Raw genomic sequence first — 57,671 nt, 5'->3', positions numbered from 1 at the left:
GTGATACTCAGCGTCATCGCAAACGTATTTAATAAAGGATTTAAAATGTAATTGATGATTTGACCAGGATCAGAATCGCCTAATGGCTGGCTGATCGTATAAATCATCTGATCAAATGTCAAATTACCAAAAGAATGGACCGCCCAAAAGCTCGTTGATACCAGCAAACTACCAATAAAAACAATCAGACTTGAGACGAGCACCCAGGTAATTTGTTTTTTGGTCAAGGGTGACCGACGTTCAAGGATTCCTTTGCGATGCAACGCTCTTACTAATTGAACGACCGCAAAAATCAGAACAGCCGCAAAGAACGTCAGCAGACTATTAAGTTGATTCTTCCCTAAAAGCGGAAAGAGATACACAGAGAGATCAACCATCTCATCATTTACTTGACGCAACAACAAAAAACTGACCGTACTCATGACGAAAGCGAGATACGGAAAAAATAAATAATAGACCTTTTTATCATTCGGCAATATTTTTGTTAGAATAAGTACTAATATGACAAACCAAAATAACATTTTTCATCGCTACTTTCTCTTGACTCATTTACAGAAAGTATATCATAAAAAGCGTTTTACTTTGAAAAATTACGCCGAATTTAACGTTCTTGTAAACAAAGACCCACTAAAAATAATTTTAGCAGGCCTTTGTTGATAGCGATTCTTTTGAATGATTTTTAGAACAAGGGTTGAAATGGCTTCGCTTCGGCAGCTTCAGAAAAATCAGTCAATCGAAAATCGATTGCCCTCATTTCCTTCCAGTTGCTCAGCGAAAAACGCCTTTTCGTCCACCTTGATTTACGGGGCTGAAATGGCTTCGCTTCGGCAGCTTCAGAAAAATCAGTCAATCGAAAAACGATTGCCCTCATTTCCTTCCAGCTGCTCAGCGAAAAACGCCATTTCGTCCACCTTGATTAAAATGACGGGATGAGGGTTTCGCCGTGTTCGTTGACTAAGAAGTCACGGACTTCATCGCTTGTCATTACTTTTTTCAAGGCTTTTATTTTTTCGGAGTCTTGATTGTCTTCACGCGCAACTAATTGGATAGAGAAGCGTTGATCGACGTTTGGTTCTAAGAAAAGCGCATCAGAAGGTTTCAACCCTATTTTTGAAATATACGTTGGGTAATTATAGACTAACGCGACATTTGGTTCACTATACGCTTCCGCAAGGTTCAGTAAATCAACCGATAACCATTCAAATTCTTTTGGATTATCCACCACATCTTTCAGTGTCGCATTCGTACCGACACCTGGCGTTAAGGTAATTAAGCCTTCATCTGCTAAAATCGCAAGCGCTCGTCCTTCATTTGAGGCATCGTTTGGAATCGCGACTTTACTCTTATTTGGAATCTCATCAACACTCTTATAATCCTTTGAGTAAAAACCAACTTTCGCATCATAGATCGGTTGAATCGCCACTAATTGACTATCTTTTTCACTATTATATTTTTCCATATAGGGTTTGTGTTGCGCAAAACTCGCATCTGCTTCTTTGCTCGCTACCATGTCATTGTAAGCAACATTATCGTTAACTTGGACAAGTTGAATATCCCAACCGTCTGCTTTTGCAACTTCTGCTGCTTTTTTGATTACTTCTGTCATCGGAGGTGCTTGTGCCGCCACCGTGATCACTTTATCTTCGGATGTTTCTTCCGATTGATTCCCGCAAGCCGCTAACAGACCTACTGAACTTAAAACCACTAAACCAAATAATAATTTCTTCATTTTTCTTCCTACTTTCTTTTATCTAATTGATGCGCCAATTGATTACCTAGCATTTGAACCACAAAGACAAAACCAACCATAATCAAGATTGCCACATACATAATCCCATATTGATAACTTTGATACCCATAACGGATGGCGAAATCGCCAATCCCACCACCACCGACAATTCCCATGACGGTCGAATAAGACGTCATACTCACAATCGTCGTCGTAAACGCTAAAACCAGTCCGCTTCGACCTTCTACTAATAAAAAATGCCAAATATATTGTCTTGTCGTCGCCCCTAATGAATCAGCTAACAACCGAATCTCATTCGGAATATCAAGCAAAACTTGCTCGACTAACCGCGCGAAAATAGCAATCGCTACGATACTTAACGGAAACGATGCTGGAACTGGGCCAAATGCGCGCCCAATCAGAAACCGTACAACAGGAATTAATACCACGACAAATAATAAAAAAGGAAACGAGCGAATAATGCTAATCAAGGCATTGAATACCCAGTAAGCCCAGTGTTCTCGTTGTTGCACTTTTGGATGGGTTAAATACAATGCCATCCCTAATGGCAAGCCCACAAGCAAAGCCACACTTAACGAAATACCCATCATAATCGCGGTTTGTTCCAAGGATAAGACTAACTCAGGCCAGTAATAGACTAATCGCTCTTGAAGACTCATCCGTGTAGCCTCCTTTGCACTTTCTCAAAGTAATTTTTCGAATCTTTGATTAACGGATTGGGTGTATTGGTAAGTTCACCTAGTAAACGCCCCTGCTCCATGACAAGCACGCGCTGACAAACTTTTTTGACCGCATCCAAATCATGACTGACAAAAAGAATCGTCACCGGAAATTCGCGATGGATTTTTTGAAGCAGCATCAGCACCTCTTCGCCATACTCTTCGTCCAAAGCACTCGTCACTTCATCGCACAGTAACAACTCAGGCTTACGGACTAATGCCCGGGCCAAAGCCACCCGTTGTTTCTCACCACCAGATAATTGCACCGGATAATCATTGACTTTCGTTGCTAAACCGACAAAATCTAACAATTCTAACGCATAGTCTGTCTCTTTATTGCCAATCAACTTAAGCGGCAGCATCACATTTTGTAATACCGTTTGATTATGCAATAAATGATACTGTTGAAATACCATCCCAATCTTTTTCTGGACCGATTGCTTTTCTTTTTTAGAAAAACCACTCACTTCTTTTTGCCCAAACAAAATCTTCCCTTGACTTGGTTCTTCCATTAAATTCATTAAACGCAATAACGTCGATTTCCCTGAGCCACTTTTTCCCACAATCCCAACAAACTCTCGCTTCTCGACAGAAAAAGATAAATCATCAATCGCTAATTGATCGTGATACCGCTGGCTCACCTGATGCAGTTCATACATCGATTCTCCCACTCCCTGAGATATAACAGCACACACCTCTGTTATATTTATTTTTTCTAAAATTGATACAGATGAATCTTTTAATCCTAAAAATCAATAAAAAATACGATTTAATGTCAGATTTAAAATAAAACAGCTACGAAAACTGTACCTCCTAGTATATCGTTGAACTCAAAAAAACACAACCAGAAAGTTCTAGTTGTGTGGGGTAAAATTATTTTAAAATATCATAGATTTTCTTAGATAAAACCGAAATTTTTTCATAGCTTTGATAATTTTGAGTTAAGACAGATAAAACATAGGGATCTTTACTGTAAATAATACCAGCATCGTGTCTTAAGTCATTCACATCCCCAATTTTATGCGCCACTTGTACAGGGATGTATTTCGGAATTCGTTGATTATCATAAACTGTATTTGACATGTCGGTAATTAACTTACCGCCTTGGTTATAAATCGCTTCTAACATCATCGCATTATCCTTCGCATTAACATAAAACGGTGCCGTCCAATTCCGTCCCATAATCGTACTAATTTCTTTTTTCATTGCTGCATCGTATTTATTTGACGCGTAATACGCTAAAAAGTTCGTCCCTTGATTATCTGAATACTTCGCCGTCCAATTCATGATTGTATTAAGCGAAAATTTCTTGCCATAAGGCTGACTTTGTAACACTCCTGCCCCACCACGCATATAAGCACCTGGCATTTGATTAATGGCATCTGTATAAGTTAGGAGTTTATTCCCATCTACTCTCTTTTCCAAAATCATTTTTTGCGTGTAATAAAGAGCAGGTAATTTCCCAGTACTAGCCGCATGGAACTGTTTATTGCCATTAATTTGAGCCGTCGATCCGTCGACCAAACTCATCACATAAATCCCTAAATTTTGATTTTTAAATTCTTTGTTTAATAAATCTTGGACTTTTTTAAATTTCTCTTGTTGAGAAGATCCTGCTTTAGTCCCATTTTGATTAATATATCCAATCCATTTGTTATTTGAATCATACAAGGACAAGTAACTCGATCCATTGAAGTGACGATAAATACCTTTGGCTAAATAGGTTTTCCCAGCAAATTTCCCGCTCGCTTTACTTGACCAGCCAAAATTTTTCCAAATCGCATACGAGTTCGATTTAACCGTAACGTACTTGTTATAGGTTTGGTAAATTCCTTGTTGACCAGGTGCCACATGCGCTCCGGCAGCGTTCGTATAACCTATCCATTTCCCTTGATTATCATAAAGTGAAAGATAGCTTGAGCCGTTAAAGTGATAATAAATACCACGAGCTTGGACAGTTTTATTTTTGTAAGATGTCAGGTCAATACTCTTAGCAAAATCAAATGCCGTCCAAATAGGATAATCGCCTTTTAACATAACGTATTTATTATATGTTTGGTAAATCCCTTGTTGCCCAGTTGAGACATTGGCTCCTGCCGCATTTGTATAGCCAATCCATTTGCCTTGATTATCATAAAGCGAAAGATAACTGGAGCCGTTGAAGTGATAATATATGCCGCGTGCTTGAACAGTTTTATTCTTGTATGGCGCTGCACTTGTACTTTTTGTCCAATCAAAACCATTCCAGATTGCGTAGTCACCTTTTAGCATCACGTATTTATTGTACGCTTGGTAAATGCCTTGTTGACCAGGTGCCACATTCGCTCCGGCTGCGTTCATATAACCAATCCATTTTCCTTGATTATCATAAAGCGAAAGATAACTGGAGCCGTTGAAGTGATAATATATGCCGCGTGCTTCTAGCGTTTTATTTTTGAAGGGTGTGAGATCAATGCTCTTAGCCCAGTCAAATGCGGTCCAAATAGGATAATCGCCTTTTAACATGACGTATTTATTATACGTTTGATAAATCCCTTGTTGACCAGGTGCCACATGCGCTCCGGCTGCGTTCATATAACCAATCCATTTTCCTTGATTATCATAAAGTGAAAGATAGCTGGAGCCGTTGAAGTGATAATAAATACCACGAGCTTGAACAGTTTTATTTTTGTACGGCGCTGCGCTCGTGCTTGTTGCCCAATCAAAACCATTCCAGATTGCATAGTCACCTTTTAGCATTACGTATTTTCCATAATTATGATAAACACCTTGCTCACCTATTGCTAATTGAATGTCATAAGATTTTATATAACCTAACTGTTGTTTACTGTCAGAAATAAGATAAATTGTCTCTCCTTCTTCTGAAATAAAAGACTGCGTAACATGCACAGTTTTGTTCATTAATTGATATTTAGAAGAAATATCTTTTTTCAACGCCTCGTCCTCAAACAAATGATATTTCTGTTCTAAAATGGTTCCATATTGATTTAAATTTGTAATAATCTTTTTCCACTTGGCGTAAACAATTGTAGATTCATTCAATCCTGTAGTACTAGAAAAATCAACAGGATTAAGGAATTTTTGGTCAAAATACCATCCTTCAAAGGTATAGCCATTTTTTATTGGATTAGATGGTTTTTTAGGATATAAGTTAATATTATTAAATTCTTGTTGCGCAATTTTTCCACCACCATTAGTTTCAAAAGTTAAAATATATAGTCCAAGTTTAATAGTCTCATTCGTAACATGACCAAAAATATCACTAACTCTTATTGGTACGGTATTTTTAGAGATGGCTAGTTCGATTGTAAAATGGCCTCTTTGATTGACAGCTACTTTTTGCTCATCAATATAAACATCTAGAAATGGTAATGTTTCTCCTGAAACAACAAACTTATCCTTACTCTCAAGTATTTTAAAATTTACCTCTAAGGGAATAGGATAGGCGTTGTTTGACACTTCTGTTGAAGGAATTGAATGCCCTCCACCTAATGCTAAATAAACACCTCCTTGATATAGTGATCCACCTATACTACTAGAGTAAATCACTTGTTTGGCAGATAGTTTCCCACTAATCTTAAGGCCCCGATAAGCTCGGATAATTCCGTAAACATAGACATTACCGTTGATTTGAACATTTCCCGTAATATCTAATACTGCATTTGGTCCAACATAGACATCTTTATTTATTGTTTTATTGGACCACGTCGTATTAGAAGTTACAATTTCACACGGTAATAGTTCGTTTTCAGAACCATCTTCATTCAATGATTTGATGAAATAACTTAGGTCGATTTCTATTTCTGTTTGTCGATATAACTTGATATTACCTATCTTATCATGTACCGCTAAGTAGTTTAAAAGCCACTCTCCTACTTCATCATGTTCCTGGACTGTATAACTTCCTTCCCATAATCCACTCAATACATTAAATCTTAAGTTAATCTTATTACGTCTCGATTCCGTTGGAGAATTAAATTCAAGATTCACGTATGTTACTCCCGATAAATCGTCACTGACTTTTGCCTTAATCGTAACTGTATCTCCTACATTTACTTCTTTAGAACTGATTTCAACACTTTCTAAAATAGGCGGTGTATTGTCACTGCTTGGATTATTAACTTCATAAGACATATTCGTTTCGATTTCTGTTTGCTTATATAATTTAATATTACCGATCTTATCATGCACCGCTAAGTAGTATAAACTCCACTTTCCTGCTTCATCATGTTCCTGGACTGTATAACTTCCTTCCCATAATCCACTCGATACATTAAATCTTAAGTTAATCTTATTACGTCTCGATTCCGTTGGAGAATTAAATTCAAGATTCACGTATGTTACTCCCGATAAATCGTCACTGACTTTTGCCTTAATCGTAACTGTATCTCCTACATTTACTTCTTTAGAACTGATTTCAACACTTTCCAATACGGGTGGTGTTTTATCACTACTTAAATTAGTAACTGTATAAGTCAAATTAGTTTCAATTTCTACTTGTCTATATAATTTAACATTGCCTATCTTATCATGCACCGCTAAGTAGTATAAACTCCACTCTCCTGCTTCATCATGTTCCTGGACTGTATAACTTCCTTCCCATAATCCACTCAATTCATTAAATCTTAATACAATAGCATTACGTCTAGATTCGGTCGGAGAATTAAAGTCAACACTCACATATGTTACTCCCGATAAATCGTCACTGACTTTTGCTTTAAACGTAACTTTATCTCCTACATTCACTTCTTTAGAACTAATTTCAACACTTTCTAAAACAGGTGGTGTATTATCAGATTTCATTAAATCTAAATCATGATTACTTTCTGCAGTGGATGATTTCTCTGATGCTGAACTATCAGTTTTCGGTATTTCTAATGTTTCTGAAATTGAAGTTGTAGTATCATCAATTTCAGTTTCACTCGTAACGTTTTCTACAGCTGGACTTGCAGCTTGTTCTAAATCTAGTAAACTACTACTATCAAGCTCACTATTTGTAATTATTTTACTACTTTCTTTGGTATCATCACTAAATACTATCGTTGCATACGGCGTTAAAAATTGTGGAATAACCAAAAACAATATTAAAATACTATAGATAACTTTTTGAAGCCCCTTCTTTTTCATCTTACTATCTCCTCTTAAATTATTTTTTTGCTTCATTTTATAGCTAAAAAGATAGCTAAAAAGTTATTTTAAAATACCATAGATTTTTTTAGATAAAATAATCCTATAGTAATTACTTCATCACATCTTTCTCTCAATGAGTACACTAAGCACTATTCATTTTTTTACTTTCCAATATATATACACTAGTGGTGCAAAGATAATTTCACGCTATAAACCCTAATTTATGACTGTTCATACTAAAAAAAGTCCTTTATACTGAATCTAGGATGACTTATCCAAGACCAATAAAAAAGACTAACTCATGGATAAGTATAACAAAAAAACAGCCTTTCAGAAATGGTTTTCTGCAACAAATGTCAATGAATGTTCAAAAGAAGCTCAAATGACCATAAAAAAATATGATTATTATCATAAAAAACTGGATTTTCAAACAACAATCAAAATCCTTTTACACGCAGTTTACGAAGAATTGCTAAGCTATCGCGAAATTGGACGTGCGTTTATGGATGAACGATTATGCCGAGAAGTTGGCATCGATTCGCTTTCGCATAGATCTTTGTCTCGTAGATGGGCGGAAATAAACACGAATATCTTAATGGAAATCTTTACAAGTCTCGTGCAAAAGGTTTCAACGCAACGCCCGAGTTCAAAAACTTCAAGCCTTCAACTGATTGATTCGACAACGATTCCCTTGAATAAAACCTGGTTCCCTTGGGCCAAGTTTCGTCAAACGAAATCTGGCATCAAACTTCACTTAAATCTCTGTTATCTGGATCAGAACAATCAATATACAGAAAGTTTTATGATGACGAATGCCAAAGAACAAGATCGGAGCCAATGTGAATTGTTGGTGAATAAGACAGAAGCAATCGATGTCGTCGATCGAGATTATTTTGATTATAAACTGCTTGACCGTCTGCACAATGATGGCTACTTCTTCGTCACAAGAACGAAGTCCGACATTCAAATCACCGTCTTGGACCAAATAGCGGTCGATCATCCAAAGACAGCTGACGGCACAATCATTAGCGACCAGCAGGTTATGCTCGGTGGTGGCACAGGCTATGCGACTGGACGATTCAGACTCGTTGCGATTCGGACGAAAGAGCAAAAAATCCTTCGAATCGTCACCAATCGTTTGGATGTTTCCACCAATGAAGTGGTAGACATTTATCAAGCAAGTTGGCAAATCGAATTTTTCTTTAAGCATTTGAAACAGAATTTGATCCTCAAACGTCTTTACTCGCAAAGTGAGCAAGGAGCGATTAATCAAGTGATTCTTACGCTGATTGCGTTGTTGCTTACGTATTTAGTAAAGATTGAGTTGAATACTACGCCACACTCTTTCAGTTAAAAAGAGCGTTTCACTATATCCGATTTGAGCCTGTGAATCGATGGTTAGACACATACCGTTCGAGTGGCTAAGGGTTTAAATATCGTTGTCACTTCTACTTTATTTTCAATACTATTTTCTAATTGAAGTAGATACTGCTCTAGATTGGTCATATTCGGAGTACTTTTGATCTATTTATAGCATTTTCCCTGACGAATCAAATCGATACAAAGTACCATTTATTATTGTGTTTTTTAGCTGCATTGATCCATCTTTATTTAAAAAATACCAATTTTGACCGAGTTTTACCCAACCTGTTTGCATAGCACCGTTACTATTCATATAGTACCAAGTGCTATCTAATTTTATCCAACCTGTTTGCATGGCACCGTTACTATTCATATAGTACCAAGTGCTATCTAATTTTATCCAACCTGTTTGCATGGCACCGTTACTATTCATATAGTACCAAGTGCTACCTACTTTTGTCCAACCTGTTTGCATGGCACCGTTACTATTCATATAATACCAAGTGCTATCTAATTTTATCCAACCTGTTTGCATGGCACCGTTACTATTCATATAATACCAAGTGCTATCTAATTTTATCCAACCTGTTTGCATGGCACCGTTACTATTCATATAATACCAAGTGCTATCTAATTTTATCCAACCTGTTTGCATATATCCACTTGCATCCATAAAATACCAGTATTTATCGATATATTGCCAATATGTTAATTTTTTATTTTTATTATAATAAACCCAATTGTTATTTTCTATTTTCCAACCATTTAAATCAGTAGTATTAGGTAGATTTGAATGGTCAAATCTAATTATATTTAAATTACTATTCTTTTTTAAAAGTGTTTTCAAAGCTTCTTCTAAATTAGAATTTTCTGTCCAGTTTTTTAATTTTAATGTATTATAAACTGGAAGTTTAGAAATAAAATCGTAACTATATAATTTATCAATATTCCAATTAGATAAGTCTAATTCATGAACATAACGGACATCTATAGAAGAAGAAGCTGTAAATATATTGTCGATATCTGTCATACCGGATAATTTCCAGTCAGATAAATTCAAAACTTTTATCGGAGGATAAAATGAGGAACCTTCAAACATATATGACATTTTCAATACTTTAGATACATCCCACCCAGATAGATCTAAAGTTGTTAATTGATATGTTTTTTGGAACATATAGTTCATATTTTCCACATGTGATACGTCCCAAGTTGATAAATCTAAAGTCTCTAAACTTCGTGCATTCGAAAACATTCCTGACATGTTTTTTACATTTGATACATCCCAATTTTGTATATCTAATGATTTTAATGATTTTGCATAATTAAACATTATTGACATACTAGTTACATTAGACACGTCCCAAGTTGATATCTCTAAATTTGTTAAATTAGAATTACTGCTAAAAGTAGTTGCAAACATCCCTGACATGTTTTTTACATTTGATACATTCCATTTCTCTAAATTTAAAGACTCTAAATTGATGGTATTATAAAACATTTTATTCATAGTTTCTACTCTTGAGACGTCCCAATTTTCTAACTTAATATTAGAGACATTACTTTCTGCAAACATACTATCCATATTTACCACCTTAGATGTATCCCAATTCGATAAATCTAACTCGTTGAGGTTGGTGGTATAGTAAAACATATAGCTCATATCTAATACATTTGATGTGTCTAAATAATTAATATTTTCGATACTTTGTAATTTTTCCATCCTCATAAATAACTTTGGTTGTTCTGGTAAAACGATATTGCCTTCAATAACTACTTTCTTTATTGTGCCTCCAGTTTGTGTCCATGGATAGTTGTTACCGTATTGACCTTCTATTTCTTTCAATGTACCCTGACCTAAGTATAAAATACCATCTGTTGTCAATCTCCAATTTATTCCGTAGTTACCACTAGAAAATATTGATTCTTCTAATTTTTTTTCACTTTGAGATTTAGTCGAATTAACTTGCTGAGTAGTTTCTTCTGGTATTTCCTCAACTAGTGGAGGTAACTCTTCGGTTACTTCTTCTATTACTATCTCATTTAACCAATTTTCCTCAGTAGCATATACTTTATTTACATTCCCAATCGTAAGGAATATTAGCAATGGTAAAATGGTTAAGAGAGTCTTATAACTACGTCTATTTCGCCCCATTTTTATTCTCCTTTTTATTTATAAAATACTAGTCATTTAGTAATTATTTCATAACGGCGTTTGTCAATATAGTTGTCGTTTTTTTATTTTCCAAGCTATCAAAAAGAAGAACCTCCCTTTGGTCGGTAGGCCTCGTCATCCAATAGGGAAAAACTTTTTCCCCTATTGGATGACGAGGTTTATTTGATAATCTTGAAATATTATGATCCTGTTAACTTTCTGTTTCTTTTAAAGGATTCAACGCCACCGATTGATGTGGAGTCCAATTTCGAATACCTTTTGACCAGCGTTCAGAATGTCGCTTTTTAGCGTCTTCATAAACCTACTTTCGTTTCTCTAAAATAGCGAAATGTCGGCCTTCATGACGCGCTGCAAGAGAGACAAATTGAATCCCACTATACAAATGAGAATCGTTATACCAATCGACAAACTCTTTCGTCCATTTTCGAGCATCATCTATTGTTTTAAAGCCGTTATTGGGGTATTCTGGTCGATATTTTAACGTTCAAAAAACCACTTCCGAATAAGGATTGTCATTACTCACTCGTGGTCTTGAATAAGAAATCTGAATTCCTAATTTTTCGAGTAAGACTTGAAAAGTCGCGGCTTTCATAGGGCTGCCATTATCGAAGTGTAAAACCAACGGCTGTCCTTGGATACGTTCCTTAAGCACCGTCTGTTTAATAAATTTTTCGGCATGACGAGCTTCTTCTGATTCCCAAATCTCCCCGCCTACCATTTTACGGCTAAACAAATCAATGATGAGATATAACCGGTAAAAGAGACCTTTTATTGGCCCTTTTAGCCAAGTAATATCCCAAGTCCAAACGTCATTTGGCTTCGTCGCAAAATGACTTGGCGGGATTCGTTTTTTGTGAAACTTGACTTCGGCCACGATGATGTTGCATGTTTTTTTCTCGCAGTACGCGATAGAAGCTAGACTCTGATGCAATGTAAATCGAGCGATCCGCAAGTTTTGGCACAATTTGGCTAGTTAGCATCATTTTGTTGTTGGCTGTCGCTTTCAGTTCAGTAGAGTAATGTTCATTATTTTTATTTATTATGATAAACATCCTCTGAATAGTCTTTATTATAACTGATTGTCCTATACGACAACTAGCCTAACATAAGGGGTTACAATTTCTCTATTAATGCTTTTAAATAATGAACTAATTCATCTTTAATCTCAGGATGCTTCAAACCATATTCAATATTCGCTTCTAACATTCCCATTTTATTCCCCACATCATAACGTTTACCTTTGAACTCATGTGCAAAGACCCGTTGTGTTTTATTTAAGGTATCAATGGCGTCTGTTAGCTGAATTTCGCCACCAAGACCCGGTTGTTGATTTTCTAAAATTGTAAAAATTTCCGGTTTCAACAAATAACGTCCAATAATCGCTAAATCACTTGGTGCGCCAGCAGGTTTCGGCTTTTCTACAAAATACTTCACATCATACAAGCCTAGCGATACTTCTTCATTTGGCGCAATAATGCCGTATTTATCCGTATCTTCGTGAGGAACTTTCATTACGGCTAAAGCCGATGCTTTCGTCGCATCATACGTATTGATTAATTGCTTCGTAAGTGGAATCTTATCTTCCATAATGTCATCGCCAAGCATCACAACGAATGGCTCATTTCCGACAAAAGCTTTCGCTTGTAGAACGGCATGACCCAACCCTAACGGGCGTTTCTGACGAATAAAATGAATATTAATTCCTGTTGTTTCTTCGACTAATGCTAATAACTCATCTTTTCCTTTAGAAGAAAGACTTTGTTCCAATTCGACATTTGCATCAAAGTGATCTTCGATTGGACGCTTCGCTTTTCCCGTTACAATAATAATATCTTCAATCCCTGATGCGATTGCTTCCTCTACGATAAATTGAATCGTTGGTTTGTCGATAATCGGTAACATTTCTTTTGCGATTGCTTTTGTTGCAGGTAAAAATCTTGTGCCCAAACCTGCGGCTGGGATGACTGCTTTACGAACTTTTGGCATTTTTTTGAACTCCTTTATTCATAAAAAACATATTTAGTATATAGTAACTATTTCACTTCATTTTAGACTAATGTATTTTTAGTCACATATATATAGATTAACATATAAGACAAAAAAAGAGAATGGAATCATTAAAGTTTCACATTCTCTAATAACGCTTCTAATTTAATAATCATAATTGATCTTTTACTTGCTACATCAATGTTAAAAAGTTTCTATAATTCATTTAATCCTACTTTTTTTAATACGGGATTGATTAATTCTTTAATATCTCCACCAGCTACAATGGACCCACTAATAATCACTAAAGCAGAAAAAGTATCTTTCAAATTTAATGTTTCATTTAATAATAAGTAACCAAAGGCAATCGCCCAAGCGCAATAAGTAATGTTCAAGGCCATCGCTTTCGATGCCCCAATTTTACTAATTGCTTTATAATAGAATAAATAAGAAGTTGTTCCAAATAAAGCCGAAAATAAAATAATCGCAGAAGTATTTGTGGTCAAAACATCGAACATCATACTCCAACCACTTAGTAATGGCAATATGACAATTCCATAAAAGATGGCAGAGGTACCTTGTCGAATTTGTAACGCTTGCTCATCTGTAATCGTGGGGTCTTTCAATCCATGAGCAATTATAACTGCTTCTGAAGCCCATCCGAACACACACATCAAAGCAAATAAAATGCCTATCCAACCGTTAATAATCGTACTTTCTCCCGGTGAATAACCTAGAGTAATGACACCTAAAATACTAGCCGTTAAACCAAGCATTTGAATTTTACTCATTTTTTCTTTCAAGAAGACATAGGACAAGAAAACCCCTACTGCAGGGAACAAAGCAGAGATAATCGCTGTATAAGCAGCTCCGATGTACTTTATTGATAGTACATAGCCCGTCATTCCAATCGGTCCACCCACTAGAGCGGCTAGTACTATAATTTTCCCGCTCTTCGTTTTTAAAGCTCTTAAAACATCCTTGTATTGTCGCTTAATCCCCATATAAAGTAACATCCATAGAGATGAACAAAAATCATGAATGAAAGTACTAATAAATGGAGCCAAAAAAATTGCTTGTTCTGTACTAATAAAAGAAGAACTTGCTAAAGCAACACCCAGTATAACTGTATCTAATCCCCAAAAGAGTCCCGCTAACAAACCTGCATACATATATATCTTCCCCTTCTTTAATAATGCTATTATGGTGTGCTTAATTTATTTGTTTCATAGAGATATTTAAAGTTATTACCTGCTAATTCAAAAATAAAACCAATCGTTTCATTCACTTCTTTGATTGGTTGAATGTTTATAATATCTGCTTGCTGACATTTCAACTTTTCTGATATAGTTTTTAATATATTTGAACCAGTATCATTAATAAATTTAGAATCAAATTCACGTAATTCATCTAATGAGTCAAATTCAAAAATGATTTCCTTATCATATTTTTTAAGTTTCATTGGCAATTTATCAATATGATTCAGATAAATGCTTTCCCATAAAAGAGGTTTTGTTTCCGGGAGATGATAGATACTTTCTAAAATAGAAACAAATTCTTTCGAAAATTCTTCTGAAAAGAAAACATGTCCCAACATTACCCAAGCATTCTCTCCACCTACTTGAACTCCTTGAATATAATCAGTTTCATCTATTGCTACGCACCATTCATCTGTAGGACCCTCTTCATAAACTGCAGAATAGTAGGAGTCCTCAACTTGAGATTCAAATACATTAATTGAAAAGTAATTGTCTGCTGAACAAATATAGGTGTTTTTCAATTTCTTACGTACTTGATATAAACTCGAATGATTATTTCGAGTATTAAATTCTGGATTTTCAACAATCGATACTTGATATTTGTTTGCTAAGTAAGCAAGTAATTCTTTTTTATATCCCACAACAATCGTAATATCATGAATACCTTTTGCTTTTAATTGCTCAATCTGGCGTTCAATCAATACTTCTCCTTTAACTTTTATCAAAGCTTTTGGGTATTCATACGAAATTGGTGCAAAACGAGAAGAAAGTCCCGCTGCCATAATAATCGCATTATCAACCTTATACATTAAATTAGCTCCTTAAATCGATTCATTTTTTTTAAGATATTATAGTACTCTTTTGCATAATGGTATTGTCTCAACGAATATTCACCAAACTCCACACCACAAAATCGCTTATACTCACACCAATTACTCCATAAAAGACCACTAATTGCAATATAACAATAAATTTTCATACGGATTTCTTCAGTGCAGCCTTCCTCAAAATAACTATCAATAAGTGTATCCACTTGCTCTTTTTCATACAACGAATAAATAGCAAACATCGCAATATCTAAGTGAGGATCTTGCATCCCTGCGTATTCCCAATCAATGATACGAATCTCATCTTCAGCGAACAAGAAATTATCGGGAACAGCATCTATGTGTGTTAGTACCCACTCTTTCGGTAACTTTTCAACGACTTCTTGTAACTCTAGCACTTTATCCTTTGTTTCCAAATAGTCTTTAAAGACAGAGGGTTTTCCTCCCCATAATGATTCATAAAAATGAATCTTTCCAAATAAATCAAAAGTATGATTTACTGTTAATTTCTTATCATGGAAATCTCGTAACTTCTTCATACTCTGTCTGATATCATCTAGATTATAAGGATCACACACATCAGAATTTTCAACAAACTTTGTAATTTTGTAACCATTCTCTGGTGACATATAGATGACATCATCACTAATTTTATGCCCTTTTAATTGTTTATATACATCATACTCTTGTCGGCGATCAATCAATTGATCCGTGCCTTCTCCCGGAATACGCATGATATAAGACTGTCCATTTGCGCTGAACTTGAAAGAACGATTCGTCATTCCTTTCTTAAGTACGCTAATTTCTACGACTTCATCTGTTTTAATTTTTAATACATCAGAAATCAAATGAATAATTTGAGTATTTAAATGAATGGAATCACTATCTAATTCGCGAAGTTGTTCGTATGTATTGATTTCCATTACTTTATCTGATAAATACATTTTCCCATAAGTAGGCTCATGAGAATGCCCACTAAATAGTGCTTCTTCCCAAAAAAGATCATCATACTTATTATTTTGACTAAATAACTTCAATCTATCCTTTACTTCATTCGTTTTATTTTTTGTTAAGTAGGAAACACCAATCATCGTATTCCCACCTTGTCCTAACTTAATCGATGTCAATTCTCGTTGCCTATTGATCCGAACTGTACTCTCTTCATCCATTATTTCTGTCACTAAATACCAAGAGTAACATTCTGTTTTCGAAAACGGATTTTCTTCTAACCAGATATCAGAAGGCAAAACATAAGTATTTTCTAATTTTTCACGAACTAAGTAGAGGGAGTGTAAATTATTTTTTAATGCATAGTTAGGATTATAAACCAATTTGACATTAAATTGATCAATTAAGTACTCATATTTTTCCTTTAAGAAACCCACAACTATTGTGATTTCTTTAATTCCTGAAGCTTGTAATTGACGAATTAGTCTTTCAATTAAAACTTCACCTCGAACTTCGAGTAATCCTTTAGGTATTTCAGTATTAATAGGAACCATTCGCATACCAAAACCTGCAGCTAAAATAATCGCATTCTGAGGTCTATTTTTATTAATTTCGGTGTCTCCTTTACTCGTCAAGCGAGCATCTTGATCAATCAGTCCTTCTTCCAACAGATTATGAATCGCTTCATTAACTTTTCCTAATGAATAACCTGTATTTTCGGAAAGAATACGTTGACTGGTATAATTTTCTTTGGCTAATTGCTTTAAAATATCATAATCATAAATATTCATAATATCTCCTTCTTCTTAGTTCACGAAAAACAAATAGAACCTTATCGTGAACATGATAGCAAAAAAAACAACAGTTGTCTATATTCGGTTATATACTTTCTAGTGTTGGTAGAAATTTACCAGCACTATTTTTGTGTATTGAAAAAACATCTTGAATCCCCTAGAATTAAGTCGTCTAAAACAAATCCAAGGGGGAACTCAAGATGCTCGAACTTCATTTTATCAGAACTATGCTAGATATTCTAGACTTTAATATCGTTTTTCAAGGAGAAAAAGAAGAAGATCTTTATACCAAGGAATTTATTAAAGAAGAAACCTGTCATGTTTTCCATGCCACGCTTTCTTACACGCCTGATTGTTGTCTCAAATGTGGGGTGGAAAACAATTAATCCATTATTAAATGGGGCTTTAAAACCGTCAATACTCAGCTAAATAAGATTTCTGAATACAAAACCTTTTTACGTTTAAAGAAGCAACGCTTCAAATGTAAAAATTGCAATCAAACATTTGTCGCGGAATCAACGTTAGCGAAACCCGGCTGTTTTATCTCGAATCGTGTCAAACTTAAAATTGCTTCTTTGCTTGAAGATGCCGTCTCAATGTCTTTTATTGCGGATGAATTGTGTGTTTCTATGATAACTGTTTTAAGAGTCTTACGGGATTTTTATCAACCAACTTTGCCTCAAAAAGCAGACTTGCCGAAGGTGCTTTGTTTTGACGAATTTAAGTCTGGTTCTTTTGCCGAAGGCGCTATGAGTTGTATTTTGATGGATGGCGAAGCAGGAAAGCTGGTGGATATTATAGAGAATCGTCAGCAGAAGAAGTTAGAAGCCTATTCTCAACGCTATTCTTTAGAGAAACGATCACAGTTTCAACTCGTTGTGACAGACTTTTATTCGCCTTATATCACGTTAACGAAAGAACTGTTTCCTAACGCCAACGTTTTAATCGATCGATTCCATATTGTACAGTTAATTGGAAAATCGTTTCAGAATCATCGGATTTCAGTGATGAAATCCTTCCCTAACAATATAAAAGAATACAAACATCTTAAGAAATATTGGAAATTATTACAGAAAAAACAAAGTGAATTAGATTGGCAAGGTCGCTATTGGCGCCCTTCTTTTAGAGATCATCTGACACAAACCGAAATCGTGGATCGCCTGCTTTCTTACAATGAGAAACTCAAACAAGGCTATGAAGTCTATCAATCCTTCTTAAGTGTTCTTCAGTATCATGAACAAGAAGAGAAACAACAGGAGGCCATGGAAGGCTTTCAGTCCCTGTTAATGCAAAGCTACAAGCACCTACCTGAAAGCTATCAAGCAACGATTAGGACGTATAAAAAATATCAAAAAGAAATCCTCCTTGCCTTACAACTTCCTTACTCAAATGGCCCTGTCGAGGCGACAAATAACCATATTAAAGTATTAAAACGAACCGCTTATGGCTTTAGAAACTCATTCACTTCAAAATCAGAATTTTTATCAATCGTGGTAAATACTTTGAAAAGAAAAAGAAATCAAACATACATGTCAAGGGCGGTTTAAAATTGTAGGTTTGGGGGTGCGGACATTATCTTGGACCATTCAAACGCTGATCCCAAGACTCTGTCTGTATACCATTGGGCTCATTCCTCCTAACGACATTTTTATTCTTTCTTCATTATACCACTCAAGATACTTATCTAGTTGGTCAATAAAACTTTCTAGTGAACTATTTCGCCAGTTCCTCCCATAAAAAAACTCGTTTTTGATCCGTCCAAAAAAACCTTCGCAAGCAGAGTTATCAGGTGAACAGCCTTTTTTTGACATCGAACGAGTCAAATTAGTCTTGTCCATGCGGTTAATCCAACCTGGCCAACGATAGTGAGCACCGCGATCAGAATGAATAATAGGTGCTTCTCCTTTACTCAAAGATTCAATTGCAACATCAAGCATCCCATTCACTAACGCAGCATTTGGACTTGTACTAATTGCCCAACTCGTTATAAAGCCATCAAAACAATCTACGATTGGTGATAGGTAGATTTTTCCAGCAGGTATTTTAAATTCTGTGATGTCCCTTAGCCACTTTTCATTAGGCTTATCAGCAGAAAAATCGCGGTTAATAATATTAGCTACTTCTGGCGAAATCTCACCCTCGTAAGAACTATAAGTCGATTTATTAGTTTTTTTTACGAAAAGCTGTTCCTCGCTCATGAGCCGGCGAACGACTTTTTCTGAAATCGATATTCCGCTGTCAATAAGGGCTTGATACATTCTGCGATAGCCGTAACAAAGATAGTTTTCTTCGAAGATTTTCTTCATCAGGCTTCTGATATCTGCATACTTATCAGTTAGGTTACTCACTTTATGTTGATAGGAATAGCTGCTTTTAGCTATTGCCAACCGTTTTAAAAGGACAGACAAAGGATACTCGAACCTTAAGGCATCAATCAGTTGAGTCTTCTCTTTGTTTGTCAGACAATTTAGACTGATGCCTTGGTCTTTTTTTATTATTTCAGAGGCCTTTTCTAAAATATCTTTTTCCATCTGTAACCGGTAGACATCAAGTTGAAGTTCTTTAATCTGTTCTTTAAGTTCGGTTGTTTCTGAATCGGTGAGTGATTTTCTTTTTTCCATAGAAGATGGCCCGTTCTTTCCAAGAAACTCATTCTTCCATTTATACAAAGAATACCGGCTGACATTAATCTTTTCAGCCAAAGCGTTGGCAGAGTCAGTTTTTGAGATAAATTGAATGACTGCTTCTTTCTTTTCGTCTACTGACCATTCTACTCTTTTTTTAGTTGTGTGAATAGGCGGTGAGTATTCTAGCAACCACTTTCTTAACGTTTCCCGACTTGGATAACCTAGCATACGAACCGTTCTGCTTAAATTGCGACCAGATTCTAAATAATGCGTGATGACTCGTTCTTTGTCTTCCAGCGAAAAGGTCTGTTTTCTTTTTCGATTAGAATTGAAATGGCCAGTCTTCAAAAATTCTTTGTGCCAATTAATTAAGCTACTGCGAGAAGAGTAACCTAAAGCTAAGATAACATCAGTATATGAATCTTCGTACTTTGGCAAAAGTTTTATTGCGTTCATCTTTTCTTCGGGTGTAAACATAATATCCCCCTGACTTGTTGGTCCAAGATAATGTTGTAACTGTCAAGTAGAATTGTGCACTTTTTGCCAGATAACTTTGTGCACTTTTGTTACGTGAAGACTGATTCTCGATGTTTCATTCTATGACTCTCTCCATTAATATGAATAACTTCACAGCGATGAAGAAGTCGATCCAGAATAGCTGTCGCTATTCCTTGATCACCAAGCATCTTGCCCCAGCTGTCAGGTCCTTTGTTTGAAGTTAAAATGATCGAACTTTTTTCATACAAGTCACTGACTAGCTGGAAAAAGAGGTTGGCTTCTCTTGTTTCCATTGCCATAAACATCATGTCATCAATCACAACTAAATCTGCTTGTCTTATACGCCTCAATCGAATGGCTGATTTTCGGACGTACTCTTCAGTTTTAAGTAAGGTAATCAACTCACCCATTGAAACGAATGCCACTTGTTTCCCTTGGTCGATAGCTTCCAGTCCAAGGCCAATAGCTAAATGAGTTTTACCGACGCCTGGTGGACCTAAGAGGACCAGGTTGAATGTTTGATCCAACCAGTCGCATGCTCTTAATTGAGAAATCTGACGTTTACTAATCGAAACTGATTCGGTCGTGTCAAAGTCCTCTAAGGACTTTTCGAAGGGAAATTGCGCCCATTTTAAATGTTTCTGTCGTGTTTTCTCTTCGCGACGCTGTTCTTCATGGTCGCATATAGCGACAAGCAGCTCCTGGTAGGTCCAGGACTGCTGTTCAGCTTCACGGAGAAAGCCCGGGAGCGCTTGAGCTGTTTCAGTCATACGGAATTGCTTGAATTGTGATTGGAGATCTTCTGTGGTACTTATGATTGTTCCCCTCCTAACACCTGTAGATATGATTCAAAGGAACGTTCTACAGCGGTAATTGTCTGATATTTTTTTGATAAACTATTATTCCTTGTAGACTCGGAATCTGTCTGGACATCTCGACGGGCGATGTCATTGGCCACATCTCTTAATGTAACGGCACTAAATAAATTCAGAGATATACATTCATTTAAAGCTTTCTCTAAAAAATCACTGTTTCGTTCACTGACTGCTTCAATGACACGTAACTGGTCTCTTATATGCCTTGGGTAGTTGACCTTCAGTTGGTCAATGAAGATCATTGCCTTTTCCTCGTTTTGAAAAAGTCCAAGGACACGGCTAATATGACTATCTAGTTTCTGCTTTTTCGCATCTTCGCGTCCATGATCAGGATCTTTAGTCAGTTTGCCTTTCCCCTTAGCTAAGAGGTGAGTAGCGATTTGTTGGTCACTTTTCAATTCGAACACAGATAAACTAGTATCATTAACGACAACACGTACTTTGATTTTCTTCTGTGGCTGGTAGGTTCCTAGTGGAACCGAATAGTAATTGGATTTATATTGAATCGTATTGTCTTTCAGAACGGTCTTTGTTATACTTTCTTTGTTCGAGAGAATGAGTTTGTTAGAGATCGAGATGAGGTGTGACTTTTCCAGAGTGAACACGTCTATCGGTCTCTTTTTTGTTTTTTCATGTGTCTTATAGTTGCCTCTACGTTCTAACCAGGCTTCACAGCTTTCCTGCCAAGAAGTGATTGAATAAAAGCGTCGACCACGAGCGAAGTTATACTTCACAAATTTTACGACTGCTTCGACTTTTCCCTTGGACTCCGGATCAGCCGCTCGACACACATGGACGATAAACCCTCTCTCAAGTACATAGGCCTGGAACTGTTTGGTAAATAATATATCGCCGTGGTTCTCACTAACAATCATTAATTTGTCCTGATCATATACGATTTCTTCTGTCCGACCTCCGAAGTAGTCAAAAGCATTCTCATGTGCGCGAACGACATCTTTTGTCGTAAAGGGTCTCTCTTGCCACTCGACATATTTATATCGGGAGTGGGAGAGTACGAAGCCGATGCAGTAAAGCTTTATTCGTCCTTCGGTAAGTGCACGTTTAACTGTAATCTCACCAAAATCGACTTGGATCTGTCTGCCAGCTGGAAGCTCAGGAACAGCCTCGTAATTGCGATAAGTTAATCTTTTAGGAATACCGTAGGTTTCCCTTAACTCTCTGACATAAGAACGAATAGTACTGGGTGCTGCTTCTCTGTAATTAAACTGTTCCTCTAGCCAGTCTTCAATTTGAGCTGCGGACAGTTCTGGCTCATCACTCAGCCAGCTTAAAATAGTTTCTTTATATGGATCTAATTTTCTTTTCCGATTCGCTAAGGATTCTACCCACACAACTGCTTCGTTTGGTTCTTTCTTCAAATCACTAATTACTGTGTTACGGTGAATGCCAAGCATTCGACTAATTTTCGCATTTGAAAATCCTTTCTTTTTGTAATGATGCACTTTCGCAATTCTGTTCACTTTTTCAAAATCCACCTTCTTTTTCTCCTTCCAGTCAATAAACTAACGTTTCTAGTTTATCAAATGGAACGAAGTAATAGGGTAAAAGTGCACATTCTTATTTAGCAATAACTGCACAATACAGTCTAGCAGTTACAAATGTCCGCCCCCCCTTTCCTACATTTTACTACCGCCCTTTACAATACAAAAAATGAACAATAAAAAGACACATAAAAAAAGCCAGGCAGTGTTAGCTGCCTGACCTCGTGACACAATTCTAAAGATTCATTTAAGATGTACCACCCCTAGTTGTTAAAGAGCCGTAAAATTAAGTGAGACAAATAAAAAAGTCATTTATGTTACACTCAAATTGTAATTCCGTCGAAAGAATACAGGGAGAGTGAATATAAATGACCTATACCCATCTTACACCAAATGAACTCGTAATTATAGAGGCATATTTTCATCAAGAAACACCCGTTGCGATTGTTTCCAAGAAACTCAAGCGTGGCAAACAGACGATTTACAATGTCTATCATTTTCTTAAACAAGGAAAAACGGCTCTAGAATACCTCGAACAGTGTAAGAAAAATAAAAAACGTTGTGGAAGAAAGCCTATTGAAATACCCAAAGAAGAAAAGGAATACATCGAAGACAAGACAAGTCGAGGCTGGACCCCCGATGTGATTGTCGGACGAGGTGAATTTTCGATTTCATGTTCCGTTCGTACCTTATGTCGTCGTTTTAAGAATGGTGAGTTTGATCAAAATAAGTTACCCATGCAAGGGAAACGAAAACCAAACGGCCATCTAGAACGTCGCAGAAAACAAGCGTTCAAACGAAATATCGCTGAGCGAGAAACGGATCATTCTTCTTTTGAAACAGAGTTCGGGCATCTAGAAGGCGATACGATGGTCGGTGTTCACCATAAAAGTGCCGTTATCACCCTCGTTGAACGCCTTTCAAAAGTCATTATTGCTTTGAAACCTGAAGGTCGTAAAGCGATCGATATTGAAAAAGCAACAAATACCTGGTTTCAATCGGTTCCTAGAAATCTCTTTAAATCCATTACTTTCGATTGTGGCAAAGAGTTCTCAAATTGGAAAAACATCAGTAATACGAATGATATTGATATTTATTTCGCAGACCCAGGAACACCATCACAACGAGGTTTAAACGAACACTCAAATGGTCTCCTTCGAAAAGATGGCCTACCGAAAGAAATGGATTTCAATCAAATCGATCAGGATTTCATCTCCTCTGTGGCTTCAAAAAGAAATCATATACCTAGAAAATCACTAAACTATCAAACACCTCTGGAAGTTTTTTTGAGCTACGTAAATGAAGAGCAATTGTCTCGCTTAATTTAACAAATCAATTTATATTAAATAAATTGATTTAATCTCCAAACTTGAATTAAATTATTTAGCTTTGTAGAATAATTTGGATCTGTTGCATATTTCCCTTGTAAAGAAGCCGTAGCTGAAAAATAATCATTAGCATTTTCTCTCCAAGTTCCTTTATAGTAATTTTTATCCCAACTAACACCTTGCCTCAACTTTAATGCATTGTCTGAAAATGATTGATTTATAGTTTGGTACTTTCTAAATGGTTCTTTAAAAGTAAACCATTTATCATTTTTACTATCATATTCTTTTGTTTCAATATAGTATAAATCATACTTTTTCTCATCTTCATTTATCTTAAATTTAATACCAAAATAATTATTGGCTTCTCCAGCAAGTTTACTTGTACCATATCCTGACTCTAAAGCAGCTTGCGCCATCATTACAGAAGGAAATAATTTGTTTTTGAAAGATACGTCATTAACATCATTTATGATTTTACTAAAAAAGCTAGAAATGTGATTAGAAATTAATTGACCAGATGCATTAAAATAATACCAATTTCCATCAACCTTACACCAACCAATTTCCATAAAACCGAACGAACTTAAATAATACCATTGATTTCCTATAAACTCCCATCCAACATTCATATATCCTTTTTGACTAAAATAGTACCATTTGCCATTAATAAACTGCCAATTTTTTGACATTGATCCAGATTCGGAAAAATAATACCATTCATTATTTATATATTGCCATCCTATTTGCATTTGACCAAATGAATTAAAGAAATACCAAGTTTTATTGAGGTACTGCCAACCATATACCATAGATCCAGACTCAGAGAAATAATACCATTCATTATTTGTATATTGCCATCCTGTTTGCATTTGACCAGATGAATTAAAGAAATACCAAATTTTATTGACATACTGCCAACCATCCACCATAGATCCAGACTCAGAAAGATAATACCAATTATTATTAATAAATTGCCAACCTACTTGCATCACCCCATTCATATTGAAGTAATACCATTTGTCATTTATATAATTCCAGTGAGTCACGTAATCTCCTTTAGAATCTTTAAAAAACCAATTGTTATTAATTTTAATCCAACCGACTACATAGTTGATAGTCTTCCCCTTCAATTTTACTTCTTTAGAATTCTGCTCATTTACATCATCGCTACTAGTAGATTCTTCAATTATTATTGGATAAAAAACTGTAGTATCAGAATAGACATTTATTTCATTACAATAAGTAACAATAACAATAATTACCACTATCAATGATTTTAGTTTATAGCCCTTTAACTTTAATCGCACAGCCTATATCCTTTCTAATATGAAATACTATTTAATTTAATTTATTTTTCCGCCAATACCATTTATAATACTCATGATTATCCCTTTCGTTATATGGAGGAATCTTCATATAATCACCGTAAAGTTGAGATAGATAAATGTCGTAAGATTTTATTCCACGATAGTATTTCCCTTCAAATAAGTAATCTGAGTATTCTTCAAATATTTCCTTAGGGAATTTTTCTTTTATGGGTTCTTCATAGTTCCATGCGACATAACCTATATAGGACGTTTTTTTATGATTATATTGTTGCATAAATTGCTGTAATTCTACTGCACGATTATGCATATTCTTTTCCTTTTTTATCTTTAAATATTGTGGATAATAGAAAAAAAAGCGGCAAAATGCTTTAAAATATGATTGATGACCGAAGTAAGTTCTTATATTAGACATTCCAACATTTATATTTTTACTATGTACTTCTTTCAAAAAAGTTTTCTGTTCTATTTCACTTTCCGGTAGATGATCATATGGAAAAATATCAACAAATAGACCAAATTGACTCACTTCCCCAGCAAGAGAGAGTTGGAAACTTCTCTTATCACATAACTTAGCATAGGAATATTGATAATTCTTAACTTGAAAATCCAATAAAGTATAATCTGAACGTTCTCTAAGTAATAAAATTAATTTTTCATAGTTTTCCCTAGTTAGCATAATATCAATATCATCATCCCAAGGTATAAACCCCTTGTGTCTTATCGAACCTAAAAAGCTTCCACCACACAAGGAATAATTTATATTATTAGCTATGCATAAATTATGGATATAATCGAGCAATTCTAGCATTATTTTTTTCTGGTCATCTCTACTAATTTTTTTCACTATAAACCTCCATCTAGAGTAATTTGACAAGTCGTCAAAAGTCTATGTCGATTATTCTTTTGTTTGATCAGTTATTTGAGTCACTACATTAATAAACTGATTTTGTAATAAATAGAATTATTTTTAATTTCTGTATGTATTACACTTTAGTGAAATTAATATCTAAATTAATACCATGTACAAGTTGAATATAAGATAAATTAGTTAAACATTATAGTTTTATTGTCTAAAATATTTAACTAATTTTGCTTATTTGATTTTCAAAAACGAATCGACTTTTCATATAATGAGTTTATAATATCAAATATATAAATTTCTTCATTATTTTTAGACTAGTTTTTTTAGAATTAAATTAATACCTATATCTTTCGAATCTTAATCATGTATTTCTTAATCTTGACGACTGCATTTTTTTATCGTATGACTAACTTTTAATAAATCAAAAAAATACATCCGGAAATATCTAGAGATAATTAAACCTTTTAATGATACAAAGAATTTCATTATTTTATTAGAGTTATATTTCCCTCTAATATTATATAAAATATTAGAGTACTTTTCTTTTTCTTTAGAATCAACATTTATTATTTTTTGTACTTCATTAAAATTGAAACTATCTACACCAGATTCTTTTCTCTCAAGATATAATTTTTGAATGTAAGTTGTACTAAGCTGAGATACTAATGCATTACCATATGACATACTATTTTCTCTTATCCTATATTTCAGTACTGTTTCTGGAAATTGATAGATATTTAAACCTTGACTCATTAAATTTAAAATAAAATCATAATCTTCTGCAGCAGGAAAAGGACGATATCCACCTATAATTTCAAATGCTTTTCTAGTCATAAAAAAAGTCGGATGAATCAAATCATTGGCTACCTCAAGAAGTTTCTTTAACTGTTCAATTGTATATTCAATATTTTTAGAGTATTTTATAATATTGCCTGTTTCATTAATAATATCGACATTTCCACATAACAAATCCACACTATTATTTTCTTCCATAAAAGTTATTTGCTGCATAAATCTATTAGGATAAGCAATATCGTCCGCATCCATACGCGCTATATATTCCCCCTCACTATATTCATATGCTTTATTTAGGGATTTTGCAAGACCGATATTATTGTCATTAATAATCAACTTAATTCGTCTATCTTCTTGTTCTTTTTTTTGTAAAAACTGAACTAATGATTTATTTTTAGGATTATCACAAACAATGATAAATTCAAAATTTCTGTACGTTTGAATTAAAATTGATGTTATAGCATATTCTAACCACTCATTCGGTTCATTATATACTGACATTAACACTGATATTTTTTTCACGAAAAATACTCCTACTTTCACATAATAATTTAACGAATAATTTTATATTTTTTTATATCAGGTAAAAATAGAAACAGAATTACCAATAAAAAAATCACTATAGACAAGAAAATATTTTCAAAGTCAGAAACAAAAATAAATGCTAGCGTTCCTATAACTTCTCTAGTGATATTAACCATGTATTTTGTTTCTAATTTTATTGATAAATATATTTCCCCTAGAATGGATCTGAACATAATCCCTAGTAGCATACTAAAAACAACCATATTTAAGTTATTGAAAATAATTGCTGAGAAATATGCAATGATACCACTAAAAATCGCTGTAAAGAAGTTTAAGTACATAATAAATCGCTCTTTCCTTAATGCCTTCAAAAATGTTAAATTTAATAATGAATTATTACTTTCAAATATACATATAGGAAATAAAAAGTATAAGTAAGTAATTCCAAATGAATATTGAGGTAACCAAAATTCTAAAAGAGGCTTAAATAAGAAGAAAAAAGCTGACAATAAAAACAGAAAAAAAGTTAACCAATATCTTGAATTAACATATATCATTTGATATTTCTCTTCCGTAATCGTCTTTAATAATGGAAACATGACAATTCCTATAGCGTTAATAAATACTAACGCTATATTGGATACGCTAATTGCTAATGAGATTTGAGCAAAAATTTCAACTCCCCATTGATAATCAACTAGCCATCGAGATACACCTAGAATAAGCAAACCTAAAATATACGCAATTAAGATAGCTCCACCCGAAAGAATATTTTCTTTTATTTCAAAAAAAATAATTTCTTTTTTTATTTTAGTTGATGTAGAGCCATATAGATTTTCAACTTTGGTAAAAGAATAAATTAAAGATAAAAATTTACTTACTAAATCAATAAGTATCAATCTCTCCCATGAAAAACCAATGAATATTAGTATTATAAATAAAAAAATAAAAATAATATTTGCTAGTATTAATATGATGGATGATTCTTTTACTCTATTAGTTGCTTGTAATATATAAATGTTATTTGTACGTATATTAAGTATGAAAACTGATACGCTAAATGCTATAGCTATAATTTTATTATCAAAAATAAATAGACTAAATAATATTAGTAAAATTGAAATCATTAACTGAAAGAACAAAAATAATGTGTTAATTTTTTTAAATACGTTTTCGTCTAAAGAACTATAATCTTTACCGCCATATCTAAGATAAACCCCATCTGGAAATCCTAAATGAAAAAAACTAACATAAGATCCATATAACAAATACATCTGCCAAAATCCGTATTCTACCACTCCGATGTTTTTGGGAACAATAAAAATCAATACTGTTGAAATTAATAAGTTTAAGCCATTAGCGGAAATTGAAAACAGTATATTTTTTACTAGCAATCTATTCATATAAATTTTTCCTCTCCTTGCTATGAATCAGATTCTTTATAGTAATTCTAATTGACCATCTTTTACTTATTTCCATTTTATAGATAGCTCAGAATGTTTATTGGGATAATTATAAGAAATTTTCTTAGCTGGAATACCGGCATGTACAGTATTCTGTTCAGTTATATCACTTAAAACTAAAGAACTTGCTCCTATCGCTACGTTGTCAGTTATTTTTGCACCTAATACTCTAGCATCTAACATTAATATTACATTGTCTCCTACTACAGATTGCTTACCATTAGATTGACCAATAACCACTCCTGAAGACAGTGATACATTCTTACCTATTTTAGATTTATCATTAATAATTATTCGACTTAAATGCCAAATCACTAGTCCTTCCCGGATACAATTTAATGGGATTTCAACATTATATTTTCTACATAACAATTTATATCTATAATAATAAATTGTTCCCAATATTCGTAACAATTTATTATTTTGATTACTTAAATACTCAGTTTTTCTTAAACATATCTGGAATTTCCAAATATAATCTACTATAGGAATAATACTAGGTTTCTTCTTGTGTATATTTGAAGCAAGTTTATCACACTCTAAATAATATTTTAAATCAGATTTAGTTAATATTCTGTATTTTTTATCTAACATTTAGAACAACTCCCATTTAAATTTTTACTTAGAAAGAAACGATGATAATGCTTCTTCCCAACTAATAATCTCAAACCCTAACTCCTCACTCTTACTCAAATCCATAATTGAACGCTTCGGGCGAGTCGCTTTTTGTGGGAATTCCTCGGATGTTATCGGGAGTACTTCAACATCAGTATTTTCTTTTAGAATTTCTTTCGCAAATTCATACCATGAACAAGATCCTTTATTCGATAAGTGATATACGCCATACGGTGCTTCTTTTTCCACAATAAATTGCATAAATTCGGCCAAGGTTCGCGTCCACGTTGGCCGACCTACTTGATCACTCACAATGGTTAAAGTCTTTCTATTTTCTGCTAATTTTTGCATGGTATAAACAAAATTTGATCCATATTGCCCAAATACCCAGGACGTTCGAATAATATAATACTGGGTTAACAGTTCTTGAATCACTTGTTCTCCCGCTAGTTTTGCTTTTCCGTACTCATTTTGAGGGTTCGTAGGCGCATCAACGCTATATTCGCCTTCACCTAACAATCCATCAAAAACATAGTCCGTACTAATATAAACTAAAGTCGCGCCAACTTCCTTCGCAGCTAGTGCAATATTTTTCGTACCATCAATATTGACAGCTTGATTTAATGCTTTCCCTTCATCCTCTGCTAAATCAACCGCTGTATAAGCCGCACAATGAAAAATGATACTTGGTTGAAGTGCTTTAACGAAATGTGATACCTGTTCAGCATTGGTAATATCCAAATCAGCCATTGCAGTCCCCACATACTCAATCCCTTGTTCATCTAACAGATGACATAGTTCCATTCCTAGCTGACCTTTGGCTCCAGTTACTAAAATCATGGCTTTCATCCTTTCAAAAAAAGCAGGATTTCTCCTGCTACTATCGTTCTTATTGCCCTTGCTCTGCGTAAAGTTGTTCGACCGCTTCTTTTTCTGCTTGCCACCATTGTTGATTTTCTTGATACCAAGCAATCGTTTCGGCTAATCCTTCTTCAAAATTCGTAAAAGAAGGTGTCCATCCCAATTCGTTACGTAGTTTCGAAGAATCGATTGCATAACGCAAATCATGACCTGGGCGATCCATAACATGGTCATAGGCATCTTTCGATTGCCCCATTAACTCCAATAATAGTTCAATGACTTCTTTGTTATTTTTTTCGCCATCAGCACCAATTAGATAGGTTTCGCCAATTTGTCCTTTTGTCAAAATCGTCCATACTGCAGAAGAATGGTCTTCGGTATGAATCCAATCTCGAACATTCTTCCCTTCCCCATAAAGTTTAGGACGAATCCCACTCAAGATATTTGTGATTTGACGAGGAATAAATTTCTCGATATGTTGATAAGGTCCATAGTTATTGGAACAATTCGATAATGTAGCCTGTAAACTAAAAGAACGGACCCAGGCTTTTACTAACAAATCAGAACCGGCTTTCGTTGCTGAATAGGGACTAGACGGATTATAAGGGGTCTTATCCGTAAATTTCTCGCCGATTCCTTCTCCATTACCTGGTAACTCCTCTCTTAGCGGTAAATCGCCGTACACTTCGTCAGTAGAGACATGGTGGTATCGAACGTTATATTTACGGCATGCTTCAATCAAAGCATACGTTCCAATTAAGTTGGTTTGCACAAAAGGATACGGATTTCTCAAAGAATTATCATTATGCGATTCTGCCGCATAGTGAACGACAGCATCTGTTTTTTCGACTAATGAGTCTACAAGCGCCATGTCTGCGACGTCACCTACTACTAATGTCACACGATCTTCAGGAAGACCTGCTAAATTCTCTTTATTTCCGGCATAAGTTAATTTGTCTAAAACAGTCACATGGACTTCAGGATGATTACTTACGACATAGTGAACGAAATTAGAACCAATGAATCCTGCGCCACCTGTTACAATGATATTTTTCAATGTCTTCTTCTCCTTAAATCGCTCCATAAATAAATGGATTTTCTTTGTCAAAAGTTGCCAATGTTGGGTGTTGTTTGTCTTTATCAGACAAAATCGCCTTCGATAAATCGAGCGGCCAATCAATCCCTAACGCCGGATCATCAAATGCAATTCCCGCATCAGCTTCGGCACTATAATAATTATCACATTTATATAAAAAATTCACGTTGGGCGTAAGCGTCACAAAACCATGTGCAAAGCCTTTTGGTACTAATAATTGTCGCTGATTATCCGCTGATAATATATAGCCTTCAGACTTCCCATAGGTCGGAGAGCCTTTTCGAATGTCGACAATCACATCTAGGACTGCTCCTGAAACGACACGAATCAATTTTGTCTGTGCCGCTTCGCCTTTTTGGAAATGCAACCCACGAATGACACCTGCTTCAACTGATAGCGAATGATTATCTTGCACAAAGTCAAATGTGATACCAACTTCGTTAAATGCTTCTTTTGAATAACTTTCTGTAAAAAAACCACGATGATCGCCAAAAACAGCCGGTTCTATAATTTTAACATCCATTAGATTCGTTTCTGTTACTTTGATTTTTGCCATTTATTCTTCTCCCACCAATCGCAATAAGTATTGTCCGTATTGATTTTTCTTTAACGGTTGGGCTAATTTAATGACTTCTTCTTTGGTAATATATCCCATACGAAAAGCAATTTCTTCTAGACAAGCTACTTTTAAGTTTTGCCGTTTTTCAATTGTTTCGATAAATAATGACGCTTCGAGTAGTGATTCATGTGTACCCGTGTCTAACCAAGCAAACCCTCGACCCATTACTTCAACCGATAAATCGCCACGCTTTAAATAAGCTTTATTGATATCCGTGATTTCTAATTCCCCACGAGAAGAAGGTTTAATGTTTTTCGCAATTTCAACGACATCATTATCATAAAAATAAAGTCCCGTTACCGCATAGTTGGATTTTGGTTCTTCAGGTTTTTCTTCAATGGATAAAGCGCGCATTTCTTGATCAAATTCGACCACTCCAAATCGTTCCGGATCATTCACATGATATCCAAAAACAGTCGCACCATTTTCTTTTTCAGCAGCTCGTTGTAAAATTTTTGATAAACCACCACCGTAGTAGATGTTATCACCTAAAATTAAGCAGACACTTTCTCCCCCAATAAATTCCTCCCCAATAATAAAGGCTTGGGCCAAACCATCGGGACTAGGTTGAATCGCATACTCTAAATGAATCCCTACTTCTTTCCCATCACCAAGGAGTTCTTGAAATCTCGGCGTGTCTTGTGGGGTCGAGATAATTAAAATTTCTGTAATTCCTGCCAACATCAAAATCGATAGTGGATAATAAATCATCGGTTTATCATAAATGGGCATGAGTTGTTTTGAAGTTGCTTTTGTTAGAGGATAAAGACGTGTGCCTGATCCTCCAGCTAGAATAATACCTTTCATAGGTCCTCCTGAATAATACGTAATATTTTTTTTACCAACCTATAATTGAACTATATGGATAGATTTCATTAACGCCAGAATAGATTATTTGATAACACCAAATAAAAGTTAAAAAAGATATATATATAATCGTTGCATACTTACGTTCACTTACAGTAGTTACATAATTTTTTATTAAATAAGGAAATGAGAATATTTGGAACACTCCAAAGTAAAAACTCAATCTAGAAAATACAATATTAATAATTCTTAGCTGGTAAAATAGAAAGTCAAAAATCAACATAAGTAAAAAAAAGAAGAAAATATAATCATTACTTTTAATCTTGTTTATTTTTTTTACTGAATAAAAAATTAATGGTAGTTTCAAAATAAGAGCATTCAGAGAAAAACCTGCCCCTCTTTCACCTGTAAAATAAATACTGTATCGTTGAGGTAGTATATTTATATTCAATAATAATCTTGAAATTGGCTGTATTCCAATAACTATAAGTAATGAAACCATTAATAGAATTCCAAAAGTCTTTAAAGGATTTTTGGATTTTTTGAAAAGAAAAAAAACGAAAAACAATCCGACAGCAACTACTCCTGTTGAGTAGTGACTTAATAAGCTTAGCAATAAAAAAGGAATAGCTGCTTTAATTTTATTTTCTATCATTAAAGATATAGCAAGAATCATTAATCCTGTAGCCAGCGATTGTCTCATAATATTAAGTGTATAGGAGTAAAAAAATAATAAGTAAATTAGCCAAGAAAGGCTAGGATAAATTTTGTTTTTCAATACATAAGCTGCCATGTAGAAACAACTATTTATAATAAATGATAAGATAAAATAAAATATCCAATATGTATTAGTAAATCGAGAAACAACATAATTAATAAAAAGGTAAAAGGGCTCTAAACGAAAAATATCAATTGCATCAAAATAATATGAGATAAGTCCCGTTGAATTAGTCATATTATAAAAAACTGTATTTCCATATACTAAAACATCTGTGCCTATATTTTCCGATCTTAATCCAGCTAACAATGAAACTGAAAAAACAGCTAAAAAACTAAAGATTATACGCTTTTTTTTAGTATTATTTATAAAAATTTCATTATTATTATAGGAAACGAAAGAAAATAAAGTTGAAATAATAAATGTCCCTAAATATATCATATTTTATCTCCTACTATTTCTGTTTTTTTGAAAGAATAGATAGTTTTTCGAAAAATAATCTTCTTTTTAAATCTAGCTTATCAGGAAGGTATTCTAGAGCTTTTTGATAATTTTCTTTTGAAATATCATTATAAAAAACCGGATTTTCAATCAACTCTTGAATCTTTTCTGAGTAATTCGACGCTTCAAAATCTTGCACCAATAATTCTGATTGAACTAGTTCAGAATTTCCATTTACATCACTAGCAATAACAGGTAGTGATGCTGATAAAGCTTCTATTATAACTCTCGGTAATCCTTCTAACTTAGAAGGTAATAAAAAAATATCAGATTCTTTCAGTTGTTGAAATAAAGTCTCTCTGGAAGAGATTTTACCTAGAAATAAGACTTCTTTTTCTAAACCTAATCTTTTAGCCAGTTGCTCAAACTCTTCTTTTTTCTTACCTTCTCCAATTAATCTTAACTCAATGGAATAGCCTTTATCTTTTAAAATTTTTACTGTTTCAATTAATATATGTTGTCCTTTTCTATATGAATCCATAAACCCCACAGAAATCAAAATAAAGTGATTGCTTTCTGAATTCATGGGTAATCGTTCGAATAAATACTCTTTTTCTATTACAACGTCGGATACACCACAAGTAAAGTAATCATCATTAGAGTCTTCATATGCTTTAGCGTTAGGTGGATATTCTTTTTGTAATGCTTCTTCTGTTACATATAAGGTAGCATTTGCTTTTTTAACGAGTTTCTTTGCTTCATTATCAATAATTTTATTTACTTTTTTAGCAATAAAAGAATCGTCTTCAATAAAATATGTAGCTCCCATCATGAACTCTACGCTCGTAATTTTATTTTTAGGAATAAAACGATATAAAAAAATGGTTAGCATAGAGGGCGCCCGTAAAAAAATCACTTCAGCATCACTACATGCTTTTCTGAATTTACTAACGATTTTAATACTTTTCATAAGCATCTCTTTTGGTCCCCTAAAATCCGGGATTTCTATGAATGATAAGCGATCAGTATTAACTTTCAATTCTTTAACTACATTATTTGATTTTGAAACTCTCGCAAAAACAATGACTTCATCAAAATATTCTAAATATCGATTAAAGATTTTCTCGTTTAAAACCCTTGTAGCATAAATCTCTCCTTTATCATTCTTAATAAAATGCTCTTCTTGTACCATAAGTAACTTATTAGCCAAAATAATACCCCACTTTATGTCCTATAAATTTAGCTGAATTTCTTATAATTGATTTAGGAATAAGTAAAATTTTTCCTTTTGCAATCAAAAATTTTATTTCTCCTAAAACTAATTTAATACCATTACTTGATGTTTTCCCATAATTATCTAAAATACCTGAATTCTTTTTATAAAATTTCCCGATCTCTTTATATCGTTTATATTCATCTAATACATCATAATTGTGAGTATGATATACTTTTGCTTCTGAGCAGTATCCCACACTATAACCTGCATTAATAATTTTATGTGCTATCAACATATCTTCTGATACTTCAGTAGTATCTTCGAAAAAATCAATTTGTTTTAATATACTCAAATTATATATTGCAAAAGCATCTGAACTGAAAATCGTTTTGATACCTTGCTCTCTTATATCAGCTTTTGTTCGTGTATAACTATGAGAAGAATAATTAAAAGAACGAGCGTAGTACTCAAATAAGTTTCCAGTACTCAAATCCACTTCTTGTCTACCATATACAACACCCAACTGAGAGTCAGATACAATATAATCAATTAATTTTGATAGTGCTCGATTTTGTAGATACACATCTTGCGTCATGAATATTAAATAATCATATCCTTTTTTGCTATATTCAATCGCTATTTTTCTTCGTGTTCCACCATGACTGAATTCTGACTGATCAATCACTTCAATATCACAATTAAATTCTTTTGCTATCGCTACTGTATTATCGACAGATGTCGAATCTATTATTTTAATGGCATCAACTAAATTTCGTTGTTGATTAATTAATGTTAAAACCGTCCGAAATTCATTACCTGCATTATACGTTGGTATGGCTAACGCTACTTTCAATTCTTTCTCTCCTAACAATTAATAAGCACTATTTGGCTTAATCATTACCCACACTGTTTTAAACAAAATCCATAAATCAGTTCTTAGGCTTAAATTTTGGATATATTTCATATCTAACTCAACCATCTCATCAAAGTCTAAATCATTTCGACCACTCACTTGCCATAATCCTGTACAACCTGGTTTGATTAAGAGACGTTGTTTATCATATGGTGTGTATTCTGCTACTTCTCGTTCCAATGGTGGCCGAGGACCAATTAAACTCATATCACCTTTGATTACATTCCAAAGTTGGGGTAACTCATCGATACTAAATTTACGAATCGTTTTTCCAATCTTTGTCACCCTGGGATCCTCTTTCATTTTAAACATAGCACCTTCAACTTCGTTCTCATCTAGGAGATTTTCTAACAGCTCCTCTGCATTCGTCACCATCGATCTGATTTTGTACATTTTGAATGGTTTTTCATTTAACCCGATTCTTGTTTGGCTAAAAAATATCGGTCCTTTTGGATCTTCGAATTTCATCAAAATCGCAATAATTAGAAAGAGTGGCGAAAGTATGATTAATCCAATTGAACTACAAATAATATCCCCTATTCGTTTAACTACAAAAAAACAATGATTTTGACGCAACTTAATCATACTTATTTTTCTCCCTTGTGGTGTTATTAGCGAATCGGATACGATTGAATCGCTAACTTTACTTTGCTCCATAATTATCCCTCTAATCTGCACTTAAATACCACGACAATATTTTCATAGTCATCGTGGTATATTACTCTCATTCTATTGTAAATTCATTTGATCTTTTAGTTCCGCTTGAACTCTAGTAAGTTCTTCATCAGAGACACGTTGGTAAGAGACACCATCTTGCATAAAGCCCTCACCCTGAAGCTGATCCATTTGAATGGTAGAAAAAGCGTCACGGTAATCTAAGGCAATTTTTTGCATAGTAGAAAAATCCATATCAGTTTTCATATTATCAGATATCGCGTCTAATATGCTTTGATATTTTGTCATACTATTCATTGAAATCAGTTTTTGCATAATGCCTTGAATGACTAAACGTTGACGTTCTTGACGTCCGTAATCCCCTCTTGGATCATCATAACGCATCCGAACAAAAGCTAGTGCTTCTTCCCCATTTAATTCGATTTGGCCAATATCAAAAGGAATCCCATCAATAGTAAACGCTAAATCGTTATTAACCGTTACACCTCCAACAGCGTCAACTAAGTCTTGAATACCTCTTAAATTGATTGCCGCATAATGATCAATCGGAATATCGAGATATTTTTCTAAACTATCCATTGACATCGCAGGTCCGCCGAAGGCATAGGCATGGTTAATTTTGTCATAAGTACCATATCCAACAATCTCCATATAGGCATCTCGCGGAATACTAACCACTTGAGTTTTATTATCTTTCGGGCTGACCGTTGCGACCATGATGGCATCAGAGCGTCCGGTATCAGTACGTCCCAAGTCTCCGGTATCGACACCCATTAGTAAAATAGAAAAAGAATCTTTATTGTTGAGGTTGACTTCTTCTTTCCGTGAGACACCTGTTTCTTGACGTTCGACAGTTTCATATGTCTTATCGACACTGCCTTTTACATCAAAATAAATTTTTGTTGCAAAGGCCGTTACACCGATGACTAGCACTAGTAATACTCCGAGAATCCCTATAAAAAACTTCTGTACTTTTGACATTTTACTTCCCCCATTGTCTTTAAACTGGAAATGAATAATGATTTATTTCACATTTTTTTATTTTTATCTTTATGTAAAAAAAGACATACAAATTGATTATACGATTTGTTGTAAAAAAAAGGAAGGTTTATTGTAGTTTTTAAGAGCTTTTAGAGTAAAAAAAGTAGAAAAACCTCTTAAAATAGGCCTTTTCTACTTTTCCCACTATATTCAGAAACTTAATTGTAATATTTAACAGCTTATTGACATACTTTATTTAGTATCTTCATAAAGTAATTTAATATCTGTTCCTTGCATAATATATCTAGAATAAAAAGGTGATTTCTTCTTTAACTCCTCTAATAAAGTTTCGTATGTTAATTTTTCTGCTAACGTTTGTTCGTCCGAAAATAAATTAGTACCCAACGCTAGTCTATTCCCTTCAATTTCAACACCTAAAGAAGCTAAAGTCGTTGGAAACATATCAACTGCTGTAAAAATTCTATTTTTTTGATTATTTGCTTTATTTTGAGAGTTTAAAAATACATTATAGACTGTTCTAGAATATTCTAGACTATCATTTACAAAAAAATCCACATCCATCGTCAAATGATCTCCAACAATCACAACGGTAGTATTATCATAAAAATCCTGATCTTTAATCCAAGTTAGAAATTCCATAACTTGTCGATCGTTATCATGAATAACATTACTATATTGATCTCCAAATAAATCTGGTGTTTCTTCCGTTAAGTAGCCATCTTCAAAATGTGTATCAGTAGTCAACATGGTGAAGTTGAATGGTTCTTCTTGATTAGATAACTCTAGTAAAGATTCTTTAGCAAATTCAAATAGTTTCCGATCTTCATATCCCCACCATACACGATAGTCTTCAGGAATTAGACCTTCTTTTTTCGCCCAATTGTAGTCTCGAATCTCATAATTACCATGTTGCTCAAAATATTTATTCCGGCCTGCAAATTCACCTTCAGAACCAATAAATAACATTTGATTATATCCTTCTTTATCTAGAACTTCTCCTAGAGAATAAGCTCCTGGCAAGAAATCTTGTCCTTTACTACCGTAATCATTCGTATTTAATGACTCTGAGGATGCGATCAATGGAATCCCTGAGGTTTGGGCGACCATCGAACTTGCAGTAGCTCCTGCTCCAGTTAGATACTTCATCCCACCTAACGTTTCTTTATCTGAAAAGTGTATCCCTTCTTCTAATGCCAGTTCGGTTAAATTGGGGATAAGATTATTTTGCTTTATACCGCCTAAATCTTGTGACGCATAACTACTTTCCATTGATTCTAAAAAAATATAAATCAGATTTCTTTTTTCTTCGGGAAAAGTTAAACTTACATTTTCAGTATCTACAAAATACTCTTCATAAAGAGTCGTTTTTTCAAAATAATATGATTTGATATCTGCATAACCAATTTTTTGAATACTCAACCCAGTGCTTAATAAGACGACTACAAGACTAGCCATTGCCAATGTAATATACCTATTTTTTTTACTCATTTTTGAAAATCTTATTTTATAAGTACTGAATAAATAATAAATACTCGCTAAAATACTAGTAATAAATATGGCATTCAAAATGGGACTATACAAATAGTTAATAATTTGTTGGTTATCTGTTCCGGTGATTGGGGAATTTAACATATAAATAATTTGGTCAAATTCTAAATTCCCAAAACTTTTTACGGCCCAATGACTACTGAAAAATAATAAACTACCGAAAAATACTGGAACTAATAATACAAATAACATTAAGGTTTGTTTGATTTTTGATTGCTGATACATCTCAAATAACCGCGAAGTTTTAAAGTTAATATAAAATTGAATTACATTAAATACAAATAAACTACCAAAAAATGTTAAAACAGTATTTAGTCTATTCACTGACAAAGAAATCAAAAATATTGTATTATTATTAAATTCACGTAAATTAAAAATACGCCACAATAGCAAAATTATTATTGTTGACATCCACACAGAATAAATCAATAAGCCTTTCCTATTTTTTATGTCATTATTTTTTAAGAAGATATTTAAAAAGATTGTTTGTATAAGTATCGTCAGTAACATTATTACACTCCTAATTAGTTCTTGGATATTCTATTCATACTATACTACCAATACGAAAAACAAAACACCCAAAATGGGTGTTTTGTTAAATTCACTTAACCTTACTGACATATTCCTGTAACATTCCGAGTGCAATGTAAGCGGTTGAACCATCTGTTCTTTTTTGTTCGCCCCATAGATAACTTTCGTGATGATGCAAATTTTGGATGCGAATCTGCGTACCTTGTTTAAGTAAGGCAATGCTCGTGGATTTAGTAGAGGGTTCTTTTCTTAAATGAACATCAAATAATAACTGGTACGTTTGTTCCTTTTGAGCTGGTCGAACGGGGGCTAAATGAGAGGTACTTCCTTCAAAATAATCTGTGATTTTCCCTTTGGCAATCCGATTCAAATCAAGATTTCCAGAATAACCGGCTAAACGGCCCTGATCCGTATATTGATGGAGATGATACTCACTGGTTGCGGTAGGGTTATTCCCTTGATAAATGCCCGTATTTTGTCCATAAGTAGGCAGCCATATGGCGTCAAACTTTTTGGTATCGATATTGAACTGACGATATAAGTGGTTGGCGATATAGGCACCAACTTTTTTAGCGCCCAGGCTTTTGAGTTTCTTACGGTATGCTTCGACACCACTTCGCATATCGGTCATCGATTGCTCTTCGACGTCTACCCACCAAAAGCTCGGCTGAAATGCTTTCGCACGACGATAGAAATCACTCGCTTCTTTTTCCATGTCCGCAATAGACGTGCCGCGCACCCAGGCGTAGACAGCGACTGGCACGTTGTATTTTTGAAAGGCTGCAAGATGCGTCCGATAATGTTTATCTTCATAGTTTGAACCATACTGAATGCGAACGATTACTCCACCGATTTGTCGGCTTAAGACGTCGTAATTAATTTGACTGGGGACTTGCCACTCGCTGATATCTAGAATGATTGGTTTTGGATTCATCGGTTTTCCTCCTTAAAATAAAGGAGTACAGACCCTCGTCCATACTCCTTCGCATTTTTCTTCTTATACTTATATAATGAAGGAAAAATTTATTTATTAAAAAGCGGCGTTTCAATCGTTTCAACGTATTTCGCACTGTCTACCGCTTGATACAATGCGACACTTTCTTTTTCAAAGAGATCTAGCGTCGCTAACTCATTCATCGCTGCTTCGACTTCCTCTGCTGTTAGTTCTGTTGACGCGATTTTAGGAATTAATTTATGTTTCTTTCCTTCTTGGTTTAAAAATGTTAAATGTAGTTTTTTCATGGTCATATCCTCCTATTATTTTCTATATTCGAAATCGACAGTTTCAATCATGCTCTCTAAACGACTATTCTCTGGATCAAAACGGGCAATGGCTTCACCGAATGCTAAAATGGTTTCTTCGGTTACATCGGCTTTCACGTGACTAAAGCTTTGTTTTTGTAATTTTTCTTCTCCATCGACACTTAATTGAACAGTTAATTTTGCTTGATTACGAGTTTTCATTTGGGTTCCTCCTAGAATTGTTTTGGTAAGTTGCGCGCCTTACACTTCTATAAACGAGTCTACTCATTCATTTGTCACACTTTTTCAAAAGAATGTTGAAAATGTTTGCGAAAATATTTTCGGTAGCGACTTTTATTTTGACGTGATAGATTTTCATTCGTGAGTAATGCGCGACATTTTTGTTGGTCTTTTGGCGAAAGTTGCTGATAAAATCGTGCCAATCGATCCAAACTTTCAAAATGAAAATCCGTGGGGTCTTCATTGGGCAAATAATCCAGAATCTCATCCGTCACTTCTTCTATTTCAAGGTACTTTTTACGCTTCGTATCAATCATCCGCCATAATAAATGACGAAATAAATAAGTGATATCGTTAGCCGCTTCAAATTCGCTTTTCGTTGCGTATTCTTTTGCTCGCATAAAAAATAAAAGTCGTAATTCCTGCAGATGATCCTCATAATCGACTTGTCCAGGAAAAAGACTACAGCGTTGGAGCACTATATGAAATAATCGTTCATAATCTTGAATCAGTTGATTTAACTCCTGTTGTTCCATTTTTTTGATTTCCTTTATACGTGTATTCCTCGAGGTGTGTTTAGAATAGCAAATCAAGCACATACACGTATTTTGGCTATTGGTCAAAGCGTATCGAAAAATGCAGGTTCTTTGTGAACTCAGAACGATCAAAGCGCTATCTGATTTTCGTTTTCTAACATTCGCTCTTCACAAACTTGTGCGTCTACGGCCAGATCTACGCTTTAAAGGCCAATTTCAAAACAGACAAATTGCCATAGAAATAGCAAAAAAAAGGATTTCGTCTGCCTGATACAGTCGAACTCCTTTTTTTATCGTTCCTTATTATGAAATAGTTTGGATTATTTCTTGGCCATTTGTCACATTCAACTCTTCATGTGCGCGAACATCGCTGAAGTCGTTCGTGTTGGTCACGATGACTAAAACCGTCGTATCGTAGCCAGCTGCTTGAATGGCTTCTCGATCAAACGTCCCAAGTAATTCGCCTTTTTTCACTTGTTCGCCACTTTGTTTGTTCGTTGTAAAATGTTGTCCTGCTAGATTAACCGTATCAATCCCAATATGAATTAACAACTCTGTCCCTTGTGTCGTGGTAATCCCATAAGCATGTTTCGTTCCATAGACCACGGTTAGCGTCCCATCCGCTGGCGCATACACTTCGTTACTTTGAGGTAAGATACCAATCCCTTTTCCCATCATTTCACTTGAAAACACGGGATCATTGACAGTACCTAATGCAACGGTTTGACCTGTCACAGGTGCAGCAATTGTTTCTCCTGCTTGTTGTGTCACAGAAGCATCTGGTGTGTCTTCATTTGTTTTTTCTTCTATCGTAGTAGTCGTTTGACTCATTTGTTTTTTGCCATAAAGGAACGTCAAGGCAAATCCTAGTACAAAACTAATGAGCGCACATAACATAAAGCTAGTTACTTTCGGTGCAGAAATCGAGATAAAACCGATTACTCCCGCAGGACCCATCGATACAGCAAGCACACGGAAAATTCCGATAAAGACACTTGCGATACCAGAAGCAATCATCGCACAAATAAAGGGATATTTCAGTTTCAAGTTCACCCCAAAAATAGCGGGTTCCGTAATGCCTAACAGCGCGGAAATACTTGCAGAGGATGCTAAACTTTTTTCTTTTTCATTTGTGCTATTTACAAAAACGGCTAGCGTTGCGGCACCTTGTGCAATATTAGCCATCGCGGCGATTGGAAAAATAAAAGAACCACCCGTTTTGGCAACTTCCGCTAGTAGCGTCGTTTCAATAGCTGGGAAACTTTGATGTAAACCTGTAATCACAATCGCAGAATAAAACGTTCCAAAAACGCCTAGACCAACAGCACCCGTTGTATTATAAAGCCACACGAGGCTATCCGTTAAGCCATCAGATACCAAGCGCATAAATGGACCCACAATCGTGAACGTCAATAACCCGGTTGTAATAATGGCTAACATCGGCGTGAAGGTAAAATCAAATACTTGTGGAATACGTTTATGGAAGAATTTTTCCAAATTCGCCAAAATATAAGAAACTGCCAACACTGGTAAGACCGATCCTTGATACCCTGCTTGAGCGACTTGTAATCCGAAAATATTCCAATAAGGCATCGTTCCTTCAGCTACTGCATTTGCGACACCATAACCGTTTACAAGATCTGGCATAACCATTGCCATCGCCATCGCGGCTCCTAAATAGCCATTTCCCCCAAAGCGCTTCGTTGCTGAAAATCCGACTAAAATCGGTAAGAAAGCAAAGGGCGCTGAAGCGAGTAAATTAATGATGCTGGCAAAATCTTTAATTGCAGGAAACATCTCAACGACGGATTGTGCGCCGAATAACCCTTGAGAAGTCAACACATTGTTAATCGCCATCAGTAAACCGCCCGCTACTAATGCAGGAATTAATGGAACAAAAATATCGGATAAGACTTTGATTAAACTCATCACTGGATTGGGTTTCTTCCCGTTACTTGCCACTTCTTTGAGTTTTTCAGTTGATGTCCCTTGCACATCAGTGATTTTTAACATCTCTGCATAAACCTTATTCACATCTCCCGGTCCAATAATAATTTGGAATTGACCGTTTGTCTCAAAGGTTCCTTTGATATCGTCGTGTTCGTCTAAAGCCTTTTGATCGACGAGACTAGAATCTTTTAATACCAACCGTAAACGTGTAGCGCAGTGAGCCGCAGCAATTAAATTATCTTCTCCAATCGCAGACAAAATATCCTGCGCAACTTTTTTGTGATTCATTTGATTTCCTCCTTGGATGTAATCGCTTTTTTTATTTATTATAACGGATTCACAAAAAATGTCAAACGTTTATCAATTTTATTTTTAAATAGATTATAAAACCTTATTTAGTCATATTTAAAAACGATTTTATATGTTATCTGTTTGACAATAAAGTTGTTTTACGTTATCTTAAAGGCAAAGAATACACTTACAAAGGAGCGGTTTCATGAATATCACTGAATGGACGACGGCGCTACGTTACCGTCCTTATCATCTGTGGGACAAAGAATACACTAAAACGTTAGAGGAGCAAGTTCAACAATCGACTTGGCGCCTCAATTTTCATATCCAACCGAAAAGCGGGCTCTTAAACGATCCAAATGGCTTCTCCTACTTCAATGGTCAATGGCACTTGTTTTACCAAGCTTTTCCGTATGGTCCTGTGCATGGATTAAAATCATGGTTTCATTTAACCTCAGATAATCTTGTTGATTGGCAAGCAGAAGGCGTTAAACTTGAGCCTTCTACTAAATATGACAGTCATGGCGTTTATTCTGGTACGGCTTTACCGATCGGCGAAGAATTATTGCTTGCCTATACGGGAAATGTTCGCGACCGTGACTGGAATCGTTTCTCATATCAAATGGGCGCACTCATGAATACGCAAAATCAAATCACCAAAATCGAACAACCGCTAATACCTGCACCACCTGAAGGCTACACCGATCATTTTCGTGATCCCCAAGTGATTCCCTATCAAGGAGGCTATTTACTGATTATCGGCGCTCAAACAGTCCAAGAAGAGGGAAAAGTCCTGGTGTATCAAGGCGATACGTATACAAATTGGCAACTCCTCGGAGAATTAGATTATATGCCAGCGCAAGCAGGTTATATGGTAGAATGTCCAAATCTCGTCTTTATTAAGGATCAGCCCGTTCTCATTTTTTGTCCACAAGGAATGGCAAAAGAAGACTTCGCTTATCAAAATATTTATCCGAATACCTTCGTTGTCGGCGAACAATTTGATGTAAACAATGTCACCTTAACCAATCCACAACCGATTCAAAATCTGGATGAAGGATTTGATCTTTATGCCAGTCAAGTCATCAACGCACCAGATGGACGGGTATTAAGTGTGGGTTGGGCCGGATTACCCGAATTAACGTATCCAACTGATGAACAAAATTGGGCACATTGTCTGAGCCTCGTAAAAGAACTGTCCATTAAACAGAACCGTTTATACCAAACACCGATCACAGAATTAGAAGTCTTACGTCAAAAAGCGACACCTTTAGCAGGCGAACTTGGCGCCTTAACGCCTTTGGTAAAAGAGAATCAGCAGAATCGCTATGAGTTACGTTTGACGTTTTCACCTGACAGTCACGGGAAGCTTCACTTATTTGCCGATGCCGAAAACAAACACCCTTTCACGCTTCATTTTGACGCAAAAAATGGTAAGATAACAATAGACCGCTCGCGTGTCAGCCGACCATTGAATGAAGCGTTTGGGACTACCAGAACCATCACCATCGAGCGCAAGCAAGAACTGACTTTCCAAATCTTTGTCGATCAATCGATTTGTGAAATTTTTGTAAATGATGGCTTACACGTCTTTACCTCTCGTGTCTTTCCAGAAATAGATCAAACGAACCTTTTGATTGAAGGCGAAAATGGTCATTTCTCAGGCACTCATTGGCAGTTGCGGTCTACATTCTCTTAATAAGGAGTCTTACCCATGACGATTAAACTGACAGATGTCGCAAAAAAAGCCGGCGTCTCACCCACTACTGTTTCTCGTGTCATCAATAATTACGGTTCGCTAAGCCAAAAAACGATTGATAAAGTGCACCTAGCCATGAAGGAATTAAACTATCAACCCAATTCGTTTGCCCGCTCCCTTCAAGGGAAAAACACGCAATTAATTGGCTTGATTTTCCCGACTGTCGCCAATCCATTTTTTGGCGAACTCGTCGAAAAACTCGAAACGAAATTTTTTGAACGAGGATACAAATCCATTCTATGCGACAGTGCCAATAATAAAGAAAAAGAACGAAATTATCTCAACATGCTCGCAGCCAACAAAGTGGACGGGATTATTGCTGGAGCCCATAACCTAGGGATCAAAGAATATGAGGAATTAACCTTGCCTATCGTCTCGTTTGACCGAGCGTTGGCAGACAGCATCCCGATTGTCGGCGGCGATAATTACCAAGGCGGCTACACCGCAACGGAAAATCTCTTTGCACAAGGCGGACAACGCATTGGGATTATCACCGGTAGTAATGCGTCGAATTCGCCTACCAATGATCGTCTCAATGGCTATCTCGATTTTATTCGTGAAAAGAAACTCTCGGAACACGTCTTTCGCTTTGACTCCTTTGAACATTCGCTGGCGTTAAAAAATAATAAAATTAAGCGTATTTTAATGGAAGAAAAAATCGATAGCCTCTTTTGTACCGATGATTTAACGGCTTTACTCGTGATGAATCAATGTCGTGACTTAAACATCGCAATCCCACAAGACTTAAAACTCATTGGTTACGATGGCACTCGGTTTATCCAAAATTATTTCCCGCACCTCACAACGATTATTCAGCCAATCGATGAACTGGCCGAACTCCTCGTCGAACTCCTTATCCAGCGAATCACTTTTCCTGATAAGGAACTAGACGCTGCTTATCGTCTTCCTGTCCGCTTGTTGCAAGGACAAACGACATAATAAAATCCCCCCTCACAAAATGCTCGATTTTGCGAGGGGGGATTTTATTATGTCGTGTATTTTGAAAATCTATGGATAAATTCACTTTAATCATCCGTAAAGTAGCACAACTCAAAGTAAATGCCATCGTTCCAAATACGAATTAGTACCGTAACTAGATTCAAGTCAATCTCTTTAGCGCTCGTGTATTATGTGTACTTCGTTTATTTTTTGATAATTAAATCCACGATCGCTTTTTCGTTTAATGGGATAACATTCGACATAAGTAACGCCGTGAGGTAATACCGGTAGTTCAATACTCGTTTGCTCAATCGATAGTTCTTTTGTCAAGATGAGTGGGCTTGCGGCACTTCTTAATAGTTCTTTTTGATCCGTTGTCAAACTACTCGGTTCCCCCATCTCATGCCATACTCTTAGCGGATTACAAACTTCTTGATCTACTCTTTTTTCCATAAAAAAGAATGATTGATTTCTTTCGGGTAGCAAAATTGACTTTTTCAATACTTGCTCACTCGTATTCCAAATAACCCCTCTAAAACCACCGTCTTTTGTTTCTACAAAAATGGCATCTTCTCCTTTGTATACACATGCTCCTTTTAATTTTTTAAAAAATACAAATGTCCAAAAAGTTGGTTTAGGAATATTTCCATTCGCCACTAATCCAAAACCACCATGAAAAGGGGTAAATGGCACGCCAAATTCTTCAAAAACATCCCCAAAGGTCCAATACGAATACGATGCACTTGTTTCGCCCAGCTGCGCTAATAACCCCGCGATATACGCAGCGTTTTGATTCGTATCATGAATTGGACTATCCGGTGAATAAGAGGTGTTAAATTCTGTAATATGCATAGGCAGATTCTTAAACTCATTAAAAGAATCAATTATTTCTCTGGAAGTCGTCAACTCCGCAACACACTCGATTGGATCACGCAAAGTCACGTAACTATATCGTCCTTGTTTTTCAGGATTGTCAATGGTATACAGGTGACGCGTAACGGCATCAATCGCGAGTGCTTCTTTTTGACAAAATTCTAAGAAATCTTGTAGCCACGAAACGTCGTCCACACCACAAATGGCAGGACCACCTACTTGAAACCGTCGATCAATTTCTTTAATTGCGAGAAAACTCATTTTGAATAATTTAAAATATTCTTCTCGATCTGCATTTTCCCAAAAGCCGGCTAAATTAGGTTCATTCCATACTTCAATCGGCCAAGTAATCACTTCTTCTAATCCGTACCGGTCAATCAAGTGACGTAAGGTCGCTTGGATTAATTGTTGCCATTTCTCGTAATCTTTTGGAGGTGTCGTATTCCCTTTCCAATAAAAAATGGTCTGCTCACCCGATGACAAAGCATTTGGCATAAAGCCTAATTCAATAAAGGGGCGAATGTTTCGTTGCAAGTAAGCATCCATCACTAAGTCAAGATAAGTAAAATTGTATTCAATCCTTATCTCGCCATTCTCATTCTCATATTCATGATAGATGCTCATATCATCTGAAAATAAGCCGTGTCCACGAATATATTGGAATCCAATTTCTTTTTGTACCAGTGCTAATTGCTCTAAGTAATTCTGTTGTAGCGCTAATCCCATCCGACCAGTCCCTACACAAAAATCGACGTTATTATTAAAATCGTATTTCCCATGCTCAAATCGAATCATTCTTATTTCACTCCTTTTTTATTCAAACCTACTATTGTTTACTTTCTTGCTTTTATTCGTGTCTATCCTTATACTTTAGTCATTAATGAAAAAAGTTGAGGATACAAAAATGATCTATGAATATAAAACAACAAATCTCTCTCAGGCGAGTGACTTAGCAAGATATGAATATAAAACAGCAAATCTCTCTCAGGCGAGTGACTTAGCAAGAATTGAAGCCTTCTATCAATCACCCATCTTTGAAAAACGATTTAGAAATGAATCTCAGGATGTTATTTCAATAATTAATGAAGAAATAACATACCAACCAAATAGTACACTTCCAAATAATAAAAAATTTTTTATTATTTCAGGTCATTCAATTGTTCCTGTGGCAATTGCCAATTTATACTTTCATTATCCTGAGAGAAATACTGCCACTATTTCACTTTTTTTAAGTTTAGAAGAAGCTATTATAGAGCAACTATTTTCTGATATTTTTCTTGTCATCAAGGCCAATATTCGCATCAAAAATATTCAACTTCAACTCTTACCCTCACAATTATCAATGAAAGAGTTTTGGTTGAATAAAGGCTTCTCTGAAATCAAGAATGGTACACCTTCTTCCAAAAACTATACAACACTCACTCTACCCATCAAGCGCTAAATGGATTGCAGTTATCTTTGAGATCAATTTGTTAAAGATTTTTCTCAAGGATAATTGCTTTAGAATTCACTTCAGATAAGAGACGGGGACAAAATGAGTTGTTTTGAATATAATCTAGAATTTCTGGTAAAATAGTGACTGTTTCTTCAAAACTATGCAATAAAATAACCGAATCGGGTTTGAGATTTTGAACGACTTCGTTATAAATCTCCGCCGCTTTAATGGAGGACCAATCCTTTGAATCGACATCCCAAAAGACAATATCTTTCTTGATAGAGGAAAAAAACATTTCCGGTAAATTCCCAAAAGGTGGCCTAAAATAAGTTGTCTCTCGCCCTAAATAAGGATAAAGTAATCGATCGGCGATTTTTATTTCTTCTTGTGCCTCCTCTAACGTTAATTGATTAAAATCCGCGTGCGTCAAACTATGATTTTCTACAGCATGTCCCTCTTCAACCATCCGACTTATGATTGCTTCATTTCCTTCAATTTGTTGACCAATTACAAAGAAGGTCGCTGTGATTTTTTTCTCCTTTAAGATATCCAAAATAGTATTCGTATAGTTATTTGGACCATCATCAAATGTTATTGCGATATTATGCCCCATTCATTTTCTCTCCTGTAATGTAATGAAACTGACTAAACCTCGCTTGCCCGCCACTTTCTTTTGTACTGAAATAAAACAGACCAAATCGACAGCCCGTAAAATGATCGAGACCGAAAAATAAGGAATGCGTTATACCTATTTTCCGCCATGTTTTCTCTTCGTATTCGTAATAGTAGAAATCTGCCACGTCACGCATGTTTTCAAAATCGACTTCAATTCTCAGTTTTAGTTTAGACTGAAAAACGTGTACTCGTTCATATTCCATAACGTCCTGATTATTCCATCTTTGTGTTGAGTTCGTTTTATCATTCGTCTTTGCCTGCATGATGACATAATAATTTCCAGCATCCTTTGTAACACCCACAAAACCATAGGCGCCTTGAAATGCACTGATGCCCACCACATCTCCATCTAGAATATCCGATACATCGACTGTTACTTCTCCAATACATGCGGGATAAGTCATTCTTTGAGTCAATGTATTCACGGCTTCAAGTATATTAGATGCAATTCGATCTGTTTTTAATACATAACTTTGCTTCTCGGGTTCAATCGTGATGAGTTCTAGTTGAGGTTGATGATTAAAAGACCACTTCGAATCAAAGCCACTTTTAGAAGAATATAAACGGTCAAATTGATCGGACCCAACCAGAGAATGATCTTTTTTTCCAAGTGATTTTTTAGGGATAGAGAAGTTGTCTGGGATTTTTCCATTTTTACCAAAGACAGGAAAATGATTTTCCCAACTAACTGGGACTAACACCGGTAATCGGCCTACTGCGCCATAATCCTGAAACAATACAGCGTACCAGTCATCCCCTAATCCTTCAACAATCCCTCCTTGAGCAATTCCTTGATGACAATAGCCATGATCATCTTGAAAGACATCTCCCCCTTTAAATTCTCCTTGCAAACTATCGGACATAAAACAAGCTTGTGTGCGAAACCATCGATCGGCTAGCGAATGGACTAAAAATAAATAATAATAGCCATTAATTTTATACATATGGCTGCCTTCATAGTTTAAATAAGGATTGGTTTCATCTGAAAGAAGGATACGCTGAAAACCATTTTCTTTGGGACGACGAAGATCTGGCGTTAACTCTAATAAATGAATCGTTCCATTACCATAGACCAGAAAAGCACGATCGTCATCGAATAATAAAGAGCAATCATGATAGAATCCCTCGATATAATTAAAATCCCACGATTCTTGCAGTGAATGTGTTCGAAATAAATACGTTTTTTGCGTATCATTTGCCGCAAATACGAGATAAAATATGCCTTTATGGTAACGAAAACTTGGTGCCCACATACCTTGTCCATAAATATTTTCATGATTTAGTAGTTGTTGTTGTGTGGTTTCATCTAACCTGTCGTATACATATGTGAGATGTTCCCAATTGACTAAATCAAACGATTGTAAAATTTCACATCCAGGAAAAAAATGCATTGTTGTTGAAGCCATATAATAGACATCACCTACACGAATGATATCTGGATCTGGAAAATCTAACGGGATTAACGGATAATTTACTTTCAATATTTCATTCATTGTATTCCACCTTACACCATTCATTTTTTCAAGACTTAGAATAAGGATGAAACGATCTCACGTCTCATCCTTATTGAATCATATTATTTTATTAATTCTAACCACTCAACATCTAAATATCCTGGATTTTGATCGTCTGAAGTACAGTAGACACCTAAAGTACAGCCCACGAATCCACCTGCTACTTCGGTACTTAAATAATGAGAATCGATTTTCTCGGCTACGAGTAATTCTTGCTCTCCGATACGGATAATCCCCTTAAGTAATTGTCCTTCTCCAATCAAAGCCAACGTTATTTCTTTTTCTTGAATCGATTGTGTTCCGACAATCGTATCAAGTCCATTAATGTGCGTAATCATCTTTACTTCTAATCCATTCTCTTTTGGCGTTGCCACAAGACGAATAGAATATTTATCACTTTGTACGATTACCAGACCGGCTTCACTATTCTCACTCGTTTGAACATCGAGATGAGCGGCTAACTCATATGACATTGATTGTTGGCGAAGGCCAATGTATGTGGGTGAAGCAACTTCAGTGACTTTGACTGGTGTCGGTTTCATGCGAAGCCAGTCAGGCCGTGCCTGAAAATCATAACTCTCAGTTTGAGGATTACGAATAAATAAAAAGTCTGGATGCATTTCGTTAAAATGAAATTTCGTTGGTTGTTCAACAGGGACCAATGGTAATCCGTGTGCTTGTTCTTCTAATAAGCGACCAATTCCAGGATTCACTACTGGCCAATCCTCTTCCCAAACCACTTCAGCTAAGAACGTTTCCCGTCCAAGATTACTATATCCCTCAAAGTTCCGACTCGCCAAACAAGTCATATACCACTTACTATCAGGCGTCTCAACTAAATCGCCATGTCCAACGTACCTTACAGGAAATTTATGTCCTAAATGACGATGAGTTAAGATTGGATTATTTTTAAATCCAATATAGGGACCATCGATTTTTTCACTCCTAGCAATCGTAACCGAGTGATTGACACTCGTCCCACCTTCCGCAATCATGACATAGTAAAAGCCATTTCTTTTATAAATGTGTGGTGCTTCAGGCCACTCCGTATTAATCATGGAGCCTTTCCATATTTTCGTACTCACACCTATGAGTGCCATCGCGTCTACATCAAATTCTTGTAACCATACTTCCCAATCGCCATTATAAGTGACGCCTGTAGGGTTTGGTCTTGTTCCCGAATAATAACACCTGCCATCGTCATCAAAAAATAAACTAGGATCGATTCCTGGAGCGCCTTCAATGTAATACGGGTTCGACCACGGACCAGCTGGATTTTTTGCTGTCACAACAAAATTACCGCCATGCGTTACGTTGGTCGTAATCATATAAAAAGTTCCTTCATGATAGCGAATCGTTGGTGCAAAAATTCCTCCAGAATGATCGGCACCTAATAAATTTAATTGTTCTTCGCGTTCTAAAATATTCCCAATTTGTTTCCAATTCACCAAATCTTTACTATGATAAATTGGAACTCCTGGAAAATAGGCAAAACTCGACGTTACTAAATAATAATCGTCTCCTACGCTACAAACGGATGGATCCGGTGAAAATCCTTCTAACACAGGATTTTTAAAGGTTGTCATTTTATTCCTCCTTACTATTTAATACATACGGTAGTTACCGCTCAAAGCTAAAAATGCAAAAGCATATAAAAAGTTATCGTAATAACGTCGCTCACCTTTTCGTAATGGCGTCTCCCAAAACTGTTCAACAAAGTAACGGGCATAAGGACGATCTTTGATTGCTAATGATGCTGCAGCATTCGTAGCTAGTAAGCCTACAGGGTGTAAAATTTCTTCCCCGGTACTTTCACCATCAATCGTATAAATAACATTTTCTTTGCCTTTTGCAATCACTGCAAAAAAGGTTTGTAATTTTTCTAAACGCTGGAGCAAAACAGGATCTCCACCATACCATTCTGTGTCGACTGCAATGTTTAATGCTGTACGATAAGCATCGCTGTAGAAGTGATAATGCTCACTATTATATTGTGGCGTACCATCATAATTCGCATATTCTGGGTTCAATCCGGTTTCCTCATGGATCGCTTTTTTTAAATATTCACGACTTGCTTGTGCCGCTTCTTTCCAAAATAATTGATCCTCTTCATTGGCATAAAGCGAAAATTGTTCGTAGAAATGCGGAACATGGTAGGAAGGGTCGGAGAACTCTACTTCTGGCACAAATTTGATTAACTTGTTTTCAAGATTCCACATCGAATGTCCCTCAAATCGACTTCCTTTGTGAAGACAATAGCTGAGTAATTCTCGTGCATGTTTATGATATGCATATAGTCCTTCCCCTTCACCCCAACGATTACCCGCAAAGAATAGAGCCATTGCAAAAAACTCTTCACCATCTGGTGCAGGCCCATACGCATTTTTATTTCCTTCAGGACTAACAGACCAAGCGAAATAATGAGCGTGTATTCCTTCGTCTAAATACATCTTCTCCATCGTCCATTTCCATAAGCGATCAAAGACATCTTGACGGTTATATTGAACTGCTAACAACATTGCATACGACATGCCTTCTGTTCGTACATCGTTATTTCCAGTATCCACAACGTAACCCATATCCGGGCCCTCTTCAAAGTATATTTTTTCTGAACTTTCAAAAAGGTTGTACCAGATTTCTTGAACTCTTGCCTCAATTTCTGCTTCTGGATAACCATATTCTAAAAATAGGTTTGTATATCTTTTCATTTAGAACTCCTTTTGCACGTATTTAAAATTCACTTTTTTATTTAAAGTCTGTACACCTGTCAACGCTTCACCTTTTTCACTAGGTGAGACAATATTTACTTTCATTATGACGTGATCACCATCTAATTTTTTCTCTCCATCATCCGTTACAATCTCGAGTTGTTTCATTGGAATCGAAATTTGAACGCTCTTTGTTTCATCTGCGTTTAATGCTACTCTTTCAAACCCAACTAATTTTTCGTTTAATACTTCATAAGGTGAATTCGTTTTTGCATAGACTTGAATGACTTCTTCAATTGGATAGTGACCGTTATTATGAATTTGACAAGAAACAATCATTTGCTGATTTTCTTCTTCAACCTCTAAGTTTGCTAATTTAACATTCGAATAGGTTAATCCGTAGCCAAACGGATATAAGGCCTCTTCTTCTAAGTAACGATAGGTTCGTTTTTTCATTGAATAATCACTAAAGTCAGGTAAGTGATCCGTATTATGGTAAAACGTTACGGGTAATTTGCCGCTTGGACTCGTCTTGCCAAAAAGAATATCAGCCGCTGCAGTTCCTCCTTGACTTCCTGGATACCAGGTATGAAGAATTGCTTTTAATTGCGGATGATTCTCTAATCCATTCAAACTTATTGCGGATCCAGCAGAAATCAAAACAACTACCGGTTTCCCTATATCCAAAATTTTTCGTAAAAGTCTTTCTTGGACACTCGGTAAGAAGAGCGTTTCTTTATCACCGGAACCATATACATTTCCTGAGTCACCTTGCTCTCCTTCGATTGTTGGATCTAAACCTAGACATAGAATCGAAAGATCCGCATGTTTAGCTGCGATCACCGCCTCAGATTCTCGCTCGTTTTTTCTTGATAATGACGATTCTGCGTACTCGCTAAATAGATGAGAACCTAATGCATAATATACGCGGGCACTCTCTTGAACTTCATTTTGAATACCTTCTAAAAAGGTATAATTTCTAGAAGCCGTTCCAAAATAGTTTCCTTGCAACGCTTCGATACTATACGCATTCGGACCAATTACAGCAATACTAGAAATTTTCTCTTTTTCTAATGGTAAGAAATGATCATTTTTTAGTAATACCATTGATTTTTTTGCGATATCTAAGGAAAATTCTCGGTGCTCTTCACAATCATTCACTTCATAAGGAATAGCATTAAATTCGTTCGCCTCATCAAACATTCCTAATCTTACTCGGGTAGTATAGAGTTCGATAACAGAAGAGGTAATCTCTTCTTCTGTGACAAGCCCTTGTTCTAAAGCAGCTCTAAGATGATGTGAAATATTCCCTGCACATAGATTACAACCGATTTTCATTGCTAGCGCCATCGTCTCTTCTGGCGAGTTTGTATAACGGTGATTTTGATCAACATCTTCTAGCGCACCATAATCGGATACGACATGACCTTTAAATTCCCATTCTCCTCGTAAAACATCTTGAATAAGAAATGGATCAACACAACAAGGAACACCATTTACGGCATTATAGGCTCCCATGAATGATTCCACATCAGCCTCTTTCACTGCCGATTCAAAAGCAGGCAAATACGTTTCATAAAGATCTTTTTTATCCACTTTTGCATCAAACGAATGACGATCCGCTTCCGGACCACTATGGACCGCAAAATGTTTCGCACATGCAGCTAGTTTCAAATAGGGACCTGAACCCTGAAGTCCTTTAATAAAAGCTACACCTAAACGGGCAGTTAAGAAGGGATCTTCTCCATAGGTTTCCTGCCCTCTGCCCCAACGAGGATCTCTAAAAATATTAATATTTGGCGACCAGTATGTCAGTCCTTTATAAATATCATTATCACTTTCTTTATGGTATTGATTGTATTTTGCTCTTCCTTCAGTTGCGATAACACTGGCTACTTGTTCCATCAACGCTTCATCAAACAGCGCAGCTAGTCCAATCGCTTGTGGGAAGACAGTTGCAACGCCTGCTCGCGCTACTCCATGTAATCCTTCATTCCAATAATTATAGTCACTAATATTTAATCGTTCAATTTCCGGTGACCTAAAATTAATTTGATCGATTTTTTCTTCTAAAGTCATTTTGTTAACAATTTCAATTGCCTTTTCACGAGCCATTTCATGTGATATCACGTCATTACCGCCTTCTTTCATTTACTATTCTCCGAGACCATCCGGAATATATTGGGTGTATATTATTTCAAGTTTTTGATAGATCTTATACATACTAAAAGCAGGTAAAATAACCGTTAACAATGGAACTAACCATATTAAAGCAATCGTACATAATAAGATAAATAAAATTGTCATCATCGATTTGATATGGATAATACTAAAAATAAAACTATGCGAAATCGCTTGTCTGAATCCATCAGTAAATCGGCTTACATAGCCAAATGTAGTGATGAGAAAAGGTAAAGCACAGATACAAATAATCATTAGAAAGATTTGAGAAAATTGATTCATTGGTGAATGGGCTAATCCCATTTCTAGTAGTCCTTGATTGATCATAAAGATAAATAAAACCACTAAATAACTAGTCCATATAATCGTACTGTAAACAAATGTACTTTTAAATGCCTGAAAATATGTCTGCAAAATATAATCCTTTTCGCCTTCTACGCACTTATGAAGGGTAAGATACATCGCACTGGTTGCTGCTCCCATCGTAATGATAGGTAGTGAACAAACACTCCACAATAAACTGATAATTAAGTAATTGGCGAGCTTATTCATCTTTTGGATTAATTCTTGACCACCTTTTGAATGAAACAATTTTGACAACCTCTTTCTATCAGTTAAATTTTGATTTTCTTTATTCTTTCACTCCACCAATCGTTAAACCAGAAATGAAGTATTTTTGTAAGAATGGATATAAACAAACGATCGGTAAGGCCGTAACGATTGTCGTTGCTGCTCGAACCGATGTAGGGGTCACCATCCCACCGGAGTTTTTCATATCTTCTACACTTGCACCTTGGTTCGTTACAGATGAAAGTAATTTCATCAGTTCATATTGTAACGTCGTCAACCGTTCATTAAATCCGTTATATAACATCGCATCAAACCAAGAATTCCAGTGTCCTACTGCGATAAACAATGCAACTGTTGCAAGCACTGGTTTACATAATGGTAAAATAATTTTATAAAAGATTTTAAAATATCCTGCTCCATCAATTTGAGCAGATTCACTTAAACTATCTGGCAAGCCATTCATGTATGTCCGAATCACTAACATGTTAAACGCACTTAACATCCCTGGGATAACGTAAACCCAAAAAGTATTAATAAAACCAAGTTTTTTCATCCAAAGATATCCCGGAATTAAACCTGGATTTAAATACATCGTAAAGATAAATAACAAAGTAACAGGTGTTTTAAAAATAAATTCTTTCCGGCTCAATACATAAGCTAACAAAGCCGTTACATATAATTGACTGATCGTACCAATTACCGTACGGGAAACGGTAATAAACGCACCTTGTCTTAAAGATTCTTTTGATAAAACACTAGAATAGTTATCTAAGGTAAACTTCCTTGGTATTAAGTGGATGCCGCCTTTTAATGAATCTAAGCCGTCGTTAAATGAGACTGCTAGTGTGTTTAAAATTGGATATAGCGTTGCAACAAAAAATAGTATTAAAAATGTCCATTTGAAAATATCAAACACTTTATCTGATATAGCGTCTTTGTTTTTCATTTTCTCACTCCTAAAA

Annotated in this window: 48 protein-coding genes and 1 pseudogene (2 of these 49 only partly in view); 6 read left to right on the top strand and 43 right to left on the bottom strand. The window is 35.4% G+C overall.

Going from position 1 to position 57,671, the window contains the following annotated elements:
* The 5 genes from IGI68_RS07460 to IGI68_RS07440 form a co-directional block, all read right to left on the bottom strand.
* Nucleotides 1-521: the beginning of an LTA synthase family protein gene (locus IGI68_RS07460; protein WP_438731964.1), read on the bottom strand. The gene continues 1,321 nt to the left of window position 1, outside the view; 521 of the gene's 1,842 nt are visible here — the first part of the coding sequence; the start codon lies at nucleotides 519-521; its stop codon lies beyond the left edge, outside the window.
* Between the two features lie 395 nt (nucleotides 522-916).
* A complete protein-coding gene (locus IGI68_RS07455) occupies nucleotides 917-1,729 on the bottom strand; it encodes a MetQ/NlpA family ABC transporter substrate-binding protein (RefSeq protein WP_438731962.1) in 813 nt (270 codons plus the stop codon).
* Nucleotides 1,730-1,737: 8 nt separating this feature from the next.
* On the bottom strand, nucleotides 1,738-2,409 hold the full coding sequence (locus IGI68_RS07450) for a methionine ABC transporter permease (RefSeq protein ID WP_438731960.1): 672 nt from the start codon (nucleotides 2,407-2,409) through the stop codon (nucleotides 1,738-1,740).
* The gene (locus IGI68_RS07445; protein WP_438731958.1) at nucleotides 2,406-3,128 is read right to left on the bottom strand and encodes an ATP-binding cassette domain-containing protein; all 723 of its coding nucleotides are present in this window, start codon (nucleotides 3,126-3,128) and stop codon (nucleotides 2,406-2,408) included. Before IGI68_RS07445 ends, IGI68_RS07450 begins: the two co-directional genes overlap by 4 nt.
* A gap of 214 nt (nucleotides 3,129-3,342) precedes the next feature.
* Nucleotides 3,343-7,596 (bottom strand): serine hydrolase, encoded by a 4,254-nt coding sequence (locus tag IGI68_RS07440; RefSeq protein ID WP_438731956.1) that lies wholly within the window; start codon nucleotides 7,594-7,596, stop codon nucleotides 3,343-3,345.
* A gap of 304 nt (nucleotides 7,597-7,900) precedes the next feature.
* On the opposite strand from IGI68_RS07440, the gene IGI68_RS07435 reads away from it, so the two are divergent.
* Nucleotides 7,901-8,953, top strand: a complete 1,053-nt coding sequence (locus tag IGI68_RS07435; RefSeq protein WP_438731954.1) for an IS4 family transposase — start codon at nucleotides 7,901-7,903, stop codon at nucleotides 8,951-8,953.
* A gap of 174 nt (nucleotides 8,954-9,127) precedes the next feature.
* On the opposite strand, the gene IGI68_RS07430 is transcribed toward IGI68_RS07435, so the two are convergent.
* The 6 genes from IGI68_RS07430 to IGI68_RS07405 form a co-directional block, all read right to left on the bottom strand.
* Nucleotides 9,128-11,116: a BspA family leucine-rich repeat surface protein gene (locus IGI68_RS07430; RefSeq protein WP_438731952.1), complete on the bottom strand. Its 1,989-nt coding sequence runs from the start codon at nucleotides 11,114-11,116 to the stop codon at nucleotides 9,128-9,130.
* Between the two features lie 505 nt (nucleotides 11,117-11,621).
* Nucleotides 11,622-12,011 (bottom strand): transposase, encoded by a 390-nt coding sequence (locus tag IGI68_RS07425; protein WP_438731950.1) that lies wholly within the window; start codon nucleotides 12,009-12,011, stop codon nucleotides 11,622-11,624.
* A gap of 239 nt (nucleotides 12,012-12,250) precedes the next feature.
* Entirely contained in the window at nucleotides 12,251-13,123 is an 873-nt protein-coding gene (gene galU / locus IGI68_RS07420) for a UTP--glucose-1-phosphate uridylyltransferase GalU (protein ID WP_438731948.1), read from the bottom strand.
* A gap of 215 nt (nucleotides 13,124-13,338) precedes the next feature.
* Nucleotides 13,339-14,295 carry a DMT family transporter gene (locus tag IGI68_RS07415; RefSeq protein ID WP_438731946.1) on the bottom strand — a complete coding sequence of 319 codons (957 nt, stop codon included), beginning with the start codon at nucleotides 14,293-14,295 and terminating at the stop codon, nucleotides 13,339-13,341.
* Nucleotides 14,296-14,324: 29 nt separating this feature from the next.
* Nucleotides 14,325-15,191, bottom strand: coding sequence for an NTP transferase domain-containing protein (locus IGI68_RS07410; protein WP_438731944.1), 867 nt, complete (start codon nucleotides 15,189-15,191; stop codon nucleotides 14,325-14,327).
* Nucleotides 15,191-16,948: a phosphotransferase gene (locus tag IGI68_RS07405; RefSeq protein ID WP_438731941.1), complete on the bottom strand. Its 1,758-nt coding sequence runs from the start codon at nucleotides 16,946-16,948 to the stop codon at nucleotides 15,191-15,193. The genes IGI68_RS07410 and IGI68_RS07405 overlap by 1 nt, the downstream gene beginning before the upstream one ends.
* Nucleotides 16,949-17,151: 203 nt before the next feature.
* On the opposite strand from IGI68_RS07405, the pseudogene IGI68_RS07400 reads away from it, so the two are divergent.
* Nucleotides 17,152-18,506 (top strand): annotated as a pseudogene (locus IGI68_RS07400) (ISL3 family transposase).
* Nucleotides 18,507-18,537: 31 nt separating this feature from the next.
* Here the strand turns inward: IGI68_RS07400 and IGI68_RS07395 are convergent.
* The 3 genes from IGI68_RS07395 to istA form a co-directional block, all read right to left on the bottom strand.
* Nucleotides 18,538-20,055: an IS3 family transposase gene (locus IGI68_RS07395; RefSeq protein WP_438731938.1), complete on the bottom strand. Its 1,518-nt coding sequence runs from the start codon at nucleotides 20,053-20,055 to the stop codon at nucleotides 18,538-18,540.
* 89 nt (nucleotides 20,056-20,144) lie between these two features.
* A complete protein-coding gene (istB, locus tag IGI68_RS07390; protein WP_270782861.1) occupies nucleotides 20,145-20,891 on the bottom strand; it encodes an IS21-like element helper ATPase IstB in 747 nt (248 codons plus the stop codon).
* Nucleotides 20,888-22,447, bottom strand: a complete 1,560-nt coding sequence (gene istA / locus IGI68_RS07385) for an IS21 family transposase (protein ID WP_077932625.1) — start codon at nucleotides 22,445-22,447, stop codon at nucleotides 20,888-20,890. The genes istB and istA overlap by 4 nt, the downstream gene beginning before the upstream one ends.
* Nucleotides 22,448-22,821: 374 nt before the next feature.
* On the opposite strand from istA, the gene IGI68_RS07380 reads away from it, so the two are divergent.
* Nucleotides 22,822-23,781 carry an IS30 family transposase gene (locus IGI68_RS07380; RefSeq protein WP_438731935.1) on the top strand — a complete coding sequence of 320 codons (960 nt, stop codon included), beginning with the start codon at nucleotides 22,822-22,824 and terminating at the stop codon, nucleotides 23,779-23,781.
* Nucleotides 23,782-23,795: 14 nt separating this feature from the next.
* Here IGI68_RS07380 and IGI68_RS07375 read toward each other — a convergent pair whose 3' ends face one another.
* The 20 genes from IGI68_RS07375 to IGI68_RS07280 form a co-directional block, all read right to left on the bottom strand.
* Nucleotides 23,796-25,088, bottom strand: a complete 1,293-nt coding sequence (locus IGI68_RS07375; protein ID WP_438731932.1) for a glucosaminidase domain-containing protein — start codon at nucleotides 25,086-25,088, stop codon at nucleotides 23,796-23,798.
* A 31-nt stretch (nucleotides 25,089-25,119) separates the two neighbouring features.
* The gene (locus IGI68_RS07370) at nucleotides 25,120-25,953 is read right to left on the bottom strand and encodes a LicD family protein (protein WP_438731929.1); all 834 of its coding nucleotides are present in this window, start codon (nucleotides 25,951-25,953) and stop codon (nucleotides 25,120-25,122) included.
* Between the two features lie 390 nt (nucleotides 25,954-26,343).
* The gene (locus tag IGI68_RS07365; protein WP_438731926.1) at nucleotides 26,344-27,288 is read right to left on the bottom strand and encodes a glycosyltransferase; all 945 of its coding nucleotides are present in this window, start codon (nucleotides 27,286-27,288) and stop codon (nucleotides 26,344-26,346) included.
* 29 nt (nucleotides 27,289-27,317) lie between these two features.
* Complete coding sequence (locus IGI68_RS07360; RefSeq protein WP_438731923.1) at nucleotides 27,318-28,694, bottom strand: hypothetical protein; 1,377 nt, start codon at nucleotides 28,692-28,694, stop codon at nucleotides 27,318-27,320.
* Nucleotides 28,695-28,760: 66 nt separating this feature from the next.
* Nucleotides 28,761-29,348, bottom strand: coding sequence for a hypothetical protein (locus tag IGI68_RS07355; RefSeq protein WP_438731920.1), 588 nt, complete (start codon nucleotides 29,346-29,348; stop codon nucleotides 28,761-28,763).
* Nucleotides 29,349-29,372: 24 nt separating this feature from the next.
* The gene (gene rfbD, locus IGI68_RS07350) at nucleotides 29,373-30,209 is read right to left on the bottom strand and encodes a dTDP-4-dehydrorhamnose reductase (RefSeq protein ID WP_438731917.1); all 837 of its coding nucleotides are present in this window, start codon (nucleotides 30,207-30,209) and stop codon (nucleotides 29,373-29,375) included.
* 49 nt (nucleotides 30,210-30,258) lie between these two features.
* On the bottom strand, nucleotides 30,259-31,287 hold the full coding sequence (gene rfbB, locus IGI68_RS07345) for a dTDP-glucose 4,6-dehydratase (RefSeq protein ID WP_438731914.1): 1,029 nt from the start codon (nucleotides 31,285-31,287) through the stop codon (nucleotides 30,259-30,261).
* Nucleotides 31,288-31,300: 13 nt separating this feature from the next.
* Nucleotides 31,301-31,882, bottom strand: coding sequence for a dTDP-4-dehydrorhamnose 3,5-epimerase (rfbC, locus tag IGI68_RS07340; RefSeq protein WP_438731911.1), 582 nt, complete (start codon nucleotides 31,880-31,882; stop codon nucleotides 31,301-31,303).
* Complete coding sequence (rfbA, locus tag IGI68_RS07335; RefSeq protein ID WP_438731908.1) at nucleotides 31,883-32,752, bottom strand: glucose-1-phosphate thymidylyltransferase RfbA; 870 nt, start codon at nucleotides 32,750-32,752, stop codon at nucleotides 31,883-31,885.
* Between the two features lie 31 nt (nucleotides 32,753-32,783).
* Entirely contained in the window at nucleotides 32,784-33,911 is a 1,128-nt protein-coding gene (locus tag IGI68_RS07330; protein ID WP_438731905.1) for an EpsG family protein, read from the bottom strand.
* A gap of 13 nt (nucleotides 33,912-33,924) precedes the next feature.
* Nucleotides 33,925-35,121 (bottom strand): glycosyltransferase, encoded by a 1,197-nt coding sequence (locus IGI68_RS07325; RefSeq protein ID WP_438731902.1) that lies wholly within the window; start codon nucleotides 35,119-35,121, stop codon nucleotides 33,925-33,927.
* Nucleotides 35,114-35,980: a glycosyltransferase family 2 protein gene (locus tag IGI68_RS07320; RefSeq protein ID WP_438731899.1), complete on the bottom strand. Its 867-nt coding sequence runs from the start codon at nucleotides 35,978-35,980 to the stop codon at nucleotides 35,114-35,116. The genes IGI68_RS07325 and IGI68_RS07320 overlap by 8 nt, the downstream gene beginning before the upstream one ends.
* An 18-nt stretch (nucleotides 35,981-35,998) precedes the next feature.
* Nucleotides 35,999-36,697, bottom strand: a complete 699-nt coding sequence (locus tag IGI68_RS07315; protein ID WP_438731896.1) for a sugar transferase — start codon at nucleotides 36,695-36,697, stop codon at nucleotides 35,999-36,001.
* 72 nt (nucleotides 36,698-36,769) lie between these two features.
* Nucleotides 36,770-37,696, bottom strand: a complete 927-nt coding sequence (locus IGI68_RS07310; protein WP_438731893.1) for an LCP family glycopolymer transferase — start codon at nucleotides 37,694-37,696, stop codon at nucleotides 36,770-36,772.
* A gap of 252 nt (nucleotides 37,697-37,948) precedes the next feature.
* Nucleotides 37,949-39,775: an LTA synthase family protein gene (locus IGI68_RS07305; protein ID WP_438731890.1), complete on the bottom strand. Its 1,827-nt coding sequence runs from the start codon at nucleotides 39,773-39,775 to the stop codon at nucleotides 37,949-37,951.
* Between the two features lie 91 nt (nucleotides 39,776-39,866).
* Nucleotides 39,867-40,730 carry a glycoside hydrolase family 25 protein gene (locus IGI68_RS07300; protein ID WP_438731887.1) on the bottom strand — a complete coding sequence of 288 codons (864 nt, stop codon included), beginning with the start codon at nucleotides 40,728-40,730 and terminating at the stop codon, nucleotides 39,867-39,869.
* Between the two features lie 89 nt (nucleotides 40,731-40,819).
* Nucleotides 40,820-41,038 carry a DUF2922 domain-containing protein gene (locus IGI68_RS07295; protein ID WP_071875334.1) on the bottom strand — a complete coding sequence of 73 codons (219 nt, stop codon included), beginning with the start codon at nucleotides 41,036-41,038 and terminating at the stop codon, nucleotides 40,820-40,822.
* Nucleotides 41,039-41,053: 15 nt separating this feature from the next.
* Nucleotides 41,054-41,260 (bottom strand): DUF1659 domain-containing protein, encoded by a 207-nt coding sequence (locus tag IGI68_RS07290; RefSeq protein WP_071875333.1) that lies wholly within the window; start codon nucleotides 41,258-41,260, stop codon nucleotides 41,054-41,056.
* A 74-nt stretch (nucleotides 41,261-41,334) separates the two neighbouring features.
* Nucleotides 41,335-41,814 (bottom strand): sigma-70 family RNA polymerase sigma factor, encoded by a 480-nt coding sequence (locus IGI68_RS07285; protein WP_438731883.1) that lies wholly within the window; start codon nucleotides 41,812-41,814, stop codon nucleotides 41,335-41,337.
* A gap of 303 nt (nucleotides 41,815-42,117) precedes the next feature.
* Nucleotides 42,118-44,052, bottom strand: coding sequence for a sucrose-specific PTS transporter subunit IIBC (locus IGI68_RS07280; protein WP_438731880.1), 1,935 nt, complete (start codon nucleotides 44,050-44,052; stop codon nucleotides 42,118-42,120).
* Nucleotides 44,053-44,260: 208 nt separating this feature from the next.
* Here IGI68_RS07280 and IGI68_RS07275 point away from each other — a divergent pair, with 208 nt between their 5' ends.
* Nucleotides 44,261-45,754: a sucrose-6-phosphate hydrolase gene (locus tag IGI68_RS07275; protein WP_438731877.1), complete on the top strand. Its 1,494-nt coding sequence runs from the start codon at nucleotides 44,261-44,263 to the stop codon at nucleotides 45,752-45,754.
* A 15-nt stretch (nucleotides 45,755-45,769) separates the two neighbouring features.
* The gene (locus tag IGI68_RS07270) at nucleotides 45,770-46,753 is read left to right on the top strand and encodes a LacI family DNA-binding transcriptional regulator (protein WP_273230275.1); all 984 of its coding nucleotides are present in this window, start codon (nucleotides 45,770-45,772) and stop codon (nucleotides 46,751-46,753) included.
* A 174-nt stretch (nucleotides 46,754-46,927) separates the two neighbouring features.
* Here the strand turns inward: IGI68_RS07270 and IGI68_RS07265 are convergent, their stop codons facing one another.
* A complete protein-coding gene (locus IGI68_RS07265) occupies nucleotides 46,928-48,421 on the bottom strand; it encodes a GH39 family glycosyl hydrolase (RefSeq protein WP_438731873.1) in 1,494 nt (497 codons plus the stop codon).
* Between the two features lie 109 nt (nucleotides 48,422-48,530).
* Between IGI68_RS07265 and IGI68_RS07260 the strand changes: the two genes are divergently transcribed.
* The gene (locus IGI68_RS07260; protein WP_438731870.1) at nucleotides 48,531-49,067 is read left to right on the top strand and encodes a hypothetical protein; all 537 of its coding nucleotides are present in this window, start codon (nucleotides 48,531-48,533) and stop codon (nucleotides 49,065-49,067) included.
* Between the two features lie 31 nt (nucleotides 49,068-49,098).
* Here the strand turns inward: IGI68_RS07260 and IGI68_RS07255 are convergent, their stop codons facing one another.
* The 8 genes from IGI68_RS07255 to IGI68_RS07220 form a co-directional block, all read right to left on the bottom strand.
* Nucleotides 49,099-49,674, bottom strand: a complete 576-nt coding sequence (locus tag IGI68_RS07255) for a polysaccharide deacetylase family protein (RefSeq protein WP_438731867.1) — start codon at nucleotides 49,672-49,674, stop codon at nucleotides 49,099-49,101.
* Nucleotides 49,664-51,229, bottom strand: coding sequence for a family 43 glycosylhydrolase (locus IGI68_RS07250; protein ID WP_438731864.1), 1,566 nt, complete (start codon nucleotides 51,227-51,229; stop codon nucleotides 49,664-49,666). The genes IGI68_RS07255 and IGI68_RS07250 overlap by 11 nt, the downstream gene beginning before the upstream one ends.
* Before the next feature lie 83 nt (nucleotides 51,230-51,312).
* Nucleotides 51,313-52,836 carry a glycoside hydrolase family 43 protein gene (locus IGI68_RS07245; RefSeq protein ID WP_071875325.1) on the bottom strand — a complete coding sequence of 508 codons (1,524 nt, stop codon included), beginning with the start codon at nucleotides 52,834-52,836 and terminating at the stop codon, nucleotides 51,313-51,315.
* An 18-nt stretch (nucleotides 52,837-52,854) separates the two neighbouring features.
* Nucleotides 52,855-53,958, bottom strand: coding sequence for a glycosyl hydrolase family 8 (locus tag IGI68_RS07240; RefSeq protein ID WP_273230287.1), 1,104 nt, complete (start codon nucleotides 53,956-53,958; stop codon nucleotides 52,855-52,857).
* On the bottom strand, nucleotides 53,959-56,109 hold the full coding sequence (locus IGI68_RS07235) for a glycoside hydrolase family 3 C-terminal domain-containing protein (RefSeq protein WP_438731859.1): 2,151 nt from the start codon (nucleotides 56,107-56,109) through the stop codon (nucleotides 53,959-53,961).
* Between the two features lie 3 nt (nucleotides 56,110-56,112).
* Nucleotides 56,113-56,730 (bottom strand): DUF624 domain-containing protein, encoded by a 618-nt coding sequence (locus IGI68_RS07230; RefSeq protein ID WP_438731856.1) that lies wholly within the window; start codon nucleotides 56,728-56,730, stop codon nucleotides 56,113-56,115.
* 40 nt (nucleotides 56,731-56,770) lie between these two features.
* A complete protein-coding gene (locus tag IGI68_RS07225; RefSeq protein WP_273230292.1) occupies nucleotides 56,771-57,655 on the bottom strand; it encodes a carbohydrate ABC transporter permease in 885 nt (294 codons plus the stop codon).
* 10 nt (nucleotides 57,656-57,665) lie between these two features.
* Nucleotides 57,666-57,671 carry the 3' portion of an ABC transporter permease gene (locus tag IGI68_RS07220; protein WP_438731852.1) on the bottom strand. The gene runs 960 nt beyond the window's last position, so the window shows 6 of its 966 coding nt (coding positions 961-966); its start codon lies off the right edge, out of view; it ends in the stop codon at nucleotides 57,666-57,668.

The sequence above is a fragment of the Enterococcus sp. DIV1314a genome, assembly GCF_051713805.1.
GTDB classification, from domain to species: Bacteria; Bacillota; Bacilli; order Lactobacillales; family Enterococcaceae; genus Enterococcus_I; species Enterococcus_I aquimarinus.
Note: the sequence above shows the minus strand (reverse complement) of the source record. Positions and strands in the feature narration are given on the sequence as shown.

Coding starts and splice junctions, on each gene's coding strand:
- IGI68_RS07255 (WP_438731867.1), bottom strand. CDS start 49,674: ATGGGGCATAATATCGCAATAACATTTGATGATGGTCCAAATAACTAT.
- rfbC (WP_438731911.1), bottom strand. CDS start 31,882: ATGGCAAAAATCAAAGTAACAGAAACGAATCTAATGGATGTTAAAATT.
- IGI68_RS07280 (WP_438731880.1), bottom strand. CDS start 44,052: ATGAATCACAAAAAAGTTGCGCAGGATATTTTGTCTGCGATTGGAGAA.
- IGI68_RS07355 (WP_438731920.1), bottom strand. CDS start 29,348: ATGTTAGATAAAAAATACAGAATATTAACTAAATCTGATTTAAAATAT.
- rfbD (WP_438731917.1), bottom strand. CDS start 30,209: ATGATTTTAGTAACTGGAGCCAAAGGTCAGCTAGGAATGGAACTATGT.
- IGI68_RS07445 (WP_438731958.1), bottom strand. CDS start 3,128: ATGTATGAACTGCATCAGGTGAGCCAGCGGTATCACGATCAATTAGCG.
- IGI68_RS07295 (WP_071875334.1), bottom strand. CDS start 41,038: ATGAAAAAACTACATTTAACATTTTTAAACCAAGAAGGAAAGAAACAT.
- IGI68_RS07225 (WP_273230292.1), bottom strand. CDS start 57,655: ATGAAAAACAAAGACGCTATATCAGATAAAGTGTTTGATATTTTCAAA.
- IGI68_RS07330 (WP_438731905.1), bottom strand. CDS start 33,911: ATGATATATTTAGGGACATTTATTATTTCAACTTTATTTTCTTTCGTT.
- IGI68_RS07275 (WP_438731877.1), top strand. CDS start 44,261: ATGAATATCACTGAATGGACGACGGCGCTACGTTACCGTCCTTATCAT.
- IGI68_RS07360 (WP_438731923.1), bottom strand. CDS start 28,694: ATGAATAGATTGCTAGTAAAAAATATACTGTTTTCAATTTCCGCTAAT.
- IGI68_RS07380 (WP_438731935.1), top strand. CDS start 22,822: ATGACCTATACCCATCTTACACCAAATGAACTCGTAATTATAGAGGCA.
- IGI68_RS07260 (WP_438731870.1), top strand. CDS start 48,531: ATGATCTATGAATATAAAACAACAAATCTCTCTCAGGCGAGTGACTTA.
- IGI68_RS07315 (WP_438731896.1), bottom strand. CDS start 36,697: ATGGAGCAAAGTAAAGTTAGCGATTCAATCGTATCCGATTCGCTAATA.
- IGI68_RS07240 (WP_273230287.1), bottom strand. CDS start 53,958: ATGAAAAGATATACAAACCTATTTTTAGAATATGGTTATCCAGAAGCA.
- IGI68_RS07430 (WP_438731952.1), bottom strand. CDS start 11,116: ATGGGGCGAAATAGACGTAGTTATAAGACTCTCTTAACCATTTTACCA.
- IGI68_RS07455 (WP_438731962.1), bottom strand. CDS start 1,729: ATGAAGAAATTATTATTTGGTTTAGTGGTTTTAAGTTCAGTAGGTCTG.
- IGI68_RS07300 (WP_438731887.1), bottom strand. CDS start 40,730: ATGAATCCAAAACCAATCATTCTAGATATCAGCGAGTGGCAAGTCCCC.
- IGI68_RS07245 (WP_071875325.1), bottom strand. CDS start 52,836: ATGACAACCTTTAAAAATCCTGTGTTAGAAGGATTTTCACCGGATCCA.
- rfbA (WP_438731908.1), bottom strand. CDS start 32,752: ATGAAAGGTATTATTCTAGCTGGAGGATCAGGCACACGTCTTTATCCT.
- galU (WP_438731948.1), bottom strand. CDS start 13,123: ATGCCAAAAGTTCGTAAAGCAGTCATCCCAGCCGCAGGTTTGGGCACA.
- IGI68_RS07310 (WP_438731893.1), bottom strand. CDS start 37,696: ATGTCAAAAGTACAGAAGTTTTTTATAGGGATTCTCGGAGTATTACTA.
- IGI68_RS07250 (WP_438731864.1), bottom strand. CDS start 51,229: ATGAATGAAATATTGAAAGTAAATTATCCGTTAATCCCGTTAGATTTT.
- IGI68_RS07440 (WP_438731956.1), bottom strand. CDS start 7,596: ATGAAAAAGAAGGGGCTTCAAAAAGTTATCTATAGTATTTTAATATTG.
- IGI68_RS07395 (WP_438731938.1), bottom strand. CDS start 20,055: ATGTTTACACCCGAAGAAAAGATGAACGCAATAAAACTTTTGCCAAAG.
- IGI68_RS07235 (WP_438731859.1), bottom strand. CDS start 56,109: ATGAAAGAAGGCGGTAATGACGTGATATCACATGAAATGGCTCGTGAA.
- IGI68_RS07415 (WP_438731946.1), bottom strand. CDS start 14,295: ATGTATGCAGGTTTGTTAGCGGGACTCTTTTGGGGATTAGATACAGTT.
- IGI68_RS07405 (WP_438731941.1), bottom strand. CDS start 16,948: ATGAATATTTATGATTATGATATTTTAAAGCAATTAGCCAAAGAAAAT.
- IGI68_RS07305 (WP_438731890.1), bottom strand. CDS start 39,775: ATGTTACTGACGATACTTATACAAACAATCTTTTTAAATATCTTCTTA.
- IGI68_RS07450 (WP_438731960.1), bottom strand. CDS start 2,409: ATGAGTCTTCAAGAGCGATTAGTCTATTACTGGCCTGAGTTAGTCTTA.
- IGI68_RS07290 (WP_071875333.1), bottom strand. CDS start 41,260: ATGAAAACTCGTAATCAAGCAAAATTAACTGTTCAATTAAGTGTCGAT.
- IGI68_RS07410 (WP_438731944.1), bottom strand. CDS start 15,191: ATGTATAAGGTTGATAATGCGATTATTATGGCAGCGGGACTTTCTTCT.
- IGI68_RS07265 (WP_438731873.1), bottom strand. CDS start 48,421: ATGATTCGATTTGAGCATGGGAAATACGATTTTAATAATAACGTCGAT.
- IGI68_RS07435 (WP_438731954.1), top strand. CDS start 7,901: ATGGATAAGTATAACAAAAAAACAGCCTTTCAGAAATGGTTTTCTGCA.
- IGI68_RS07270 (WP_273230275.1), top strand. CDS start 45,770: ATGACGATTAAACTGACAGATGTCGCAAAAAAAGCCGGCGTCTCACCC.
- IGI68_RS07285 (WP_438731883.1), bottom strand. CDS start 41,814: ATGGAACAACAGGAGTTAAATCAACTGATTCAAGATTATGAACGATTA.